Here is a 57671-nt window from a genome sequence, read left to right as displayed (position 1 = left end):
CGAGGCCGAGGCCGAAAAATGGTTCCCCGGCATCACCACCATCATCCGCCCCGGCCTGATCGTCGGCCCGGGCGACGAGACCGACCGCTTCAGCTACTGGCCGCTGCGCATCGCCCGCGGCGGCGACGTGCTCGCTCCGGGCGACGGCAGCGACCCGACCCAGATCATCGACGCCCGCGATCTGGCCGAGTGGACCATCCGCGTGGCCGAATCGCGTACGCTCGGCAAGTTCAACGCGATGGGCCCGAACTACGCGATGAGCATGGCGGCGATGCTGCACGGCATCCAGGCCGTCACCACGGCCGGTGCGCGCCTGCACTGGGTGCCGGTGGAGTTCCTGCGCGAACACGATGTCTCGCCGTGGGGCGACATGCCGGCCTGGGTGCCGGGCAGCGGCGAGACCGCCGGCTTCGCCCGCCATCGCAACGACCGTGCCATCGCCGCCGGGCTGAGCTTCCGGCCGTTGGCGACCACGGCCGCCGACACGCTCGAGTGGTTCGCCACCCTGCCGGCCGAGCGGCAGGCGCAGTTGCGCGCCGGCATCGAGCCCGAACGCGAGGCCGAGGTGCTCAAGGCCTGGCGGGCGCAGCGGCAAGGCTGACGGCCCAAGGGCCGGGGCCGGTCCATGACGGGCGCCATCGCCTCGCATCCACGCCGCTTGAATGGCGCCGATGCGAGAATCCCCCCACATCGCAAAGCCATCCGGAGAAGACCATGACCCGCACGCCGCTCGTTCTCACCCTCGCCATGGCCCTGTCGCTCACGGCCTGCGGAACGCAGGAATCCACCGCCGACGGCGCTGCCGCCACGCCCACCGCCAGCGCGGTGGACGAGTCCGCGCGGCCGGCCGCGCTCGCGGTTTCCAGCGAAATCGGCGAGCTGGAACTGACGACGGTGGTCACCGGCCTGGCCTTCCCCTGGGGGCTGGCCTTCCTGCCCGACGGCCGCATGCTGGTCACCGAGCGCATCGGCCAGCTCCGCATCGCCACCGCCGACGGCACGCTGTCGGCGCCGCTCGCCGGCGTGCCGGCGGTGGTGGCCGAGGGCCAGGGCGGCCTGCTCGACGTGGCGCTGTCGCCCGACTTCGGCAACGACGGCCTGGTTTACCTGAGCTACGCCGAACCGGGCGAAGGCGCGCTGGCCGGCACCGCCGTCGCCCGCGGCCGCCTGCAGGGCGAGGCGCTGGTCGACGTCGAGGTGATCTTCCGCCAGGAACCCAAGCTGGAAACCCGCCACCACTTCGGCTCGCGGCTGGTGTTCGACCGCGACGGCCACCTGTTCATCACCATGGGCGATCGCGGTGTCCGACCGACCGCACAGGATCCGAGCAGCCACATGGGCACCGTCGCGCGCGTGTTTCCCGACGGCCGCGTGCCCGCGGACAACCCCTTCGTCGGCCGTGACGATGCCCAGCCGCAGACCTGGTCGTACGGCCACCGCAACCAGCAGGGCGCGGCGCTCAACCCCTGGACCGGGGCGCTGTGGACGCACGAGCACGGCCCGCGCGGTGGCGATGAGATCAACATCCCGCAGCCCGGCCGCAACTATGGCTGGCCGATCGTGACCCACGGGATCAACTACGACGGCACGCCGATTCCCGAGGCGGTCGGCAGGGAGAAGGAAGGCATGGAGCCGCCGCACCACGTCTGGGAGGTGTCACCCGGCGTCAGCGGCATGGCCTTCTACGACCACGCGCGCGTGCCGGGCTGGCAGCGCAGCCTGTTCATCGGTGCCCTGGCGACCCGCGAGCTGATCCGCCTGCAACTCGACGGCGATGCGATCGTCCACGAGGAACGCCTGCTCGGCGATCTGAGGGAGCGCATCCGCGACGTGCGGGTCGGTCCGGACGGCGCTCTCTACCTGCTCACCGACCACCCCGAGGGCCGTATCCTGCGGCTGGCGCCGGCCGGCGGCTGAGCCGCGCCGGGGATCGCCGGAACGACGAAGGCCGGGCATCGCGCCCGGCCCTCGCTTCTCGCGGCCCTGATGCAGGCGCGTCAGGCCTTGTTCTTCTCGGCCAGGTCGAGGAACGGCCTCACCAGGTCCATCGGCAGCGGGAAGATCACCGTCGAATTCTTCTCGCTGGCGATCTCGGTCAGCGTCTGCAGGTAGCGCAGCTGGATGGCGCGGGAATCGGCACCCAGCAGCTTGGCCGCTTCCACCAGCATTTCCGCCGCCTGCCGCTCGCCCTCGGCATGGATGACCTTGGCGCGGCGCTGGCGCTCGGCCTCGGCCTGGCGGGCGATGGCACGCACCATGGTCTCGTTGATGTCGACATGCTTGATCTCGACGTTGGAGACCTTGATGCCCCAGGCGTCGGTCTGCGAGTCGAGGATCTGCTGGATGTCGTCGTTGAGCTTTTCACGCTCGCTGAGCATCTCGTCGAGATCGTGCTGGCCCAGTACCGAGCGCAACGTGGTCTGGGCCAGCTGGCTGGTGGCGTCGAAATAGCGTTCGACGTTGATGATCGCCTTCTGCGGGTCGATCACGCGGAAATACAGGACCGCGTTGACCTTCACCGAGACGTTGTCCTTCGAGATCAGGTCCTGTTCCGGCACGTCCATCACGATGGTGCGCAGGTCGACGCGCTCCATGGTCTGGATCACCGGGATCAGGATGATCAGGCCGGGCCCCTTGACCTTCCAGAACCGTCCGAGCTGGAACACCACGCCGCGCTCGTACTCGCGCAGCACCCGTACCGCGCTGGCGAACAGCGCCACGACGACGAGGATCAGAGGCAGGAACAGCGTGAAATCCATGGCGATTCTCCCGGTTTGAGGATCATTCGTGTCAGTCGATGGGAACCACGCGCAACGTCAGCCCGTCCACCGCGACCACACGCACCGCCTGGCCGCGACGGACCGGCTGCGCGCACTCGGCCTGCCAGTTCTCGCCGCGCACATGCACCCAGCCGCGTCCCTGGAAGTCGCGCACCACCACGGCGGTGGCGCCCAGCAGCTCGTTGGTTCCGGTGACCACCGGCCGATGGCGGGCGCGCAGCGCCAGCCACAGCACGCCGAGGAACGCCAGCCCGCTGGTCGCGCCGATGCCGAGGATCATGCGCCCGGGCACACCGAAACCTGGCACGTCCGTGTCGAACAGCATCACCGATCCGGCGACCAGCGCGATCAGGCCGCCTATGCCCAACACGCCGAAACTCGGCATGAACATCTCTGCGGTCATCAGCGCCACGCCCAGCACGATGAGCGCCACGCCGGCGTAGTTCACCGGCAGCACCTGCAGCGCGTACAGCGCCAGCAACAGGCTGATCGCGCCGATCACCCCGGGCACCAGTGCACCCGGGTTGTAGCCCTCGAAGACCAGGCCGTACAGGCCGACCAGCAGGAGCAGATAGGCCACCGAGGGCTCGGTGATCACCGACAGCAGCCGGCTGCGCCAGTCCGGCACGACAGTGGTGATGCGCGCATCGGCCGTGGCCAGTACCGTTTCGGTCTCGCCCAGCTTCACCGTCCGTCCGTCCGCCTGCCTGAGCAGGTCGTCGATGCCGGCGGCGATGATTTCGATGACGCCCTGCTCCAGCGCCTGGCTGGCCGTGAGCGTGGCCGCCTCGCGCACGGCGGCCTCGGCGAAGTCGGCATTGCGGCCACGCAGTTCGGCCAGGCTGCGGAGATAGGCGACCGCGTCATTGGTGACCTTGGCCGCCATCGCCTGGCCCGCTGCCGGCTTGCCGCTCCGGCCCCGGTCCGGCCCATCCTCCCGGTCTTCTCCGTCCTGCCGTTCCTCGGCCGGGCGGTCGCGGCCGACCGGCGGTCCGCCGCCGCCGATCGATACCGGCGTGGCCGCGCCCAGCGAGGTGGCCGGCGCCATCGCCGCCAGATGGCTGGCATAGAGGATGTAAGTGCCGGCGCTGGCCGCGCGCGCGCCTTCCGGCGCCACATACACGATCACCGGCACGGTCGAGGCGAGGATGGCGAGATTGATATCGCGCGTGGCGGCATCCAGCCCGCCGGGCGTGTCCATGCGCAGCACGACGGCGCGCGCGCCCTCCTCGCCTGCCCGGCGAATCCCGCGTTGCAGATAGTCGCTGGTGGCGGGGCCGATGCCACCCTTGACGTCGAGCAGCAGCACTTCGCCGCCGGCCGCAGGCTGCCCTGCCAGCCATGCCGGCAGCAGGGCCATCAGCAGCGCCAATGCGAACATCCGACAGGATCGTCTCATGGACACACTCTCGGTGATGCGGCGTGAACTGCGCGTGTCCTGCGAGTTAACACCCATCGTTGCAAGGCTGCAAGGAATCACCCCCTCGCCGCTGCGGAACGGGACGCTAGCGTGCCGCGACATAGCCGCCGGCGACCCCTTCCGGCGACAGTGCAAGCTGCCAAAGCTGCCCGCGCCGGCAACGGAACAGCGCCATCGCCGAGGCCAGGTAATAGCGCCACATGCGCCGGAAGCGCTCGTCGTAGCGCGGCGGCAGGCGGTCCCAGGCGGCTTCGATGTTGGCCCGCCAGGCTTGCAGGGTGCGGTCGTAGTCTGGGCCGAAGTTGTGCCAGTCCTCGATCACGAAGCGCCCTTCCACCGCACGCGCGATCTGCGCGGCCGAGGGCAGCATCGAGTTCGGGAAGATGTAGCGCGCGATCCAGGGATCGGTATGGCGGGTGGACCGCTCGGTGCCGATCGTGTGCAGCAGGAACAGCCCGTCCGGCGGCAGGCAACGACGAACCACATCGAAGTAGGTGACGTAGTTGCGCACGCCGACGTGCTCGAACATGCCGATCGAGAATGCCCGGTCGAAACGCCCGCTCACCTCGCGGTAGTCGCACAGCAGGATCTCGACCGGCAGGCCGTCGCAAAGACGGCGCGCATACTCGGCCTGTTCGCGCGAGACCGTGACGCCGACGCCGGAGACGCCGTAACGCTCGGCGGCGAACTTCAGTGCCTCGCCCCAGCCGCAACCGATGTCGAGCACGCGCATGCCGGGCTCGAGCAGCAGCTTGCGGCACACCAGGTCGAGCTTGGCCTCCTGCGCGGCATCGAGGTCGCGCGCCTGGCGCCAGTAGCCGCAGCTGTAGACCAGCCGGCGCCCCAGCATGGCCTGGTACAGCTCGTTGCCGAGATCGTAGTGGCGCCGGCCGACCTCGAAACTGCGACGACGCGACTGCAGATTGAGCAGCCGGGCCCGGATCGCGGCCCACAGGGTGGGCAGGTCGGGCGCACGCTCGTCGATGCGCGACTTGAGCAGCCGGTACAGCAGCCCGTCGAGATCGTCTGTCTCCCACCAGCCGTCCATGTAGGACTCGCCCAGGCCGAGCGACCCCTGCGCGAGCACGCGGGCGAAGAATCGCCGGTCGAGTATGCGGAAGTCCCAGGCACGCGCACCGTCCAGCCGCACGTCGGCCGGCGCGAGCAGCCCGGCCACCCGCCGCGCCAGCGGCCCGTCGAGGGTATCCCTGCCTGCATCCATCGCACGACCTCCTCCGCGTGAGCGGAACGAGCGGGTGACCCGATTATCGCCACGGCCCGACTGCCCGCCAAACCGGGCGCCCGGCGTCACCGCGGTGCACTGCACGGAGAGGGTGTCGCCCGCCCGACCGGCGGCCCCTGCCAAGGTCCTTGCCCGCCCCAGCGCAGACGCCGGGAAAAGCGTCCATAGCCAGGATCCCGCACGGCAGTCGTTGCGGCGCCCACGGCCCGGGCGCACCGGCCGGACACGGAAGCGGTTCCAGACACCGGAGCTGCGGAGGTTCAGCCGCCCTCCAGCGCCTCCCAGCGCGCATAGGCCGCATCCAGCTCGGCCTGCAAACGCGCCACCTCGGCGTTGTGCGCGGCGATGGCGGCGCCGTCACGCTGGTAGAAGGCCGGGTCGCTCATCCGCGCGGTGAGTGCGGCGAGACGGGCTTCGAGCGTTTCGATGCGTGCCGGCAACTGCTCCAGTTCGCGGGCGTCCTTGTAGCTGAGCTTGCGCTTCGCGGGTGCTGGAGCCGCGGAGGGTTCGGCCGGCTTCGCGGCGGGCTTGGGATCCGGCTTCTTCGCCTGCGCCGACGATGGCACCGGCCGCTGGCGCAGCCAGTCGCTGTAGCCGCCGACGTACTCGCCAACACGGCCGTCGCCTTCCATCACCAGCGTGCTGGTCACCACATTGTCGAGAAAATCGCGGTCGTGGCTGACCAGCAGCAGCGTGCCCGGATACTCGGCCAGCCACTCCTCCAGCAGCTCCAGTGTCTCGACGTCGAGATCGTTGGTCGGCTCGTCCATCACCAGCAGGTTCGAGGGCTGCGCGAACAGCTTGGCGAGCAGCAGGCGGTTGCGCTCGCCGCCGGACAGCCGGGTGATCGGTGCGCGGGCGCGTTCGGGGCTGAACAGGAAATCCTGCAGGTAGCCGAGCACGTGTTTGCGCTGGCCGCCCACCTCGATGAACTCGCGGCCCTCGGCGACGTTGTCCAGCGCGTTCCAGTCCTCGCGCAGCGCGGCCCGGTGCTGGTCGAAGTAGGCGATCTGCAACTGCGTGCCGTGCTTGACGCGGCCGGCCTGCGGCGCCAGCTCGCCGAGCAGCAGCTTGAGCAGGGTGGTCTTGCCCGAGCCGTTGGGACCAAGCAGACCGACGCGGTCGCCGCGCATGATCACCGTGGAAAAATCGCGCACGATCGGCTGGCCATCCCAGCCGTACGACAGGCCTTCGGCCTCGATCACCTTGCGGCCGGATGCGCCGGCCTCGGCCAGCGCCAGCTTGACGCTGCCGGCCTGTTCACGGCGCTTCGCACGCTCGGCACGCATCGCCTTGAGCCGGCGCACGCGGCCCTCGTCGCGGGTGCGGCGGGCCTTGATGCCCTGCCGTATCCACGCCTCCTCCTGCGCCAGCCGCTTGTCGAAGCGGGCGTTCTCCTGCGCCTCGGCGTTCAGGCGCTCCTCGCGGCGACGCAGGTAGTTGTCCCAGTCACCCGGCCAGCTCGTGACCCGGCCGCGGTCGATCTCGACGATGCGGGTGGCTAGCGAACGCAGGAAGCGGCGGTCGTGGGTGACGAACACCAGCGTGCCGGCAAAGCCGCGCAGGAACTCCTCCAGCCAGTCGATCGAGGCGATGTCCAGGTGGTTGGTCGGCTCGTCGAGCAGCAGCACGTCCGGCGCCGCGGCCAGCGCCTGCGCCAGCAGCACGCGGCGTTTCATGCCGCCGGAGAGCGCGGCGAAATCGGCGTCCTCGGGCAAGTCGAGCCGGGTCAGCACCTGTGCGATGCGCTGGTCGATCGACCAGCCCTGCGCATCCTCGATGCGCGCCTGCACCGCTGCCAGCGCCTTCGTGTCCACCTGCCCTGCCGGCGCGTGGCTGAGACGATGGAACTCGGCCAGGTCGGCGCCGAGCCGGCCCAGGCCGCTGGCGACCACGTCGAACACGCTGCCGCTCGCGCCCTGCGGCACCTCCTGCTGCAAGCGTGCGACGCGCACGCCGGACTGCAGGCGGATCTCGCCATCATCGGGCCGGATCTCACCCGAGAGCAGGCGCAGCAGCGTGGACTTGCCGGCGCCATTGCGCCCGATCAGGGCGATGCGCTCGCCCGGCTCGATGGCCAGCTCGACATTTTCGAGCAGCAGCGGGCCGCCGACGCCGTAGTCGACGCTGTGGAGGGTGATCAGGGGCATGCGCGTATTTTACGCAGCCCGACGGTCCGCGTGCTCCGATGGCTTCATCGGCAGCATTCCGACCCTCGTCCGCAGGAAGCAGGAACGATGGTGGCCGAAGCAGCCCCAGCAGCACTGCCAAGGGCACGGAACCAGCTTGCGTTCGAAGACCGGTCAATCGCTAAGGCCGGGAGATTTCAAGAGTCTTGGGCGCGTACGCCTTCACTTCGACGGTGAACTTGCCATCGTCCCGGAGAACAAGGCGCTGGGTAGTTTCCGTTCCGTCGGAGTAGGCTCCCATGACAGCGCCCGTACTCCAGACAGTGGTCCAGCGATTTCCGCTCACGAGCTGCATTTGGCTGTTCAGCCATTGCCGGTCTGGGCGCAGCAGCAGGTAGCTTGCGCCGGCCTGCCTGTCGTTGACGAAGGTGGTGAGCGTGAAACGCCCATTGCGAGACGTGAAGCTGTCGAAACCATGTCGATCGAGTGTTCCGAAACCGCCATCGAGTATCTCCACGGCTGCGGCCAGCGCGCTGTCGCGATCGGCGAACAGCACAACTTCGATGCTGAACGGCGGTTCGCGATCACCGAGCTGAAACAGGACCACCGGTTCCGCCTCGCCATCCTCGCCGGTCAGACATTGCGCCAGCGCACGGAAATCGACCCTTCCGACCCGGCCTTTGGCATCGGCCGCGATCAGCGGCTGCGGCTGGACCTGCGACAGATCCGGCGCACACCCCCCCGTCGGCCGATAGGGAAGCGGCCCGCCCTCGGGGCGGGCCGGGCTTCCGCTACAGCCGGCGACCATGACCAATGCGGCCGCGACCCCAACGCGCAGCGACTTCATTGGACGCTGCCGAACTGCTTGGCCAGCGTTTCAGCCACGGTCTCGAAGGCCAAGCGAAGACCATCGACCGTCATCGGACCCGCCGCCTTCATGTCATCGAAGTCGGGGTAGCGATGAGTCGGATCAGGATTGAGCACGATGCCGGCACTGTTGCCCGGAAACACGTTGTTGTAGACGACGTGATCGGAGAACAGCACCTGCTTACCGTCCTTGGTTACCAGCTGTGCGAAGACGATGGCCGTCGGACGGTATGGTGCGCCGTCGCTGGAGCCGGCAGCAGCGTAACCGACGAAGCCGAAGTTCAGGTCGAGCTGCGCATCCGCATCATCGATCGGAGTGTATGCCTTGCGCAAACCGGTTGCGGATCGCTTCGCCTTGGCCCCGTTCTCGACCACCTGCCCGGGCCACACCAGCTCGAATCCACGCCGAGCCATCGCCTCCGTGAAAGCTTGCTGGAAGACTTCGATGTGGTCGAAGTTCCGGGCAGTCACCTGTTCCCGCAACCAGTTGCGTTTGGGGACCCGGTTCGCCTCGGCGATCGCAGCACCGACCAGGCCGAAGCTGTACCCAGGGTTGTTCACGATCAGCAGGTCGATCTCCGACTCGCGCATCGGCAGAACCGCAATGCGCTTGATTTCCGGATTGGCGGCTGCATTGAATGCCCGACTTTCGGGCATGGTCACGCAGCCGGTGAGCGACGCGACAGAAACGAGCAGGAATGCCGCCAACGCGGCACGGTGCAGGATGAGTTGCATCAGTAGCCCCTGAGTGTGTTCGATGTCGCTTACACGGCCCGCCCCCGCAGGACCGCCCCCCTCAGCCTCGGCTGAACGGATGGCGGGACAATCATGCAAGAATCGCCGGGCGATGCAAGCCCATCGCAACCCGCAAGCCCCGGGACACCCAAAGGCGCTCAAGATTCCAGGGGGCCCGACGATGCCAAGATTCCGGGGTGCGCAGTCTAGGCTGAACGCCGGCCACGTGACGTGTCGATTCTGCGCGGGCAAAGCCCCTCTCCTTGTGAGGAAGGAGCGATGATTGCGATCTGCCGGTGGCGGATCGCATCGCACCGATGGCCATCGCGCCAGGCGCGGCTGGTGGTTCTTGGCACAGTGCAAGCTGTGCCTGGAACGGGATCCGGGGTGAGGGTACGGCGAAGCGACGTGCCTCGAAACGCCATCGACAAGGAGCGCCTTCCAGCCGCCGCCCGGGCACCACTCGGGCAGTTCACCGCTCTGGTTTCACCGCACCCTCACCCCTCTCCCGGCGGGAGAGGGGTTTGAACGCGGGCTACTCGACGACGACGGGAATCTTGCCGATCTTCGCCTGCCACTGACGCGGACCGGTCTGGTGGACCGATTCGCCGGTCGAGTCCACGGCGACGGTGACCGGCATGTCCTTGACCTCGAACTCGTAGATCGCCTCCATGCCCAGGTCCTCGAAGCCGACCACCTTGGCCGACTTGATCGCTTTGGAGACGAGGTAGGCCGCGCCGCCGACCGCCATCAGATAGACCGAGCGATGCCGCTTGATCGCCTCGATCGCGGCCGGGCCGCGCTCGGCCTTGCCGATCATGCCGAGCAGGCCGGTCGCGCCGAGCACCCGGTCGGTGAACTTGTCCATGCGGGTGGCGGTGGTCGGGCCGGCCGGGCCGACGACCTCGTCGCGCACCGGATCGACCGGGCCGACGTAGTAGATGAAGCGGCCGCGGAAATCGACCGGGAGCGGCTCGCCGCGGTCGAGCATGTCGACCATGCGCTTGTGGGCGGCGTCGCGGCCGGTGAGGATCCGGCCGTTGAGCAGCAGCACCTCGCCCGGCTTCCAGCTCGCCACCTCGTCGCGGGTGACGGTGGACAGATCCACGCGTCGTCCCTTGGAAGCGTCGTAGGTCAGCGTGGGCCAGTCCTCCAGCGAGGGCGGGTCGAGCTGCACCGGGCCGCTGCCGTCGAGCACGAAGTGGGCATGGCGGGTCGCGGCGCAGTTGGGGATCATCGCCACCGGCAGGTTGGCGGCGTGGGTCGGGTAATCCCTGATCTTGACGTCGAGCACGGTGGTCAGACCGCCCAGGCCCTGCGCGCCGATGCCCAGGGCATTGACCTTCTCGTACAGCTCAAGGCGCAGCTCCTCGATGCGGCTGGACGGGCCGCGCGCGATCAGCTCCTGGATGTCGATCGGCTCCATCAGCGCCTCCTTGGCCAGCAGCATGGCCTTCTCGGCGGTGCCGCCGATGCCGATGCCGAGCATGCCCGGCGGACACCAGCCGGCGCCCATGGTCGGCACGGTCTTGAGCACCCAGTCGACGATCGAGTCGGAGGGGTTGAGCATGACGAACTTGCTCTTGGCCTCGGAGCCGCCGCCCTTGGCGGCGACGATCACGTCCACCGTGTTGCCCGGCACCACCGTCATGTTGACGACGGCCGGGGTGTTGTCGCGGGTGTTCAGGCGCTTGCCGGCCGGATCCATCAGCACCGAGGCGCGCAGCTTGTTGTCGGGATGGTTGTAGGCGCGGCGCACGCCCTCGTTGACCATGTCCTCGACGCTCATCGTCGCGTCCCAGCGCACGTCCATGCCGATCTTCAGGAACACCGTCACGATGCCGGTGTCCTGGCAGATCGGGCGGTGCCCTTCGGCACACATGCGCGAGTTGATCAGGATCTGCGCCATCGCGTCGCGGGCCGCCGGGGATTCCTCGCGCTCGTAGGCGGCGGCGAGGTTCTTGATGTAGTCGACCGGGTGGTAGTAGCTGATGTACTGCAGGGCGTCGGCGACGCTCTGGATGAAATCGTCCTGTCTGATCGTGGTCACGGCGGCCGGAAGGGTGGCGGGAGGGAAAGTCCGCTATTTTAGGGCTTCCCGCCACGGCCTGCCCCTGCCCCATGGATTGGACCGTTCTGTGGTACGTGCTCGCCGCCGTGCTCATCGTGCTGGGCTTGGTCGGCACCGTGCTGCCGGCCCTGCCCGGCCTGCCGGTGATGTTCGCCGGCATGTGGGTGGCCGCCTGGGCCGGCGGCTTCGAACGCATCGGCGCCTGGACGCTGGGCCTGCTGGGCATGCTGACGCTGCTTTCGGTACTGATCGACCTGCTGGCGTCGGTACTCGGCGCGCAGCGCGTCGGCGCCAGCCGCTACGGCCTCGGCGGCGCCGCACTGGGCGCGCTGGTCGGCCTGCTGTTCGGTCTGCCCGGCCTGCTGCTCGGCCCTTTCGTCGGCGCGACGCTCGGCGAGCTGCTGCAGGTGCGCGACCTGCGGCGCGCCGGCCGCATCGGCGCGGCCACCTGGATCGGGATGGTGGTCGGCGCGGCGCTCAAGCTCGCCCTGGCCTTCATGATGCTCGGCATCTTCGTGCTGGCGCTGCTGCTGGGCCAATCGGCCTGAATCACGGCTTGCACGACGCCGGCCGGCGCGTGACAGTTGCACATGCGGAAACCCGGCCGGACGGCCGACAGGCCGCCGGTTTACCCGGATTGCGCATCACACAGGAGGAGTGATGGTGGACGAGGCACGCGAGCACGCCGACGGCCGGTTTGACGGGGAGCAAGCCCTCTCGCTGGCGATGCTGCTGGACAACCTGCCGGGAATGGCCTACCGCTGCCTGCAGGACGCGCACTGGACCATGCGCCTGGTCAGCGCGGGCGCCGTCGAGCTGACCGGCTACGCGCCGGAGGATCTGATCGACAACCGGCGCATCGCCTACGTCGACCTCATCCATCCCGACGACCGCGCGCGTGTCGACGCCATCGTGCGGCGCGCCGTCGAGGGTGGCCAGCGCTTCCAGGCCACCTACCGGCTGCGCGCGGCGGACGGCACGGAGAAATGGGTCTGGGAGCAGGGCAAGGCGGTGGGCCTGGAAGATGGCACGGCCGTCATCGAGGGCTACGTCACCGACATCACCTCCCAGCGCCGCACCGAGGAAGCCCTGCGTGCCAGCGAGTCGCGCTTGCGCATGATCCTCGCGAGCGAACCCGAATGCGTGAAGGTGGTGTCCGCCGATGGCCGCTTGCTGGAGATGAACCCCGCCGGCCTGCGCATGCTGGAAGCCGACGAAGCCTCGCAGGTGCTGGAGCGCCCGATCTCCGGCCTGCTGCACCCGGACGACCTCGACGCCTACCTGCGTCTGCACCGGGCCGTCTGCCAGGGCGGCCAGGGCGAGCTGCAGTTCCGCATCATCGGCCTGAAAGGCACGATCCGCTGGGTCGAAACCCATTCGGTGCCATTGCGCGATGCCAGTGGCGCGATCACGTCGGTGCTCAGCATCACCCGCGACATCAGCGAACGCCGTCGCAACGAGAAGCAGCGGGCGATCGAGCGGCATGTGCTCGAAATGGTGTCCGCCGGCGCCCCGCTGGCTGGCATCCTCGACACCATCGCCCGCGGCCTCGAGGAGATCATGCCCACCGCGCGCGCATCGATCCTGCTGCTGGATGCGGAAGGCAATCATCTGCGCCATGGCGCCGCGCCCAGCCTGCCCGCCGAGTACAACCGCGCCATCGACGGCGCCCCGATCGGCCCGTCGGCCGGCTCTTGCGGCACCGCCGCCTGGCGGCGCGCGCCGGTCGTGGTCGCCGATATCCTCACCGACCCGCTCTGGGCCGATTATCGGCATCTGGCCGAATCGCACGGGTTGCGTGCCTGCTGGTCGGTGCCGGTGATGGACCGGAGCGGCAATGTGCTGGCGACCGTGGCCGTCTACCACGACCACCCACGCGCCCCCGAACCGCAGGACATGGAACTGGTGTCGCAGGTGTCGCACCTGATCGGCATCGCCGTCGAGCACGACCGCAAGGAACAGGCGCTGCGGGCCAGCGAGGAGCGCTTCCGCTACGTCGCCCAGGCCACCGCCGACGCGATCTGGGACTGGGACCTGGGCACCGACACGATATGGTGGAGCAGCGGCATGCGCACGCTGTTCGGCCATGACCTGGCCACGCTGGAGCCCGACTTCACCTCATGGACCAGCCGCATCCACCCCGAGGACAAGGACGCCGCGCTCGGAAGCATCAAAGACGCCATCGCCGGCAATGCCAGGCAGTGGGAGGCGAGCTACCGCTTCCTGCGCAGCGACGGCAGCTACGCCACGGTCATCGACCGCGGCTTCGTCATCCGCGATGCGCAGGGCACGGCGATCCGCATGGTCGGCGGCATGACCGATGTCACCGAGCGCCTCGCGCTGGAGGAGCGATTGCGCCAGGCGCAGCGGATGGAGTCGGTCGGCCAGCTCACCGGCGGCGTGGCACACGACTTCAACAACCTGCTGACCGTGATCCTGGGCAATGCCGAACTGCTGAGCGACGAACTGGCGGCCGATGCGCGCCAGCGCATGCTGGCGGAGATGATCGCCAGCGCCGCGCAACGCGGCGCCGAACTCACCCAGCGCCTGCTCGCCTTCGCGCGCCGGCAGACACTGGAGCCCAGGATCACCGACATCAACCGTTTGGTGGCCGGGATGGACGGCCTGCTGCGCCGCGCGCTCGGCGAGCAGGTCGAGATCGAGGTGATCCGCGGCGCCGGCCTGTGGCCCGCGCTGGTCGATGCCGGCCAGCTCGAGAACGCGCTGCTGAACCTGTGCCTGAACGCCCGCGATGCGATGCCCCAGGGCGGGCGCCTGACCATCGAGACCGCCAACGCCCACCTCACCCACGACTATGCCTCGCAGTACCCCGAGCTGCGGCCCGGCCAGTATGTGATGCTGGCTGTCTCCGACACCGGGACGGGCATCGCCCCCGAGCATCTGCAACGGGTGTTCGAACCGTTCTTCACCACCAAGGAAAAGGGCAAGGGCACCGGCCTGGGCCTGTCGATGGTGTACGGCTTCGTCAAGCAGACCGGCGGGCATGTGAACATCTACTCCGAGCCCGGCCAGGGCACGACGGTGCGCATGTACCTGCCGCGCTCGACCGGCGCCGTCCAGACCGAGCACAGCGAACGCGTACCCCCGGATACACACAGTGGCTCGGCGACGATCCTGCTGGTCGAGGACGACGAGCTGGTCCGCCGCTACGCCCAGGACCAGTTGACCTCGCTGGGCTACGCCGTCATCGCGGCGGAAAACGGCGCGCTCGCGCTGGACATCCTGCGTGAGCGTCCGGACATCGACCTGCTGTTCACCGACGTGGTCATGCCCGGCGGCATGAGCGGACGCCAGCTCGCCGACGCGGCCCGCGAGTTGTGCCCGTCGATCAAGGTGCTCTACACCTCCGGCTACACCGAGAACGCGATCGTCCACCACGGCCGCCTCGATCCCGGCGTCGAACTGCTCGGCAAGCCCTACCGGCGCTCCGACCTGGCGCGCAAGATCCGCGAGGTGCTCGACGAAAAATGAGCAGACGTTCACAACAAGCCGATCGCGCTTGTCGTGAAGAATGCCGCGATTGAGCTACAGTCCCGAGGATGGTCCCGATGATGGTCCCGATGATGCCGGCCGCGCGCCGCCCCGGTCGGCCGGCGGCGACGGCCCGCGCCGTGGCACGCCACAGGTGAGGAATCCGCCCCATGCCGCAGCGCCGCCTGCTCGTCCTCGACGATGACCCGCTGATCGGCCGCACGATCCAGTTCATCGCGCAGGGCGTCGGACTGGCGGCACGCTACACCCACGATCCCGGCGAGTTCTTTGCCGTCCTTGCCGAATGGGAGCCGACCCACGTCGCCCTGGATCTGGTCATGCCGGGGATGGACGGCGTCGAGGTGCTGGTGCAACTGGCCCAGCGCAACTGCCGCGCCCGCATCATCATCACCAGCGGCATGGGCGGGCGGGTGCTGGATGCTGCCGGACGTTCGGGGGTCGAACATGGCCTGGACATCCTCGGCGTGTTGCCCAAGCCTTTTTCCGCCTCCATGCTGCGCGCACTGCTCGATCAGGCGCCGGGCACCGCCATGGCCGAGCTGCCCGCACTGGCCCGGGGCAACCCCATCGACGGCGCGTACTCACGCCCGACAGGCGAGATCAGCGCCGAGGCGATGTCCCGCGCACTGGAGGATCGGCAGTTCAGCGTCGTCTACCAACCGAAAGTCGTCTGCGATGGCGGCATGCTGGCGGGCTTCGAGGTGCTGGCGCGCTGGCATCACCCGACGCTGGGAGAAATTCCGCCGGACCGTTTCATTGCCGTCGCCGAACGCCACGACCTGATCGACGAACTCACCGCGCAGGTGCTCGACCAGTCCCTGCAATGGTTCGCCCGGCATGCACCGGAAAGCCGGCCGCCCGCTCTCGGCGACCCGGTCACGCTCTCCGTCAACCTCTCCGCCCGCTCGCTGCGCAGCCACCAACTGGTGGAAACACTGACCAGCCGCTGCCAGGCGCACGGCGTGGATCCCTCCCGGATCGTTCTGGAATTGACCGAAACCAGCGCGATGGAGGATCCGGTCGCCTCGCTGGACATGCTCACCCGGCTGCGAATGAAGGGCTTCAATCTCTCTCTGGACGACTTCGGCACCGGCTATTCGTCGATGCTGCAACTGGTGCGCCTGCCGTTCTCCGAGATCAAGATCGACAAGTCCTTCGTCATGGAAGCCACCCGATCAGGCGAGGCGCGCAGCGTGATCCGCTCCATCGTCGATCTCGGGCACAGTCTGGGACTGCAAGTCACCGCCGAGGGCGTGGAAACCGCCGAGACCCTGCATTACCTGCAGGACACCCGCTGCGATCTGGCCCAGGGTTTCCACATCGCCCGGCCGATGCCTGGCGAGCGTGCGTTGCTGTGGCTGCAGCGGCATACGGAAAAATTCGCCAACCCGTCCCGCGGCTGATCTCCGCCCTCCAGCGTATGCCCGCATGCGCGGGGCCGTCGACCGCCCGCATCGACCTGCGCCGGCGCCATCGCAGGGCGTGACATCCGGGGATCGGGCATGATGGCGCTCCCGCCTCCACCCCGCCCGCCATGTCCGAAGACAGCATTGCCCTCCCCGACCCGCTCGATCCCGTCGAAGCGCGCCTGCTCGGCTGCCTGATCGAGAAGGAAGCCACCACGCCCGACGCCTACCCGCTGACCGTCAACGCGACCGTGCTTGCCGCCAACCAGAAGACCAACCGCGAACCGGTGATGGCGCTGGAGCCGGGCGAGGTCGGCCATGCCTTGCGCCGGATGGAGCGCAAGGGCCTGGTGCGCGCCGTCGACGGCGGCCGTGCCACCCGTTACGAGCACTGCGCGGCACGCGCCTGGTCGCTGACCACCCGTCAGCAGGCACTGCTCGCGCTGTTGCTGCTGCGCGGCCCGCAGACCGCCGGCGAGCTGTTGCTGCGCAGCGAACGGCTGGCCAGCTTCACCGATCTGGACGAGGTTCGCCACACGCTGGATCGGCTGATGCAGCGCAGCCCCGCGCTGGTCGTCAACCTCGGCCGCGCACCGGGCCAGCGCGAAGATCGCTACATGCACCTGCTGTGCGGGCCGGTGTCGGCCGAGCTGCTCGGCCGCCGCGACGAGGAGGCCGCCGGCAGTGACGGCGCGCTGGCCGAGCGGGTGGCGATGCTGGAGACGGCACTGGAGGCGCTGCGGGCCGAGGTTGCAACACTGCGGGCGCGACTGGGCGCTGACTGAGCCGCGTCTTCGATCATGACCGTGGTCGCGCCGCTCTCGCCGGACAGCGTCGGCCGCGACACCGGAACATCGGTCAGCGCAAGCCGGCATTGATCTTCGCCAGCGCCGCCTGGCCAGGGCACAGTTCGGCTTCGCCCAGGTGGTTGAGCGGCGTGTCCACGGTCCGCAGATGGGCATGCAGGTCCTCGGCCTCCGGGTCGACATACAGCAGGCCGGTCACGACCTCGCCGCGCGCCTGGTGCTGCTGGACGTAGTTCATCGCCGCGATGCGGTCGCGCGGGTCGTAGTCGGGATCGAGCTTGCGCAAACGCAGCACGCGACCGTCGTGCTGCTCGATGTCGATGGTTTCGCCTGCACCGTACTGCACTTCGATCCGCGCCCGCGGCGGGATCAGGTCGAGCCGGTTCACCGCATCGTTGTGCTCGCGCACATAGTCGTAGCTCTTGGTGCTGCCGGGATGGTTGTTGAAGGCCACGCAGGGACTGATGACATCGAGGAAGGCCGCACCGCGATGGCCCAGCGCTGCCTTGATCAGCGGCACCAGTTGCTGCTTGTCGCCGGAAAAGCTGCGGGCGACGAAGCTGGCACCGAGCTGCAGCGCCAGACCCACCATGTCGAGCGGGCTGTCGGTGTTCTCGACGCCGCGCTTGGAGGTCGAGCCGCGGTCGGCGGTGGCCGAGAACTGGCCCTTGGTCAGGCCGTAGACGCCGTTGTTCTCGACGATGTAGACCATGTTCACGCCGCGCCGCAGGCAGTGCGCGAACTGGCCCAGGCCGATCGAGGCCGAGTCGCCGTCGCCGGACACGCCCAGATAGATCAGCTCACGGTTGGCCAGGTTGGCGCCGGTGAGCACGCTCGGCATGCGCCCGTGCACGGTGTTGAAGCCGTGCGACTGGCCCAGGAAGTAGTCCGGCGTCTTCGAGCTGCAACCGATGCCGGAGAGCTTGGCGACCCGGTGCGGGGCGATGTCCAGTTCCCAGCAGGCCTGAATGATGGCGGCCGAGATCGAGTCGTGGCCGCAACCGGCGCACAGCGTCGAGATCTTGCCCTCGTAGTCGCGCCGGGTGTAGCCGAGCGCGTTGCAGGCCAGGGTCGGGTGATGCAGCTTGGGCTTGGCGATCCAGGTCATGTCAGGCCACCTCCTGCTTGCCGGACGTCGGCTGGCGCAGCCGCACCCGCTCGCCGATGGCGCGGGCGATGAAGCGTGCGGTGATCGGCGTGCCGTCGTAATGCAGCACCGGCTGCAGCCGCGCCGGGTCGAGGCCGAACTCGTTCACCAGCAGGCTGCGCATCTGTGCGTCGCGGTTCTGCTCGACCACGAACACGACCTCGTGCGACTCGATGAACTCGCGTACCGCATCGGGGAATGGAAACGCGCGCAGGCGCAGCGCGTCGATGGCGACGCCCTCGCCGGCCAGCATCGCCAGTGCCTCGTCCATGGCCGGCGCGGTGGAGCCGAAGTAGATGGCACCGAAGCGTGTCGGCACGGTGGCGCGACGCAGCACCGGCGGCGGGACCAGAGTCTTGGCGGTTTCCCATTTCCGCAGCAGCCGCTGCATGTTGTAGACGTAGTCCGGACCGCGCTCGGAATAGCGCGCATACGCGTCCTTGGTGGTGCCGCGGGTGAAGAAGCTGCCGCGGGTGGGATGGGTGCCGGGCCAGGTGCGGTAGGGGATGCCGTCGCCATCGACATCGAGATAGCGGCCGAACTCGCAGCCGGCGTCCAGTTCCTCGGCGCCCATCACCTTGCCGCGGTCGTAGCGTCGCGCGTCATCCCAGGCGAAAGGTGCGCACAGGCGCTGGTTCATGCCGATGTCGAGGTCGGTCATGACGAACACCGGCGTCTGCAGCCGGTCGGCCAGGTCCAGCGCCGCCGCCGCATGCTCGAAGCACTCGTGCGGATCCTCCGGGAACAGCAGGACATGCCGGGTGTCGCCATGCGAGGCAAAGGCGCAGGACAGGAGGTCGGCCTGCTGGGTGCGCGTGGGCATGCCGGTGGACGGGCCGCCGCGCTGCACGTCGATGATCGTCACCGGAATCTCGGCCATGTAGGCCAGGCCGATGAACTCGGTCATCAGCGACACGCCAGGGCCGGAAGTGGCGGTGAAGGCGCGCGTGCCGTTCCAGCCGGCGCCGACCACCATGCCGATCGAGGCGATCTCGTCCTCGGCCTGGATGATGGCGTAGCGATGTTTGCCGCTGTCCGGATCGACGCGGTATTTCTGGCAGTACTTCTGGAACGCCTCGGCCAGCGACGAGGACGGGGTGATCGGATACCAGGCGCAGACCGTGGCGCCGCCATAGACACAACCGAGCGCGGCGGCGCTGTTGCCGTCGACGAAGATGCGGTCGCCGACCCGGTCGCTGCGGCGCACGCGCAAGCCGATCGGATGCGCGAGATGCTTCTCCACGTACTCGCGTCCGAGCTGCAGCGCCTTCGCATTGGCGTCGACCAGCTTTTCCTTGCCGCGGAACTGCTCGCCGAACAGCTTGCGGATCTCGTCGGGGTCGATCTCCAGCAGTACCGACAGCGCGCCGACGTACATGATGTTCTTGAACAGCTGGCGCTGACGGGCGTCGTCGTAGGTCGCGTTGCAGATCTCGGTCAGCGGCACGCCGATGGCGTGGACGTCGTCGCGGAACTTCGACGCCGGCAGCGGCTTGCTGCTGTCGTACAGCAGGTAGCCGCCCGGCTCGATTTCGGCGAGGTCGGCGTCCCAGGTCTGCGGATTCATCGCCACCATCAGATCGACGCCGCCACGCCTGCCCAGCCAGCCGGCCTCGCACACCCGCACCTCGTACCAGGTCGGAAGGCCCTGGATGTTCGACGGAAAGATGTTGCGCGGGCTGACCGGAACACCCATGCGGAGGATCGCCTTGGCGAACAGTTCGTTGGCCGAGGCCGAGCCGGAGCCGTTGACGTTGGCGAACTTCACCACGAAGTCGTTGACGGCTTGGATGCGGGTCATGGTGTCAGCCCCCAGCGCCGTCACCCCCGCGAAAGCGGGGATCCAGAGACGTCTGACGCGAGAAAAGGCACCGGACTGCCGCTTTCGCGGGAATGACGAACGCTGAATCCGACCGATCGCAGGGCCTCATGCCGCCTCCCGCTTCGCGTCGCGGCAACCGGAACCGGCATGGGTCATCTCGAGCAGGAATTTCTGCATGTCCCAGGCGCCGGTCGGGCAGCGCTCGGCGCACAGGCCGCAGTGCAGGCAAACGTCCTCGTCCTTGACCATCACCCGGCCGGTCCTGAGCTCGCCGGACACGTACAGATCCTGGGCGAGGTTGAGCGCCGGCGCGGTCAGGCGCTGACGCAGTTCATCCTCCTCGCCGTTGGCGGTGAGGGTCAGGCAGTCCATCGGGCAGATGTCGATGCAGGCATCGCACTCGATGCACTTGTCGTGCAGGAACACCGTCTGCACATCGCAGTTCAGGCAGCGCTGCGCCTCCTTCCAGGCGGTCGCCGGGTCGAAGCCCAGCTCGACCTCGACATCGATGCGGCTCAGTGTCTTCTCGGCCGGCGCCCAGGGCACCTTGTGGCGCGCATCGGGCAGGATGTCGTTGTCGTAGCTCCACTCGTGGATGCCCATCTTCTGCGACAGCAGGCGCACCTGCGGCGGCGGCCGCACCGTGATGTCCTCGCCATGGAGCATCCGGTCGATCGACACCGCCGCCTCGTGGCCGTGGGCGACCGCCCAGATGATGTTTTTCGGACCGAAGGCGGCATCGCCGCCGAAGAAGACCTGCGGCAGGCTGGATTGCAACGTGGTCTTGTCCACCACCGGCATGTCCCGTTCGTCGAAGGCGATGCCGATGTCACGCTCGATCCACGGGAAGGCGTTCTCCTGGCCGATCGCCAGCAGCACCTCGTCGCAGGCGTGGAACTCGTCGGGTTCGCCGGTCGGCACCAGCTTGCGATGCCCCTTGGCATCCTGCTCGGCGCGCACCTTCTCGAAGATCATGCCGGTCAGGCGGCCGTTGTCGTGCACGAAGGCCTTGGGCACCCGGCAGTCGAGGATCGGGATGCCCTCGTGCATCGCGTCCTCCTTCTCCCACGGGCTGGCCTTCATCTCGTCGAAGCCGGAGCGGACGATCACCTTCACCTCCTCGCCGCCGAGCCGGCGCGCCGTGCGGCAGCAGTCCATCGCGGTGTTGCCGCCGCCGAGCACGATGACGCGCTCGCCGACGCGCTGGACATGCCCGAAGTAGACCGAGGCCAGCCAGTCGATGCCGATGTGGATCTGCGCGGCGGCCTCCTGCCGGCCGGGGATGTCGAGATCGCGCCCGCGCGGGGCGCCGCAGCCGACGAAGACCGCATCGAAACCCTCGGAGAGCAGCGCCTTCATCGAGTCGATGCGGCGGCCGCCGACGAACTCGACGCCGAGGTCGAGGATGTAGCCGACCTCCTCGTCGATCACTGCCTCGGGCAGGCGGAAACGCGGCACCTGGGTGCGCATGAAGCCGCCGGCTCTGGGGTCCTGGTCGAACACCGTGACGGCGTAGCCGAGCGGGGCGAGGTCGCGGGCGACGGTGAGCGAGGCCGGGCCGGCGCCGACGCAGGCGATGCGGCGTCCGTTCTTCTTCGCCGCCGGTTTCGGCAGCCGGGCACGGATGTCGCCCTTGTAGTCGGCGGCGACGCGCTTGAGCCGGCAGATCGCCACCGGCTCGGGCTTCTCGCCGTTGTTCTGCTCGACGCGGCCGCGCCGGCAGGCCGGCTCGCAGGGGCGGTCGCAGGTGCGGCCGAGGATGCCGGGGAAGACATTGCTGTGCCAGTTGACCAGGTAGGCGTCGGCGTAGCGCCCGGCCGCGATCAGCCGGATGTATTCGGGCACCGGAGTGTGCGCCGGACACGCCCATTGGCAGTCGACCACCTTGTGGTAGTAGTCGGGCTTGCGGACATCGGTGGGTTTCACCGCAGACCTCCGCCGGCAGCGACGCGTGGCCCGCGTCGGTATCGACTATAGCCCGGCCCGGGCGGCGATGCGACGGCGCTCAGCCTGGCTGGCTGGAAGCCAGCGCGACCCAGTTCCGGCCGCTGTTCTTGGCCTCGTACATGGCCTGGTCGGCGCGCTCGATCAGCGCGGTGACGCCCTCCCCCCGATGGCGCACCGCCAGCCCCACGCTGACCGTCAACGGCGTACCCGCGGGATCGACCGGGATGCCGCGTCGCTCCAGCCGCTGCCTGATCCGCTCGGCGACCTGCAGGCCGAGGTCGACGTCGCACTCCGGCAGGACGACCAGAAACTCCTCGCCGCCGTAGCGGCCGATCACGTCGCGGCTGCGCGTTTCGGCGCGCAGGCAGTCGGCCAGCACGGTCAGCGCACGGTCGCCCTCGACGTGCCCGAAGTTGTCGTTGAGCGACTTGAAACGGTCCAGATCCAGGAACAGCAGGGTGAGCGGCTCGCCAGTGCGCTCGGCGGCGGCAATCAGCGCGTCGAGCCTGCGTTCGAGACCGCGCCGGTTGAGCAGCGAGGTGAGCGGGTCGATGTCGGCCAGCCGATGCGCCTGTTCGCGGTCGCGGCGCACGCCCAGGGTGCGCTCGGCCAGGCCGAGCGAGAGCACCAGCGCCTCGAAACTGCCGGCCGCCAGTGCCGCGCCGCTCACCCACGACCACCCGGGCAGGGCGCCAAAGAGCTGCGCGCTGTCGAGCACGGTCAGCGCGAGCAACGGCGTCCAGCCGAGCAGGAAGAAGCCCGCGTAGCGCGATCCGTGATACCAAGCCACGAGGGCACTGGCGAGAACGGCCGGGCCGGCCAGCATCAGCAGCGGATTGATCAGCGCGCGCGCCAGCGCCTGCGCCGGCTGCAGCGGCAGGAAGCCAAGCAGCACGTTCGCACCCACCGCCGCGCCGAGCAGGAGAACAAGCCGGCGCATGCGCGGGGCATGGCGATCCAGCGCGACGAAACGGTCGAGAAAGAGGATCGCGAGGATCACCGACACCGCCGTGGCCGTGCGCCCCCAGGCGCGGGGCGCCTCCGCGATCAGCGTCCACTCGAGCACGCTGAAGGCATAGCCGGTCTGGATGGCCTGGATCAACGCGTAACTGAGCACGTAGCCGGTGTGCAACAGGAAGGTGATGTCGCGCAGCCAGAACGAGAAGAACAGCGTGACCACCGCCATCGCCAGCATGACCCCGAAGCAGGCGCTGGCGAACGCCACCCAGCGGGCATCCTCACGCAGATAGGTCGCCTGATCCTGCACGGCAAAGCCGACCGCCGAGGCGATGCCGTCCAGCGGCTCCAGGCGCAGCAACAGCGCCTCCCCGGCATCCGGCGGCGCACGCACCTGAAAGGCCAGCCGGCCGTGGCCGGCCAAGGCATCGCCTTCCAGCCGCAGACTGCTCGCGCGCGCCACGCCGCCGTCGGGCGAATGGAAGACGACGCTCTCCAGACCCGGCTGGCGGACCACCACGATCAGTGTCGCCGCGGGCCATTCGCCCGCCCGCGGATACAAGGCCACCCAGGCGCCGGCCGGCCCGCGCGGAAATACCTTCAGTGCCGTCGGATCGAAGGGCTCGCCCTGGCCGCGCCAATCGCCCGGGTCGGCGGATTCGGCCGGCGCCCACAAACCGTGCAGCGGAATGTCGTGCCCGGCATGCGCGGACGCAGCGACCGACAGCCACGCCAGCAGCAGGACGACGACGCCGGCCCAAGCGCTTCCCGCTCCCCGCGACCGCCGCTGTCCCGCCACTGCCGTCGAACGCAATGCCCGCTCCCATGCGACGACCGCCACCCGGTGCCGGGCGGCGGTCCATGGGGCGAGTATGCCAGTCCCGGCCAGCCGTGCCGTGAAACGCAGGTGACGGCGGCGCTCAGCGCCACTCGGTCAGGCCTTCGCGCTCGTACAGGGTGCGGAACGAGGGGCGCGCCTTCATGCGCTCGGCCAGCGCGCGCAGATGCGGCCAGTCGGTGGCCGGCCGCGGCATGTTGCGCGACCAGCGCATCAGCATGGTGAGCAGGAAGTCGGCCGCCGAGAGGGTGTCGCCGAGCAGATACGGCCCCTGCCCGGCGAGATGGTGGTCGATGCGCGCGAAGGCCGCCTCGATGCGGCTGCGGGCGTGCTCCCTGCTCGCCTCGGCGCAGGACTCCCCGGCGACTTCGTTCGGGTGGAACCAAGCACGGAATGCCGGCAACAACCCGTTCGCGCACAGCACGATCCACTGGTAGTAGGCCGCGCGGGCCAGGCTTCCGGGCGGCGGAGCCAAGCCGGCCTCGGGATGGGCATCGGCCAGGTGCAGCACCAACGCCGCCGACTCGTACACCGGCTGGCCGTCGATCAGCAGGGTCGGCACCACGCCGTTGGGGTTGAGGGCGAGATAGTCGGGCTTGCGCTGGTCGCCGGCCTCGAGATCGAGCAGATGCAGCTCGTGCGGCTGGCCGAGTTCGATCAGCAACCAGTGGACGGCGAGGCCGGCGGTGCCGGGAGCGGTATAGAGGCTGTACATGCAGGCGCGCGATGGCCGGAGGGAGCAGCACTGTAGCGCGCGGCCGTGCCATCCGCGAAGCGATGGAGGTGAAGGCCGCCGGGACAGTCCGTTTCTGCGGACAGCCGCGGCGGCCGTCGTGCCGGCCACGCGGGGTGGTGGCGACCTCAGTGGGCGTGGCCGTGCTGCAGTTCGTCGTCGCTGGCCTCGCGCACGTCAGTGACCTCGATGGCGAAATGCAGGGTCTGACCGGCCAGCGGGTGGTTACCGTCGACCGTGACCAGGTCGCCGTCGATGGCGGCGATCACCACGCTCAACGCGCCCTGCGGCCCCTGCGCCTGGAACTGCATGCCGACCTGCAACTCATCGACGCCACGGAAGGCGGCGCGCGGCACCTGCTGGATCAGCCCCTCGTGGCGCGGGCCGTAACCCGCCTCCGGCGGCACGTCGACATTGAACTTGTCGCCAGCCTGCCTGCCTTCGAGCGCGCTCTCCAGGCCCGGCACGATCTGGCCGGCGCCGTGCAGGTAGGCCAGCGGCTCGCGGCCGCTGGAACTGTCGAGCACCTCGCCGGCGTCGTTGGTCAGGGTGTAGTGGAAGGAAGCGACACGGCGCTCGGCAATCTGCATGTGAAACCTCTGGATCCTGGGAAAAGAAAACGGCCCGGGTAGCATCCGGGCCGCTCGGGACTGCAAGCCTAGGCCACCCGGGCCGGGTGTGCAAATCGGGCCGGGCGGCCCGGGGCCGCGCCCGACCGCCTCAATCGGCCAATGCCGTGCCCTGCGAGGTCCAGATCTGCCAGCGCCCGTCGCGCTTCACGAAGGTGTCGATATAGCGAACGCGGCGATCGAACGGCCGGCCCGCCTCGTCGGTGCCCTTGACGTGGTAGACGCCGCTGGCGCGCGCGGTGTCGCCGAACACGGCCACTTCCAGCTCGCTGGTGTCGGCCTGGGTGATGCGCACCCTGCCGATTTCCGCCAGCATCTGGCGCTTGTCCTCGATCGCCCCGGTGCGGCTGCTGACACCGATGTAGTCGTCGGCGAGATTGCGCTCGAACCAGCCGCGATCGTCGGCCACGTCGGCGATGTTCCATTCCAGGTCGAGATAGCGCACCACCCCGGCGTCGTCGAGCGGCTGGCCGGCGTTGCTCACCACCTGCCAGCGTCCGCCGCGCTTCTCCAGGAAATGCACGCTGCGGAAATAGTCGTGGCGGGCGCTCGCCCCCTCGCCGTGCGTGGTGGTGACCCGGTGGGTGATGGTCGCGCTGGTCGGGGTGCAGTGGATCAGATAGAAGTCGTACTGCGGCAGCGGGCCGGGATTGCCGCGGTTGCGCTCGGCCTCGGCCAATGTCTCGGCGATCGCGGCCTGCTTGTCCTGCGCCCGCCCCGGCGTCAGGTCGCGATAGTCGTCGGCGTAGAGGCTCTGCAGGAAGGCCCGGTCGCCCCGGTGACCGGCCTCGCCCCAGTCGCGATCGAGCTTCTCCAGCTGGGCGCGGTCGGCAGGGCTGCATTCCGCGAAGGCGGCGACGGGAGCCAGCAGCCCGCACAGGGCCGCGAGAACAAGGCGTTGCATGACGAACCTCCTCCCTTCCGGGTCGGGAAATTCCCCCTGCCATCGCGCCAACGCGTCGGGCCGGGCCGATCGGCCAGACGCGCACCGTTTCGCCCGCTGGACGCCTCTGGGGGGCAGGACCGCCACGGGAACCGCCCGCATGAACGCCCGCCCCGCCTCCGTCCGCTTCCTCGACGCCGTCGCCACCGCCTTCGGGCTGGTGCTGATCTGGTTCGGGGCCATGAAATTCCTGCCCTTCGAGGCCACCGCCGTCGGGCGCTGGTTGAGCGAGCACCTGCTGTTCGGCGGCCTGCCCGCGAGCACCTTCCCGGCCCTGACCGGCGCCATCGGCGTGGTCGAGATCGCCCTGGGTCTGGGCATCCTGCCCGGTGTGGCGATCCGCCTGCGCCGTTACGCGGCCGCCGGCATCGCCGCCTTTTTCGCCGCCAGCCTGACGCTGCTGCTCACCAATCCGGTGTGGATCGACAGCATGGGCGGCTTCCCCGCCATCGGCGCCGGCCAGGGCGTGATCAAGAACCTCGCCATCGCCGCGCTGGCGCTGTGGCTGTGGGCGCGGCTGTCGATGCGCGAGTTCGAGGCGCGCCGCGCCCGCGACCTGATGCGCTGGGGCGTGGCGCTGGTGCTGCTGTGGATCGGCGGCATGAAGTTCACCCCCGTCGAAGCCGAAGCCATCCGCCCGCTGATCGAGACCAGCCCGTTCATGGCCTGGTTGTACGGCGTGTTCGACGTGCAGGGCGCCTCCAACCTGATCGGCGTGGTCGAGATCCTCACCGCGCTGTGCCTGCTCACGCTGCCGCGCGCGCCGCGGCTGGGCGCGATCGGCCTGGCGGCGAGCGCACTCACCTTCGTCGCCACGCTGAGCTTCCTGTTCACCCTGCCCGGCTGGCAGCCCGGCCATCCGCCGCCGGTCATCGGCAACACCGGCCAGTTCCTGGCCAAGGACCTGCCCCTGCTGCTGGCCTGCCTGGTGCTCTTCGTCGAGGAAGTCCGTCCCCGTCTGACGCGGAGCCGCCGCCGCTGAGGCCGCCGCTGGGCGTTCGCGCCCGCATCCGGCGGGGGTTTTCCCCCATGGCCGCCGTTACCGCTCCCGGCTCACAGTGCTGTGCATACTCCACCACGCACCCCCGGGAGGGGAGCCATGAAGAAGCCGCTGTGTCTTGCCATTTCCCTCGCCGTGCTCGCCCTCGCGGCGGACGTGCGGGCCGAAGCCATCCTCGACCCGGAGTTGCAGACCCGGCTGGGCCAGGCCGGTCCGCACCGGGTCGTCGTCACTTTCAGCGATCGCGACCAGGTCGCCCGCATCGCCGGCATCACCGACCAGTACCTGCTGCTGAGCGAGCTGCCGATGGCCGGCGCGCTGCTGACCACCGCGCAGATCCGCGAGGTCGCGCAATGGGAGGGCGTGGAGAGCATCTACCTCGACGCGCCGCTGCGCTACTTCAACCACGAAGCCGGCGAAATCACCGGCGGCCACCTCGTGCACGACACGCTCGGCCTCAAGGGCCGCGGGGTCACCGTGGCCGTGCTCGACTCGGGCATCGACGCCAATCATCCGGACCTGAGCTTCGGCAGCAAGACGATCCAGAACGTCAAGCTGATCGGCGACCTCGGCCTGGCCGGCGTCGCCGCGGCGCTGGAGAACCAGCCCAACACCGACACCTCCAGCGGCCACGGCACCCACGTGGCCGGCACCGTCGCCGGCACCGGCGCCGCCTCTGCCACCGACCACCGTCGCCCATACTACTACGACGGCATCGCTCCGGAAGCCGATCTGATCGGCCTGGGCGCCGGCGAGGCGATCAGCATCCTGTTCGCGCTGCAGGGCTTCGACTGGGTGCTGGCCAACCAGCAGCGCTACGGCATCGACATCGTCACCAACTCCTGGGGCAGCTCGAACTCGGTCTACGACCCCAACAATCCGATCAACAAGGCCAGCTACGAGGCCTACCGGCGCGGCATGGTGGTGAGCTTCGCCGCCGGCAACGACGGCCCGGCCGAGAACACGCTCAACCCGTACGCGATCGTGCCGTGGGTGATCAACGTCGGCTCCGGCACCAAGGCGCGCGACCTGTCCAGCTTCTCCAGCCGCGGCATCGCGGACGATCCCTACAAGCGCATCGACGTGATCGCGCCGGGCTCGAACATCTGCTCGACCCGCGCGGTCGGCACGCCGATCGGCGCACTCGGCCCGGTGGTCAACCTCACCTACCCGAGCTACACCCTGCATTACCACTGCATCAGCGGCACATCGATGGCGACGCCGTTCGTCGCCGGCACCGCCGCGCTGCTGCTCGAGGCCAACCCCGGGCTGTCGCCGGACCAGATCGAGCAAATCCTGGTGCAGACCGCCGACCCGATGCCCTACCCGACCCACTGGGTCGGCGGTGGGTACATCAACGTCGCCCGGGCGGTGGAAGTCGCCAGGCGCACCGTGGGCGAACGCCAGCGCTTCCTGTCCGGCGTCACCGCCTGGTCGAGCCAGGGCATCTGGAACGCGGTCGCCGACCGCGCCGCGCTGGTCGACCTGGACGGGCGCTGGAAGACCGTTGCCCACGCCGAAGCCAGCGACGGCAGCTACCAGGCCGCCGCGGTGACGAAGAAGGACACCCCCCGCGCGCGCCTGGCCTTCTCGGGCACTGCCTTCCAGCTGCTGTATCCGCGCAACAGCAAGGGCGGCGTGGCCGATGTCTACGTCGATGGCAGCCATCGCGGCCGGATCAGCTTCTACAACCCGACGCCCGATTTCGAGCGCTTCGCCATCAACGGCATGAACAAGGGCCTGCACCGCATCGAGCTGCGCGGCATCCAGGGCCAGGTGTACTTCGACGGCGTGCTCACCGATGGGCCGCTGTTCCCGAGCGACACCGTGCTCGTCGAGGAGACCCAGACCTTCGCCGGGACGATGGGCCCGTCGGTCGAGAACCTGCAGATCGACGAGTACACGATCGAAGTCGGCAGCGACACGACGACGATCCGCGCCGAGCTGCGCTGGGGCGGCGGCATCGATCTCGACCTGTACCTGCTCGACCCGGAGGGCAACCAGGTCGCCTCGGCGGCGACCCTGGCCAACCCCGAGGTGCTGGAGTTCGCGGTCAAGGTGCCGGGCACCTACACCTACCAGGTCACCGGCTACGCCACCGTGGTGGCCGACTACACGCTGACCAGCACCCAGGTCCGGGCCGTCAGCGGGCAATGAACCGGGCGGCGGCAACCGCATGGCGCGCCGCCCGCGAGCCCCCGGCAGGACGCCGGGGGCTCGTCCGTTGCGGGGGGGGCCATGGCCGTTCCCTCGCCCGGGCGATGCACACCGTCAGCGCAGTACCGCCGGCAGATCCTTCTCGATCTTCTCGGGCGTGTCGGTCGGCGCGTAGCGCTTGACCACGCGGCCGTCGCGGCCGATCAGGAACTTGGTGAAGTTCCACTTGATCGCCTCGCTGCCCAGCAGGCCGGGCTGTTCCCGCTTCAACCAGCGCCAGAGCGGGTGTGCGCCGTCGCCATTGACCTCGATCTTGGCGAACAGCGGAAAGCTCACGTCGTAGTTGAGCTGACAGAAGTTGCGAATCTCCTCCTCATCGCCCGGCTCCTGATGGCCGAACTGGTCGCAGGGAAATCCGAGCACCACCAGTCCCTGCTCGCGGTACTTGCGCCACAGCGATTCCAGCCCGGCGTACTGCGGGGTGAAGCCGCACTTGGAGGCCACATTGACGATGAGCAGGACCTTGCCCTCGAACTCCTTCAGCGAACGCTCCCGGCCGTCGATGTCGATGGCACTGAAGTCGTAGACGGTGTTCATGGCGCGCCCTCCGGATGGATGCCTGCAGCTTACCAGTCCGCCGGGCGGGTCGATGTCCTGCCTCCGCCATCCCCTGCGTTGCCCCCCATGCGGATGCCCGATGCACGGGGGGACGGATGGGCAGTTCATCAGCGCGATGGAGCGGATCGATTACACCGTGTACGTGCACCGTCCCGACCTGTCGACGCCGCGCTGAGCGCGATCCGCACCATCGCCGCGACGGGCGGCGGCACGCCTGCCGGCGGCGGCAAGACCGGCCGCCGCCGGCACGGCACGGCTCAATGCCGCGCCAGGTGCACGATGCGCGGATCGACCAGGCGCTCGAAATCGCGGTAACGCATCCGGACCAGTTCGCTGTGGGTGCCGGCGTTGAAGGCGATCTCCTCGTCCTCGGCCAGCGTGTCGGACACGAACACGTCCAGCCCGTAGAGATTGCCGAACGGCGGCATCGCGCCGAGCTCGCACTCCGGGAAGCGGTCCTTGAACTCCCATTCGCTGGCCAGCGCCACCTCCCCGGCACCGGTCGCCTCGCGCAGGCGTCCCAGATGCACGCGCTCGGAAGCGGGCACCACGACCATCGCCAGGCGGCCGTCGAGCTTGACCATCACGGTCTTGGCCATTTCCTTCCCCGGGATGTGCGCGCTGGCCGCGACCTCCTGCGCGGTGTAGGCGAGCGGATGCGCAATGGTCTGGTACTCGACCTGATTCGCGCGTAGGTACTCTTCGAGTCTCTGCAGCCACATGGCCGTAGCCTCCGGTAGGGGGAGCCGTACGCGCCGTGCGGTGGCGGTGGTGGGGCCGGGCACTCGCTGCGCGCCGGCATCCGTGTCGATGGGATATCCCGCCGCGGGCATTGCGCCCCGGCATACGGAAGTCTACTCCCGCCCCGCCGCATTGGCACCTGCCGGCGGGAACCGGATGTGAACGGGACGACGGTTCGCGCACGGCGATCCGGCGGCGCGGAACGGGCGCGGTATCATCGATCGACGCCACGGCCCACCGCGTCCGTTCAGGATCCCCAGGGCCTTTCGGCACGGGCCCGGCTTCGCCCTGTGCCCGCATCCTTCGCGATTTCCCCAGCCACCGGGAGCCCACCGATGACCAGATTGCTGTTCGCCTGTCTGTTGCTGCTTTCCAGCGCCCTCGCCACGGCGCAGGACCGGCGGCCGATCAGCCACGAAGACCTGTGGCTGATGCCGCGTGTGGCCGCCCCGGTGGTCAGTCCGGACGGCAAATGGGTCGTGTTCACCGTCACCGAGCCGGCCTACGACCCTGCCGAGCAGGTGGTCGACCTGTGGCTGGCGCCGACCGACGGCAGCACGCCGCCGCGCCGCATCACCGCCAGCAAGGCGCCCGAATCCGGCCCGGCCTGGAGTCCGGACGGCCAGCGCCTGGCCTTCTCCGCCCAGCGTGACGGCGACAGCGCGCCGCAGATCTACATCCTCGATCTCGCCCGCGGCGGCGAGGCGCTGCGCGCCACCTCGATCAGCACCGGTGCGCGCCTGCCGCAGTTCTCCCCGGACGGCCGGCGCATCCTGTTCACCAGCAACCTCTATCCGGAGGCGGCCAGCGACGCCGACAGCAAGCGCGTCGCCGAGGAGCGCAAGGCGCGCAAACACAGCGCGCGCACCTACACCGGCTTCCCCATCCGCAACTGGGACCGCTGGCTGGACGAGCGCCAGCCACGCCTGTTCGTGCAGACCATCGGCCGCGACGACGCCCGCGACCTGCTCGGCGGCACCACGCTGATCCGCTCGCCCGGCTACGCCGGCCGCATGACCAACAGCGGCGAGGAGCTCGATGCAGTGTGGGCGCCGGATGGCCGCTCGATCGTCTTCGTCGCCAGCACCAACCGCCACAACGCCGCCTTCGCCTTCACCCACACCGACCTGTGGCAGGTGCCGGTCGATGGCGGCGAGCCGCGCCGCCTGACCGGCGCAGCCGACGCCCCCGAGGCCGAAGGCCCCGGCTACACCCAGCCGCGCTTCAGTCCTGACGGCCGCACCCTGTACGCACTGCTGTCGCCGCACACCGGCAAGGTCTACAACGCCACCCGCCTGGCCGTCTTCGCCTGGCCGAGCCTGCGCGCGCAGCCGGCCATCGAGCTGCCGGAAGGCCGCTCGGTCAGCACCTACGCGATCTCGGCAGACAGCCGCAGCGTCTACATCACCGCCGAGGACGCCGGTCACGAGAAGCTCTACCGCGCGACCGCCGGTCGCGCCGGCGCCGAGCTGGCCTTCGACATGGCGCGCGGCCTGTACACCGGCATCAGCAGCTCGCAGCGCGGCGCGACCGTGCTGGTCGGCCTGTACGAGAGCGCGACCGAGCCGCCGGAAGTGGTGCGCATCGACCCCGCCCGCCGGACCCACCACCGCCTGAGCAGCTTCGGCGTCGAGCGCGCCGCCGCGCTGGACATGGCGCCGGTCGAGCACTTCTGGTTCACCGGCGAGCGCGGCGCACGCATCCACAACATGCTGGTGCGGCCGGCCGGCTTCGACCCGAACAGGCGCTACCCGCTGTTCGTGGTGATGCACGGCGGCCCGCACACCATGTGGCGCGACCAGTTCGTGCTGCGCTGGAACTACCACCTGCTGGCCGGCAGCGACTACGTGGTGCTGCTGACCAACTACACCGGCTCCACCGGCTTCGGCGAGGCTTTCGCCCAGGGTATCCAGGGCGACCCGCTCAAGGGGCCGGCCGAGGAGATCAACCAGGCCGCCGACGTCGCCATCGCGCGCTACGCCTTCATCGACGGCGACCGCCAGTGCGCCGGCGGCGCCAGCTACGGCGGCCATCTGGCCAACTGGCTGCAGGCCACCACCGACCGCTACCGCTGCCTGGTCAGCCATGCCGGCCTGGTCAACCTCAAGTCGCAATGGGGCACCAGCGACATCGCCTATTCGCGCGAAGTCGGCCAGGGCGGCCCGCACTGGGAGGACATTCCACTGTGGCAGGAGCAGAACCCGATCCGCTACGCGGCCAACTTCAGGACGCCGGTGCTGGTGACCTTCGGCGAGAACGACTTCCGCGTGCCGATCAACAACGGCCTGGAGTACTGGGTGGCGCTGCAGCGGCAACGCGTCGAGAGCCGCCTGGTGGTTTACCCGGACGAGAACCACTGGATCCTGAAGGGCGAGAACAGCCGCCACTTCTACCGCGAAGTGAGCGACTGGCTGGGCCGCTGGCTGGGCACGGCGGACGCGCCCCCCGCTTCACCGTGAAGTGCTCACGGCGAGGGCGCGCCGGCGCCCCTCGCCGCCTCTCCGCATCCATGCAGATCTGGGTCGACGCCGACGCCTGCCCGAACGCGATCAAGGACATCCTGTTCCGCGCCGCCGAGCGCGCGCGGATTCCGGTGACCCTGGTCGCCAACCGGTGGCTGCGCACCCCGCCCTCGCGCCACATCCGCGCCGTACAGGTGCCGGCCGGGCTGGACGTGGCCGACAACGAGATCGTCAAGTGCGCCGCGCCCGGCGACCTGGTGGTGACCGCCGACATCCCGTTGGCGGCTGCCGTGATCGACAAGGGCGCGCTGGCACTGAACCCGCGCGGCGAGCTCTACACCCGCGATTCGATCGCCCAACGCCTGTCGATGCGCAACTTCATGGACGAACTGCGTGGCGCCGGCATCGACACCGGCGGCCCGGCCGCCCTGCACCCGCGCGACCGGCAGGCCTTCGCCAACGCCCTCGACCGCTGGCTGGCGCAGCGCCCGCGCGGATGAGCACCATTGCGGTGCTACCCGTCCGCGCGCATCGCCGACGTGCCGTCCGGCGCCGGCAGCCGCCGCCCGACCTGCCAACAGGCCAGCCAGGCCAGGGCGACCGTCGCCACCACCACGAGTGGACCCGTCGCACTAAACAGCCGCAGCGGCCAGGCCATCGCCCACGCATGTTGAAGAAAGACTCGATACCGAACCCGGGCGGCCAACGCGGCAAGGCCTGCAACACCGGGCCGCTGCCCAGCTCGGACTCGCTCACCCCACGCAGGAACATCCGCTCTTCTGAGAGCCGGGAACCGGGCAAGCGGTTCAAGGCCGTCATTTCCAGGCAACAGCAGCAAGCGGGGATGGCAGCGCCGCGCTTTTTCCCGGCCCCGGATCTCCGGTCCCGTCCCTTCACCCCTGCCGAACGTCATGGGTGCCCCGCCGCACGGGTTCCGGTAGGCTCATGGGTTTGTTCCACAGCCCGAAGGACAGCCCCATGAAATCCCGCCTCGCCCTCGCCCTGACGACGGCGCTCGCGCTGCCACTGGCCGGCTGCGGTCCGTCCGAGCCGCCCGCCGGCGCCGACACCGCCGCCACCGCGCCGACCGAAGCCAACCCCTTCTTCGCCGCCAGCACACTGCCGCTGCAGTACCCGCCGTTCGACCGGATCCGCGACGAGCACTACGCGCCGGCCTTCGAGCGCGGCATGAGCGAGCACCGCGCCGAGATCGAGGCCATCGCCGGCAACACCGAAGCGCCGACCTTCGAGAACACCATCGTCGCGATGGAGCGCGCCGGCCAGACCCTGCGCCGTGTCTCGGCGGTGTTCTTCAACCTCGCCGGCGCGCACACCAACGAGGCCATCCAGAAGGTACAGGCCGAAATGGCGCCCAGGCTGTCCGCCCACAACGACGCCATCCTGCTCAACGGCGCACTGTACGAGCGCGTCAAGGCGCTGTACGAGCAGCGCGACCAGCTCGGCCTGGACGCCGAATCCAGACGCCTGCTGGAGCGCTACCACACCGACTTCGTCCGCGCCGGCGCCCAACTGTCCGAGGCCGACAAGGAGCAGCTCAAGGCCATCAACAGCGAGCTGGCCTCGTTGCAGACCCGCTTCGGCCAGAACGTGCTGCGCGAAGTGAACGCCTCGGCGGTGCTGTTCGACAGCCGCGAGGAGCTGGCCGGCCTCTCCGAGGCCGAGATCGCCGCCGCTTCCAAGGCCGCCGAGGAGGCCGGCCACGAGGGCAAGTTCCTGATCGCCCTGCAGAACACCACCGGCCAGCCGCCGCTGACCGACATGACCAACCGCGACGCGCGGCGGAAACTTTTCACCGCTTCGATCATGCGCGGCAGCCGCGGCGGCGAGTACGACAACCGCGAGGTCGTCGCCCGCATCGTCAAGCTGCGCGCCGAGCGCGCGCGACTGCTGGGCTACCCCAACCACGCCGCCTACGTGCTGGAAGACGCCACCGCCCAGACCACCACGGCCGTCAACGACCTGCTCGCCAAGCTGGCGCCGGCCGCGGTCGCCAACGCCCGCCGCGAGGCTGCCGACATGCAGAAGATCATCGACGCCGAGGGCGGCGGCTTCGAGCTGGCTGCCTGGGACTGGCAGCACTACGCCGAAAAGGTCCGCCAGGCCAGGTACGATTTCGACGCCAGCGCGCTGCGCCCGTACTTCGAGCTGAACAACGTGCTGGTCAACGGCGTGTTCTACGCGGCCAACCGGCTCTACGGCCTCAACTTCACCGAGCGCACCGACCTGCCGACCTACCATCCCGACGTGCGCGTATGGGAAGTCACCGATGCCGACGGCAGCCAGCTCGCCTTCTTCCTCGGCGACTTCTACGCCCGCCCGTCCAAGCGCGGCGGCGCCTGGATGAACTCCTACGTGCAGCAGAACAAGCTGTTCGGCACCAAGCCGGTGGTTGCCAACCACCAGAACATCCCCAAGCCGCCCGAGGGCGAGCCCACCCTGATGACCTTCGACGAGGTCACCACGATGTTCCACGAGTTCGGCCATGCGCTGCACGGCATGTTCTCGGACGTCACCTACCCGCGCTTCGCCGGCACCTCGGTGCCGCGCGACTTCGTCGAGTACCCCTCGCAGGTCAACGAGATGTGGGCGACCTGGCCGGAGGTCCTCGCCAACTACGCCAGGCACTACCAGACCGGCGAACCCATCCCGCAGGCCCTGGTCGACAAGGTGCTGGCGACCGAAACCTTCAACCAGGGCCACGCGACGACCGAATACCTCGCCGCCTCGCTGATCGACCAGGCCTTCCACCAGCTCGGCCCCGACCAGGTGCCCGACGACGTGATCGCCTTCGAGGCCGAGGCGCTGAAGCAGGCCGGCGTCGATTTCGCGCCGGTGCCGCCGCGCTACCGCACCACCTACTTCTCGCACGTGTTCTCCGGCGGTTACTCGGCCGGCTACTACAGCTACATCTGGAGCGAGGTGCTGGACGCCGACAGCGTCGAGTGGTTCAAGGAGAACGGCGGCCTCAAGCGCGAGAACGGCGACCACTTCCGCCGCACCCTGCTCTCGCGCGGTGGCAGTGTCGACGCCATGCAGCTGTTCCGCGACTTCCGCGGCCGCGACCCGCAGATCCGGCCGCTGCTGGTCCGCCGCGGCCTGGTCGACGATACCGCCCAGCAGCGCTAGGCCATCCCTCACTGCGAGACCCGCCGCCGCCCGGAGCGATCCGGGCGGCGGTTTCGTCTGCGGCGCCGGGCGCGGCCGGGATTTGACCGGCATCAAGGCGCGGCGGCGGCGGGCGCGCGAGAGTGGTGCGGCCGGAAACCGTCCGGACAGACCTGCGAGGCTGCACCATGCGCATCTCCGACATCTGCATCCGCGGCGTGGTCTGCATCGCGCCCGACGCCTCGATCCTGGACGCCGCCCGGGCGATGCGCGAGCACCATGTCGGCTGTCTGGTGGTGGCCGAGCGCCGCGATGGCGACGCCCGCCCGCTGGGCGTCCTGACCGACCGCGACATCGTGCTGGCCGTGGTTGCGCCGGACATCGACGTCGACGTGCTCACGGTCGGCGACGTGATGTCGCCCCAGCCGCACACCTGCCGCGAGGACGACGACCTGTTCGGCGCACTGCAGACCATGCGCCGCCACGGCGTACGCCGGCTGCCTGTCGTCGATGACGAAGGGCGGCTCGCCGGCATCGTCAGCGCCGACGACGTGATCGCCGCCTTCGGCATGGAGGTCACCGAACTGGCGCGCGCCTTCAAGTACCAGCAGGCGCGCGAGGCCGAGCAGCGGGTCTGACGGCGCCCTCGCCGCCCCTCAGCGACCGGTGCCGCCGCGCGGCGCATCCGCCCCCTCGCTCCGCCCGGGCGCGGTATCCGGGATCCTGCGGCGCCGGCTGCCGTACTCGACGCTGCGCGATTGCCGCACCGGCTGCGGATACAGCCGCATCACCCCGACCACTGGGCAGACTCGGCCTCGCCCACGGCGAGAAGTCCCTGAAGAACGTCAAGGACGCCTGGATCGCAGAGCAGAAGGTCGTGATCGACCAGGGGCGGGGCGCCAGCCATGGCATCGTGATGCGGGTCAGCTCCGTGCCGGCATGGGCACCGCCGGTGCCGGGCCGGTCAGCCAGCGCGCGAACCAGTCGACGGCCAGGCGGGCGACCTGTTCGAGCGCGCCCGGCTCCTCGAACAGATGGGTCGCTCCGGGCACGACCACCAGTTCGGCGCTGGCGGTCATCGCCGCCAGCGCCTGCCGGTTGAGCGCCAGCACCTCGCGATCGGCGCCGCCGACGATCAACAGGGTCGGGGCCTGCACGCGCGCCAGCGCGACGTCGCCGGCCAGATCCGGACGTCCACCACGCGACACTACCGCCCTGACCGCATCGCCCCGTGCCGCCGCCACCCGCAGCGCCGCGGCCGCGCCGGTGCTGCTGCCGAACAGCCCGACCGGCAATGCGGCCACGCGCGCGTCGTGCCGCGCCCAGCGCAGCGCAGCGTCGAGCCTGTGCGCGAGCAGGTCGATGTCGAAGCGCGCCGCCGGGTCGGCATCCTCGTCCGGCGTGAGCAGGTCCATCAGCAGCGTGGCGAAGCCGGCGCCCTCGAGCGTCGCCGCCACCTGCCGGTTGCGTGGGCTGTGCCGGCTGCTGCCGCTGCCGTGGGCGAACAGGATCAGGCCCCGCGCGGTATCCGGCACGACCAGGTCGCCGGTCGTCGCGACGTCCTCGCAGAGGATCGTCACCGTCTGCCTGCCCTCGCCTGCACCGGGACGACTGGCGGCCAGCAAGGCGACCACCTGCTCGTCGCTCACCTGGTCGAAGCGGTCGTAGTACTGGCCGACCGCATGGAAGTTCAACGGCGCGGCCAGACAGACCACCTCGTCGGCCAGCGGCCGGACCCGCTCCAGGCTGTCGCGCGCCGCCACCGGCACCGCGCAGACCAGGTGCGCGGCGCCGGCCGCGCGTGCCGCGCCCAGCGCGGCGATCATGGTGCTGCCGGTGGCAAGACCGTCATCGACCACGATCACGGTGCGACCGGCGGCGTCCAGCGGTGGCCGGTCGGGCGTGTAGCGGCGGCGGCGGTCGCGGATCAGCGCCAGCTGGCGCTCGGTCTCGCGGCGGATGTAGGCCGCATCGGCCCCGGTCAGCGCGGCATGGCTGGCCAGGTGCACGCGGCCATGCTCGTCGACCGCGCCGATCGCCAGCTCGGGATTGCCCGGCGCGCCGAGCTTGCGCACCAGCACCACGTCGAGATCGCCGCCGAGCGCGGTGGCCAGAACCCGCCCCATCGGCACCGCGCCGCGCGGAATCGCCAGCACCAGCGGTCGGCTTCCGTGCAGATGCGCCAAGGCCACGGCCAGCCGTCGGGCGGCATCGTCGCGGTCGGCGAAGGGCAATGCGGTCATGGCCGGACTCCCCCTGTCCACTCCGGGGCGGAGCGGTGTTCGAGCCGACCAGCCTACGCCGAATGGATGGCGCCGGCTTGACGGTCGTCAAGTCCGCCGCGAGCGCTCAGAGCCTGTGAAGAAATGCACGTCCTGTGCATTTTTTCAGTCGTGAGTCCGGTACATGCCCGGACTCACTCCCGCGGATCAAGCACTCACGTGCTCGATCCGCGACCGGCCATCCATGGCCGGGCTGAGAGCTTGAAAAATTCACAAGCGCTCACTCCCAGCGGCGCAGTACCAGCGTGGCGTTGGTGCCGCCGAAGCCGAAGCTGTTCGACAGCACGGTGCGCAGGGGCGCCGCGCGCGATTGGCGCACCAGCGGCAGCCCTTCCACCTGCGGATCGGGCGTGTCGACGTTGACCGAGCCGGCGATGAAACCGTCGCGCAACATCAGCAGGCAGTAGATCGCCTCGTGCACGCCGGCCGCACCCAAGGAGTGGCCGGACAGGGACTTGGTCGAGGAAAACGGCGGCATGTCCTCGCCGAACACCTCGCGCAGCGCACGCAGCTCGGCCACGTCGCCGACCGGCGTGGAGGTGCCGTGGGTGTTGATGTAGTCGATCGGGCCCTCGACACCCTGCAGCGCCATGCGCATGCAGGCCGCCGCGCCGTCGCCGGAGGGGGCCACCATGTCGACACCGTCGGACGTGGCACCGAAACCGACGATCTCGGCGAGGATCCTCGCGCCACGCGCCTGCGCGTGCTCCAGGCTCTCCAGCACCAGCGCGCCGCCGCCACCGGCGATGACGAAGCCGTCGCGGTCGGCGTCATAGGCGCGCGATGCGCGTTCGGGCGTATCGTTGTAGCGGGTCGAGAGCGCGCCCATGCCGTCGAACAGCATGGTCATGCCCCAGTGCAGCTCCTCGCCGCCGCCGGCGAACATCACGTCCTGCAGGCCGAAGGCGATCTGCTGCGCGGCCACGCCGATGCAGTGTGCCGAGGTCGAGCAGGCCGAGGAGATGGTGTAGTTGAGCCCGCGCACGCCGAAGGCGGTGGCCAGGCAGGCCGACACCGTCGAACTCATGCAGCGGGTCACCATGTACGGACCGACGCGGCGGATGCCGCGCTCGCGCAGCGTGTCGGCGGCTTCGATCTGGTTGGCCGGCGAACCGCCGCCCGAGCCCATGATCAGGCCGGTACGCGGATGCGACACCTGCTCCGGCGCCAGACCCGACTGGGCAATGGCGTCGGCCAGCGACACGTAGGCATAGGCCGCCGCGTCGCCCATGAAACGGCGCTGCTTGCGGTCGATGCGGGCGTCGAGATCGATGTCCACCGCGCCGCCGACATGGCTGCGCAAGCCGCGTTCGGCGAATTCCGGGATGGCGCGGATGCCGGAGCGGCCCTCGCGCAGCGAGGCGGCGACGGTATCGGCATCGTTGCCGAGGCACGAGGCGATGCCCATGCCGGTAATGACGACGCGACGCATGCGATCAGAAACCTTCGGTGGAGGTGAACAGGCCGACGCGCAGGTCCCTGGCCGTGTAGATCTCGCGGCCGTCCACGCGCATCGATGCATCGGCGATCGCCATCACCAGCGTGCGGTTGACCACGCGCTTGAGGTCGATGACGTACTCGACCTTCTTCGCGGTCGGCAACACCTGCCCGGTGAACTTCACCTCGCCCACGCCGAGCGCGCGGCCACGGCCCTTGAAGCCCTTCCAGGTCAGGAAGAAACCCACCAGCTGCCACATCGCATCCAGCCCCAGGCAGCCCGGCATCACCGGATCGCCGCGAAAGTGGCAGTCGAAGAACCACAGGTCCGGGGAGATGTCGAGTTCGGCCAGCACCTGGCCCTTGCCGTGGGCGCCGCCCTCGTCGTCGATGCGGGTGATGCGGTCGAACATCAGCATCGGCGGCAGCGGCAGGCGGCCGCTGTCCGGGCCGAACAGCGTGCCTTCGCCGCTGGCGAGCAGCTGCTCGCGCGAGAACGAATCGAACATGGAAACTCTCTCTTGAACTGACAGGCGTGGCTGCCCGGGGAAGCGGCCGATTATCGCGGGCGGTACACGGCCGCGCCACTGCAATAGGCTGATATTGAGTGCAATTGATGACCTGCGTCAGATGTCGCGATGGATACGCCTGCGCACGGTCGCGATGCCATACGCAGGCGCATCCATGCGGTCTTTCAGTCGAGCGCGGGCCAGCCGGAGGCGTCGAGCGTTTCCCGACACGCATGCCAAGCCGCGTAGGCCAGCCACGGCATCGTCAGCGCCAGGCCGAGGAAAGCGGTCGCGAAGCCAAGCGCGGTGAGCAGGACGATCCACGCCGCCCACTGGATCATCACGCCCTTGTTGCGCATCACCGCGTTCACGCTGGACAGGCAGGCGGTGACCATGTCGACGTCGCGCGCCGCGATCAGCGGCAGCGAGAACGCCGCGCTGGCGAACACCAGCGCGGCGAACAGCGAGCCCACCGCCGAACCGATGGCCAGGAATTCCAGCAGCGAGCGCAGGTCACCCTCGCCGGCCGGAAAGAACACGTGGATCATCAATCCAGCGCGCGACCAGACCAGCAACACCACCAGCAGGATCAGCGCATACACCAGCGCCTGTCCGATCACCCGCCGCATCAGTCGCAGCGAGCGCGCCAGCGTCGGGCGCACGCCGTCGGCGAGGTCGCGGCTGACCGAGTACAGGCCCACCGCGAGCAGGGGCGCGATGAAGACGAAGCCGGACAGCAGCGCGGCCAGCAGCGCGAACCGCCCCAGCCACCACGCCAGCGCCGACACGGCAAGACTGACCAGCACGATGGCGGCGCCGTACAGCAACGAGATTCCCGGTGCGCGCCGCAGGTCGCGCCAGCCCAGGCGCAGCCAGCGCAGCGGCGCCGAAGCGGCCAGTATGCGGCACGGCACGACCAGGTCGCGGCCGGCGTCGTCGGGCGGTGGCGCAGACGGGTGCGGGATCTGGTTCACGGCAACGGCTCCGGCGGAGGCTGCCGTCGAGCATAGCCGGGAACGACAAAAGGGGCGCAGCGCGCCCCTTCCGTCATGGGTGGCCGATTGCCGGCCTTGCAGTATCAGGGCAGTATCAGGCCGTCATCAGCCGCTTCTTGCGGCTCTTCAGTTGGCCGTGCAGGTCGCCGGCCTTGCCTTCGTACTGCATCGCCAGCACCCGGATCAGGAAGCTGTTGCCGCGGTCGAACCGCACCGCATGCACCTGCTCCAGCAGGCAGCTTTCGGCCTGCTCGAGCTGCGAGACGAACTCCAGATCGACCTTGCCCAGCTCCTTGCCGGCGGCGCGATAGCTGTTGCGGATCTCGTCCAGCCACTCCATCGTGCTGCGCCTGCCGGCGCGCCTGGGCACCTCGCTCTCCAGTTCGTGGACCAGCACCGCTTTCGCCTGCGCCATCTGCCGGAACAGTTTCACCAGCTCCTTGTCCTGCACCTTCTGCGCGGCGGCCTCGTAGAAGCCCACGCCTTCACGGGTGGCCTCGATCAGGTCGGGGAGGATCTTCGTCGTTTCGCTCATGGGCGCTCCTGTGCGGTGCGCGACGACCGCCCGGGGACCGGGCGGCAGCGATACCTGCCTGATCGGCGAGCGGATCGTCGCTGGGGAACCTGACGGCGTTGGCCGGCGCACGGGCGCGGGACTGGATTGTCAGGACTTGCGTGAGCTTAACGAACAGCGCATCAAGAAAACGTTATCCGGCCGGAAAGCCCTGTCATGCAAGGCGCTCCAGCGGACCGGGACATGCGCAGGCGCGCGGAGCGGCCCTGCCGCGGACCGCCCGGGGCCGTTCAGAAATCGCTGCGATGGGGCAGCAGGCCGCGCAACTCGGCGTCGGTGAGGTTGCGCCACTGCCCGGGCTTGAGATGACCGAGCATGATATTGACGATGCGCACGCGCACCAGCCGCTTTACCCGGTAGCCGAAGTGCGCCGCCATCAGGCGGATCTGCCGGTTCAGTCCCTGGGTGAGCACGATGCGGAAGCCGAACTTGCCCAGCCTGGACGTGCGGCACGGCAGGGTGAGCTGGCCGTGCATCGGGATGCCGCCGCGCGCCATGCCACGCAGGAACGCATCGGTGACCGGATGGTTGACCGCCACCAGGTACTCTTTCTCCTTGGCGCTCTCGGCACGCAGGATCTCGTTGACGATATCGCCGTTGCTGGTCAGCAGGATCAGCCCTTCGGAGTCCTTGTCCAGCCGGCCGATCGGGAAGATCCGCCGCTCGTGGCCGACGAAATCGACGATGTTTCCCTTGACGCTGGCTTCTGTGGTGCAGGTGACGCCGACCGGCTTGTTGAGCGCGATGTAGACGTGCCGCCGTGTGCCGCCGGCCGGTCGCCGAACCAGCGGCTGGCCATCGACGCGGACCTGGTCGCCCTCGCCCACCTGCGTGCCGATGCCGGCCGGCTGGCCGTTGACGGTGACCCGGCGCTCGGCGATCAGCCGGTCGGCCTCGCGGCGCGAGCAGAAGCCGGACTCGGCAATGTGCTTGTTCAGTCTCATGGAAAGCGCGGACAGCGGGCGTGGCGGGAGTATGATCGGGGGCGCATGCTGTCACAGCGGCCGCCGCGAAGCCATCGGCTCGCCCGCCGCCGCCGAATCGCCCCGCCCACTGCCGGAGACATCGCGCCATGCTGCAACAGGAACGTCGCAACCCCGACCGCCGGCCGCCGACGCTCGCCCACCCCGCACTCAGCGAAGCGCAGCGGCTCGCCCTGCGCGACCTCCAGGTCGCCGGCTGGGACCTGATGTTCATCCGCAACCAGACGCCGCCTCCGCCGCCGCAGGTGATCGTCTATCACCGGCGCAGCAAGAGCTTCGCCGTGATCGAGCACGACGGCAATCTCCGCGAGCGTCCCGATCTGCGTCTGCGCGCCTGAGCGCCTGAGCGCCCGAACGGACCGGGGCCTCAGGGCTTCGGTCGCTCCCCGAGCAGGCGCGCGGGCAGAAACAGGATCGCCCTGACCAGCGCGATCAGGGCCTCCATCAGCGCGCCGAAGATCCGGAAAGGGATCGAAAGCAGCCACAGCAGCGGCCATAGCACGAGCACCAGCAACGCCAACGGCCACGCCACAACCAGCACCAGCGCCCACAGCAGCAACACCAGCAGTACGTTCATCCGCGGTCTTCCGGACGGGGGCGTCGATCATACGGCGGACGGCGGAACGGCGGGCGAGAGCCGGCATCAGGCTTCGGCGCCGACACGGCCGGCCTCGTCGCTGCGGCGCGCCCGGCGCAGCGCGTACAGCGCCATGTCGGCGCGCCGGACCAGCTCCTGCGGCGTATCGACCTGGTCGTCGAAACTGCTGACGCCGATGCTGGCGCTGATGTAGAGCTCCTCGCCGTCGAAAGGTACCGGCGTGGACTCCAGCGCCTCGCGCATGCGCGCGGCCAGCGCCTCGGCATCGGCGGCGAACAGGCCCGGCAGCAACAGCACGAACTCGTCGCCGCCCCAGCGCACCACCTCGGCGCGCGGCGGCATCAGCGCCTGCACCCGCCCCACCAGCACGCGCAGACACAGGTCCCCGGCGTCGTGGCTGAAGTTGTCGTTGATGCGCTTGAGCCGGTCCATGTCGAGGAACATCAGCGCAAACGGCACGCCGCGTGCCTTCGCGGCTTCGAACATTTCCCGCAGCCGCGCCTCGCCGGCACGGCGATTGAGCGCGCCGGTCAGCGGATCGATCTGCGCCAGCCGCAGCGCGCGGTCGCGCTGCAGGCGCAGCTCGAGCGCATGACCGGCAAGGCCGAGCGCCAGCACCACCGACTCGAATGCCACCGCGCCCAGCGGCCCGAACAGGTTCAATGGCGTCGGCGGCAACACGCCCAGGCCGACCAGCGTGCGCATGCCGCTCAGCACCCCCAGCGGCAGCCAGGCGACCAGGAACAACCAGGCCGCCCGCGAGCCGCGCCAGCCGCTGCGCAGCAGCACGCCCAACAGCAACGGGGGCAGCAGCGCGAACAGCAGGCTGGAGGCGCCGGCCAGCGGCGGCCACTCGCCGGAACCCGGCAGCAGGTAGGCCCCGGCCAGGGCGGCGAACGCCAGCGCCAGAACGCGCAGGACGCGATCGGCCGGCGCATCGATGCGCGCCAGCTCGACGAACTGACGGACGAAATGCAGCATCAGCGTCATCGACAGCGCAACCAGGAAACCTGACGGCGAGCCAGGCACCGGCCAGCGCGCGAGCGCCGGCCACCACTGCTGGGCCAGCCCGGTCGCGAAGACGGTCCAGCCCATCAGACCGGCGATGAAGGCGACGTAGGTCAGGTACATCGACTCCCGCAGCCTGAGCCAGAACATCAGGTTCATCAGCAGCATCACCGCCAGCGCCGTGAATCCGGCGGTGATCGCCACCACGAACTGGCGTTCCGTGCGGCGGAACTCGTCCTCGCTCTGGACCGCCAGGTTCAGGTAGAGACGTCCGCCGTGAACGATGCGGATGTACACCGGCATGTCGGCCGCGGCCGCGTCGAGCGGAAACGCGTAGGCGTGCGGGGCGCAATCCGGCCCGCCAGGACGGAAGAAACTCGCCGTTCGCTCGCGCCAGCCGCCGTTGCCGTCGGGCAGATACACACTGAGCTCGCGCAGCGGCACGCGGATGATCGACAACACCCAGCGCCCCTCGCGCAACGCCTGGTCGGGGTCGAGCCGAAGCCAGCGTGGCTGGGCACTGTGCGGCATCAACATCCGGGGACTCGCGGACGCATGGAAGTGCGCGTCCACCTCGCCCGCGAGCACCTGCTCCACGTCGACATCAGCCAGGGCCGGATCGAGCACGCGCAAGCCGGCCGCGTCGGCCGAAGCCGTCGCAACGGCGACCATGGCGGCAATGGCGACCCAGCAAGCGACAGCCTGCGTCCTGCGCATCGGACCCCCCCCTGTAGCGGCGCCTGGGCGCCGCCGAGCCGGCCATACCGCGCCGACCCCAACATCCCTGTTGAAAAACGCACATCCTGTGCGCTTTTCAAGTCGCGAGTCCGGCACGTGTCCGGACTCGCTCCCGACGGATCAATCGCTCACTGCGATTGATCCGCGATGCGAGCCATCCTTGGCTCACCCGGCAGGCCGTTTTTCAACAGCCTGCCAACCGGCGGAGCTTACCCTACTCCGGGGTATCGATGCTCACACCGCCTCGATCAGCGCGACCATCCGCCGCCGGGTGGCCGCATCGGGCAGCTGGCCGCGGGCGGCGGCGAGGTTGTCCTCGAGATAGCGCAGCGTCGCGGTGCCCGGAATGGCGCAGGTCACGGCCGGGTGCGAGACCACGTACTTGAGGACGAACTGCGCCCAGCTGGCGATGCCCAGCTCGGTCGCCCAGTCCGGAATGCGGTGGCCGCGGAAGGCCTCGAACACCCGTCCCCGGCCGAACGGCAGATTCACCAGCACCGCCATCCCGCGCTCGGCGGCCAGCGGCAGGATGCGTTCCTCGGCCTCGCGGTTGTCGATCGCGTAGTCGATCTGGACGAAGTCCAGCGCCTCGCTGCGCATCAGCCGTTCCAGCTCTTCGTACTGCGGCTTGAAGCTGGTGCTGACGCCGAGGTAGCGGATCCGTCCCTCCTGCTTCCATTCGCGCAGTACCGGCAGCATGTGCTCGACGCCGGCCAGGTTGTGGATCTGCAGCAGGTCGATGCGCGCAGTGCGCAGCCGCTCGAACGAGCGCGCCATCTCCGCCAGGCCCGCTTCCCGCCCGTCGCGTCCGGCGCCGACCTTGGTGGCGAGGAACAGCCGGTCGCGGTTGCCCAGGCTGGCGACCAGGTCGCCGACCACCGCCTCGGCACGGCCATAGGACGGCGCCGTGTCGACCAGTCGGCCGCCCATGCGGGCGAAGGCGTCGAGCACCTCGCGCAGCGGCGCACGCTCGTAATCGGTTTCACCGACGTCGTAGCGGCGCGCGGTGCCGATCCCGATCACCGGCAGCAACTCGCCCGTCGACGGAATCGCCTTCTGGATCAACCCGCTGCCGGACGCGGCTTCGGCCAGGGACTCGGCGATCGCGAGTGGCGAGCGCGCCAGGGCCAGACCTGCACCGAGGCCAAGGCCAAACTGGATGGCACGCCGACGCGCCAGTGAGGAGGGCTGCTGCATGTGGAACCTCCGGAGGATCATCAGTCACTCGATGCCGCTCAAGCTTAGCGCCGCCAGGCGCCAGGATCACCATGCCATTGGTTCACTCAGTCCCGGCTGCGTCGATGCATTCACGTCCCGCGGCGAGATGGCCTGCCCGAACCGCCGGCGTCGATGCATCGGCTATCCTCGCGCGATGCCGATCGCCGACCGTATTCGCTGGGCTGGGCTCGCCGCCGGCCCCCTCGCCGCCGCACTGCTGTACCTGCTGCTGCCCGTTGCCGATGCCGGCGGGCTGAGCGACGCCGGCCGCGCCACCGCCGCCATCGGCGTGTGGATGGCGCTGTGGTGGATGACCGAGGCGATCCCGCTGGCGGCCACCGCGCTGCTGCCGGTGGTGCTGTTCCCGCTCACCGGAGCGTTGCCGGCCGCACAGGCGCTGCGGCCGTACGCCTCCGACATCGTGTTCCTGTTCATGGGCGGCTTCATGATCGGCCTGGCGATGCAGCGCTGGGGCCTGCACACCCGCATCGCGCTGGGCATCGTGCGCCTGGTCGGCACCGCGCCGATGCGGCTGGTGGCCGGCTTCATGCTCGCCACCGCCAGCCTGAGCCTGTGGATCTCCAATACCGCCGCCACGGTGATGCTGTTGCCTGTCGGCATCAGCTGCATCGAGCTGCTGCGCCGCCACCTCGACGAGAGCGACCCCGCCACCGCCGCCGCACTGCGCAACCTCGGCACCTGCCTGATGCTGGGCATCGCCTACGGCGCCTCGATCGGCGGCCTGGGCACCCTGATCGGTTCGCCGCCGAATCTCGTCCTCGCCAACTACGCCCGCGCCGAGCTGGGCCAGGAGATCACCATGCTGGCGTGGATGAAGATCGGCCTGCCGCTGGTGGCGCTGATGCTGCCGCTGTGCTGGCTGTACCTCACCCGCCTCGTTTTCCCGGTGCGCCTGCGGGTACCGGATGCGGCGCGCACCGAGATCCACGACGAACTCGGCCGGATCGGCCCGATGAACCGCGGCGAGCGCATCGTGCTGGTGGTGTTCGTCGGCACCGCACTGGGCTGGATCTTCCGCCCGCAGCTGGTCGCGCTGACCGGGCTGGAAGCGCTGACCGACACCACCGTCGCCATGTGCGGCGCGCTGGCCCTGTTCCTGCTCCCGGTCGATTGGCGCCGCCGGGAATTCGCGCTCGACTGGGAGACGGCGCAGAAGCTGCCGTGGGGCGTGCTGCTGCTGTTCGGCGGCGGCCTGAGCCTGGCCGCCGCCATCGGCACCAACGGCGTCGATGCCTGGCTGGCATCGGGTTTCGCCGGGCTTGCCGGCGTCAAACCGCTCTGGGTGCTGCTCGCCGCGACCACGCTGATCGTCTTTCTCACCGAACTGTCGAGCAACACCGCGACCGCCAACACCTTCATCCCGATCCTCGCCGCCGCCGCGATCGGGCTGGGCATCGAGCCGATGCCGGTGCTGTTCGCCGCCGCGCTGGCCGCCACCTGCGCTTTCATGCTGCCAGTGGCCACGCCGCCCAACGCCATCGTGTTCGCTTCGGGCCTGGTCGGCATCGGCCAGATGATGCGCGCCGGCCTCGGCCTCAACCTGATGGCGATCGTGCTGATCGCGCTGGCGATCCGCCTGTTCGGCGACTGGCTGCTGCCAGCCTGGTGAGGCTGGGCTATGCTCGACCACGGGCCCGCCGGAGCCACGCCGATGTCGGTGCGTACGACGCTGTGCCTGCTGCTGTGCCTTGCCACCGTGGCGCTGCTCGCCGGCTGCGCCGCCACCGTCGTCGCACCGGGCGCGCCCGTCCAGCCGCGCCCGGTGTATCTGCTCGACCACGGCCGCCACACCAGCCTGGTCCTGGTCGATGCCAGTGGACGGCCGGTGCGCATCGCCTACGGGGAATGGCGCTGGTACGTCGAGGGCGAGACTGGCGCCGTGCGTGCCTTCGGCGCCTTGTTCCGCCCCACTCCGGCAGCGCTCGGGCGCCACATGCTGCGCCGCCATGACACCGCGCGCTTCCAGGACGAGGTCGGCTCGCGCATCCGCGTCATCGTGCCGCTGCAGGCCGAGGCCGCAGCCGTGGACCGGCTGCTGCAGGACATCGACCGTCTGTTCGAGGCCCGTGCCGACACGCGCCGCTACAGTGCCGCGCTCGAGCTCGAATTCGTCGTCCACCCCGAGCCTTATACGCTCGGCAACAATTCCAACCACAAAGTCGCCGAGTGGCTCCGCGAGCTGGGCTTCGAAGTGCGCGGCAGCCCGATGCTGGGACGCTGGCGCGTGCGGGAGCCGCAGGCGCACTCCGACCGGACAGGCAGCGAAATCCGGTTGCCCCCGTCGGCGCCGCACGGCATGCGCCATGCAAACCGGACCGAAGCGCCGGCCCGTCCGCCGGCAGGCATGCCACTGCCCCACCGCACACCGCAAAGCTCCGCTCGGCCAGGCTCGACGGCGGCGGCACGCTGGCCGATCATGCGCACCGGCATCGTCGCCACAGGCCGCCCATGCGCCGGATTCCCGCTGTCCTCATCCTGACCGCCACCCTGCTGCTCGCCGCCTGCGGCGGCCCCGACCTGCCGCCGCCGAACGGCCGCGTCGCCGAACTCACCCTGATCGACGAAACCGTAGGCGACGGCGAGGAAGCGAAGTCCGGCATGGAAGTGACCGTGCACTACACCGGCTGGATCTTCGATCAGGACGCCCCGCGGCAGCGCGGTGCTAAATTCGACAGTTCGCGTGACCGCGGCCAGCCCTTCACCTTCCCGCTCGACCGCGGCCGGGTGATCCGCGGCTGGGACGAGGGCGTGCAGGGCATGCGCGTGGGCGGTCGGCGCGTACTGCTGATTCCACCCGAATACGGCTACGGCAGCCGCGGCGCGGGCGGCGTGATCCCACCCAACGCATCGCTGGTGTTCGAAGTCGAACTGGTCGCGATCACCGGGCGCTGACGCCGCGTCAGCCGCGCAGCAGCAGGTAAGGCACGGCCGTGGTCAGGGCGATGATCGCGGCGATGCCGAGCAGCGTGGCGAGCACCCGCAGCGGCTCTTCGCGCAGCACGGTCCACAGCGTCGGCGCGCGGCCCTCGCGGCGGGCGGCCGCGACTTCGGCGCGCACGCGCTCGCGACGCTGCGCCTGGTAGGCATCCATGAGCCGCCGGGCCTCCGGGTAGTCTGCCGCCTCGCTGATCCAGATGCCGCCGGCCGAGAAGCCCCAATTGCCCGGCCGCGTCTCATAGAACGCGATGGCGTGCTCCCTGAGCAGCTCGCGCACCTCGTCGGCCTCGTCCTCGGGCACGTGACGCAGATTCAGCAACAGCTTCGACATGCGCCGATCATAACCGCCAAGGCGTGCGCGAGGCCCATGCCCCCCCGTTTTCAGCCAGCGGGCGCTGGCGTCCTGGTGTTTCCGGGAGGCGCTGTAATTCCCGGGATCGTGAAAGAACGTCCGTGCCGATGATGCGTGGAACTCAGGGATCAGGCGTGCTTCATTGCTGGACCTGACCCCGTACGTGACCCCGTACGCTGTTGTGGCGTGTTTGCCCCGAACGCCAGCCTGCGCGCACAGCTCATGCCATCGGGGCGCGGCAGGCGGCCTGCGACTGATGCAGCGCCGCTTGACAGCGCGAACGATGAGCCGCGCAGCCCCGAGGAGAAGCGCCGTTCGATGAGTTGGGCGCAACGCCTCAAGCGCGTGTTTGGCATCGACGTGAACGTGTGCGTCCACTGCGGCGGCAGCGTGCGGATCGTCGCCAGCATCGAGGAACCCAGCGCCATTCGGGCCATCCTCGCCCACTTCGAGAAGCATGGCGCGCTGGAGGAAGCGCACTACCGGCCAGCAGCACGCGCACGGCCAGTGCAAGCCGCGTGACGATCTGCCAGCAGCGCAGCCGACGGCGAAACCGGAATCCGAGCCGAAGCGGCCACGATCCGCCGGGCGGCGCTCGGTCCGCGGTCGGGAATCAGCGAAGAATGGCTGATGACAACGCCGCTGCCTGGCCCCGCGATGCCGAAATCCGACGCGCGGCCGTGTGATCGGTGCCCAAGCCGGCTCTTGCAGGGCCGCCGCCTACCCGACAGACTGTCGGAAAAAGGGCGCTTGAACTTCCTATGCGCGGTGCGGCCGCAAGATGGCGGAACGAATGACAAAAGAAAGCGAGATCGAGCAGGATCTGATTTCCAAGCTGGCAAGCTTGAACTACTTGCGTCGTGACGACATCAGGGATCGCGCCGCGCTGGAACGAAATTTCCGCCAGAAATTCGAATCGCTTAACCGTGTAAGACTGACAGACAGCGAGTTCGAGCGGCTACTCGGCGAGATCGTGACCCCGGATGTATTCGCCAATGCGGAGCGGCTGCGGAACTGGAATACTTTTGAACGAGAAGACGGGACGCCGCTTCACTATCAGCTCGTGAATCTTAAGGACTGGTGCCGGAACACCTTCGAGGTGGCCAGCCAGTTGCGCATGAACACGCACAGCAGCCATCACCGGTATGATGTGCTTATTTTGCTCAACGGCCTGCCGGTGGCGCAGGTAGAGCTCAAATCGCTCCGGGTTTCGCCCCGGAAGGCAATGCAGCAGATCGTCGAATACAAGAACGATCCGGGGAACGGCTATGGCAATAGCCTTCTGTGTTTCTTGCAGCTGTTCATCGTCAGCAATCGAAGCCAGACTTGGTATTTCGCCAACAACAACAACGAGCATTTCCTGTTCAATGTCGAAGAGCGCTTCCTGCCGGTCTATCGTTGGGCAGCGCGCGACAACCGGAAGGTCGAGCACCTGGCGGACTTCGCCGAGCAGTTCCTTGCCAAATGCACGCTCGCCGAGATGATCAGCCGCTACATGGTGCTGATCCAGAACGAGCGAAAGCTCGTCATGATGCGCCCGTATCAGGTCTATGCCGTCAAGGCGATCGTCGATTGCATCCACGAAAATCGTGGAAACGGCTACATCTGGCACACCACCGGATCGGGCAAGACCTTGACGTCGTTCAAGGCATCCACCCTGTTGAAGGACAACCCCGACATCGAGAAGTGCCTCTTCGTCGTCGACCGCAAGGATCTCGACAAGCAGACGCGCGAGGAGTTCAACCGCTTCCAGCCGGGTTGCGTCGAGGAGAACACGAATACCGAAACCCTGGTTCAGCGGCTCTTGTCTGACGACTACCGCAACAAGGTGATCGTCACCACCATCCAGAAGCTCGGCCTTGCGCTCGACGGCACCAACAGGAAGCAATACCGCGAGCGCCTGGAACCGCTGCGGGACAAGCGTGTGGTCTTCATCTTCGACGAATGCCACCGCTCGCAATTCGGCGAGAACCACAAGGCCATCAAGGCGTTCTTCCCCAATGCCCAGCTTTTCGGCTTCACCGGCACGCCGATATTCGAAAAGAACGCCAGCGCGGTTCGGGTCGAGGGCGAGGAAGCGCGTCTGATGACGACGCAGGAGGTCTTTCAACAGGAGCTCCACGCCTACACGATCACCCACGCCATCGATGACGGGAACGTGCTGCGCTTCCATGTCGATTACTTCCGGCCCGACGGCGCCGCCGCAAAGCTCGGCGAAACCCCGGCCAAGCGCGCGGTAATCGAGGCGATCCTCGAAAAGCACGACGCGGCGACCAACCAGCGCAAGTTCAACGCGCTCTTCGCGACCGCCTCGATCGACGAGGCCATCGAATACTACCGCCTGTTCAGGGAAATTCAGGCCGCCCGCGCGGCGCAGGATCCGGAGTTCATGCCGCTCAACATCGCCTGCGTCTTCTCGCCCCCGGCCGAGGGCAACCGCGATGTCGCCCAGCTTCAGGAAGACCTGCCGCAGGAGCTCGAGGACAACCGCAAGGATCCCGGCCGCAAGAAGGCCGCGCTGGCCGAAATCATCGCCGACTACAACGCGCGCTACGGCACCAATCACGATCTGGCGAATTTCGACAGCTACTATCAGGACATCCAGAGCCGCATCAAGGATCAGAAATACCCCAATGCCGACCTGCCGCGTGGGCGCAAGATCGACATCATCATTGTGGTGGACATGCTGCTGACCGGCTTCGATTCGGCCTATCTGAACACGCTCTATGTCGACAAGAACCTGAAATACCACAGCCTGATCCAGGCATTTTCGCGCACCAACCGGGTGCTGAACGACGCCAAGCCCTACGGCAACATCCTCGACTTCCGCGCCCAGCGCGCGGCGGTGGACGAGGCCATCGCGCTGTTTTCCGGCGAGGCGCCCGAACGCGCCAAGGAGGTCTGGCTGGTCGATCCCGCGCCCAAGGTCATCGAACGGCTGGCCGAGGCCACGCGGAGCCTGACCGAATTCATGGCCGGCCACGGCCTGCCCGCCCGCCCCGAGGAGGTGAGCAACCTCAAGGGCGATGCCGCGCGCGCAGGCTTCATCGAACGCTTCAAGGAGGTCCGGCGGCTGGCCACCCAGCTCGAGCAATACACCGACCTTGCGCCCGAGCAGAAGGACCAGATCCAGGCGCTGATCCCCCGCGACGACCTGCGCGCCTTTTCCGCCCGCTATCTGGAGCTGGCTAAACAGCTTCAGGACAAGGCCCGCAAGTCCGACGACCCCACCGCGCCCGGCGCCCAGCTCGATTTCGAGTTCGTGCTCTTCGACAGCGCGCTCATCGATTACGACTATATCATGGGCCTGATCGCCCGCTTCAGCCAGGCCGAACCGAAGCGGCAGAAGATGACGCGGGCGGAACTCATGCGCCTGCTCGCCTCTTCCGCCCGGCTGATGGAGGAACGCGAGGATCTCGAGGCCTATGTCGCCACCCTCGCCGAGGGCGAGGGGCTGAGCGAGGCCGAGATCCGCAAGGGTTACGAGCGGTTCAAGGCCCAGCGCCAGGCCGAGGAACTGGCCCGCATCGCCGAACGCCACGGGCTGGACGTTAAGGCGCTGCAGGGCTTCGTCGATCTGATCCTCGGCCGGATGATCTTCGACCCCGACGCGCTGACCGAGCTTTTCCGCCAGCGTGGCCTGGGCTGGAAGGCGCGGGCGCAGGCGGAACTGGCCCTGATGGAGGATCTGATCCCCTGGCTGAACCGCAAGGCCGAGGGGCGCGAGATTTCGGGGCTCGAGGTCTATGATGCCCACTGACGGCCCTGTTCCGAACCTGCGCTTCCCCGAATTCCGCGACGCCGGGCCATGGGAGGTGAAGCGGCTGGGGGAGTTGGTAACGACCATCGCGCCGCCGAAAAAGCTTCAGACGACGGAGTATCAACCGAGTGGTCAATTCCCGATCATCGACCAGTCGCCGAACGACATTTGCGGATGGACCGACGACGAAGCCGCACTTGTCGAGGTCGATTTTCCGGTTGTGGTCTTCGGGGATCACTCCTGCGTCGTGAAACTGGTGGAGTCCCCGTTTGCGCAAGGCGCGGACGGCATCAAGATCCTTGCACCGGCCGATGACATCGACGGTCGGTTCCTTTTTCTGTCTCTTGAGGCAAATCCTGTCGAGCAAAAGGGTTACAATCGCCATTTTTCCGATCTCAAAGAAAAGCTCATTCCGTTTCCGCTCAAGGCTTCAGGCGAACAACAGAAAATCGCCGATTGCCTGTCGTCGCTGGACGATCTGATCCGGGCCGAGGGGGCGCGGCTGGGGGCGCTGAAGGACCACAAGCGCGCCCTGATGCAGCGCCTCTTCCCCCGCCCCGGCGAGACCACCCCCCGCCTGCGCTTCCCCGCCTTCCGCGACGCCGGGCCATGGGAGGTGAAGCGGCTGGGGGAGGTTCTGACCGAGCACGGACTGAAGAGTTCGGGGCGTGAAGAGGTTTTCTCGGTCTCCGTTCACAAGGGGCTGGTTAATCAGCGCGAGCATCTCGGACGGAGCTTCGCAGCCGAGAATACGGGCCATTACAATCTTGTTCGGCCGGGAGATGTTATCTACACCAAGAGCCCGACCGGTGAGTTCCCGCTCGGAATTGTCAAGCAAAGCAAGATAGACACGAACGTTATCGTCTCGCCTCTATACGGGGTCTTTGCGCCAAGGAACATTGCCATTGGCGCTTTGTTGGACGCTTTCTTTGAGTCGCCGAGCAGAGCCAGGATCTTTCTCGATCCACTCGCTCAAAAGGGGGCAAAAAATACGATCAACATATCCAATGAAGCTTTTCTTTCTGGTCAGATTACACTGCCTCCCGTTGAAAACGAACAACAGAAAATCGCCGATTGCCTGTCGTCGCTGGACAATCTGATCCGGGCCGAGGGTGCGCGGCTGGGGGCGTTGCGGTCCCACAAGCGCGGCCTCATGCAGCAGCTTTTCCCGCTGGACTTCGGCTAGACCATGCCCGACGCCGGACCCTTCGCCACGCTCGAGGAACTCGCCGCCCATCTGCGCCAGCAGATCGCGGCGCAGAACAAGAAATGCACCCTGATCTTCGCCCATAACGGCACCGGCAAGACGCGCCTGTCGATGGCCTTCAAGGAGCAGGGCAAGACCCGCGACGCCGATGGCACCGTCACGACCCGCGACACGCTCTATTTCAACGCCTACACCGAAGACCTGTTCAGCTGGGACAACGACCTGGCCCACGACCGCGACCGCGTGTTGCGCATGAACACGGCATCGGCCTTCTTCGACGGTCTGGCGGAACTGGAGATGGAAAACCGCATCCGCCCGCTCTTGCGGCGCCATGCCGACTTCGACTTCCAGATCGACTATGGCCAGGGCACGATCCTGTTCTGGCGAGAGACGGTGAAGGACGCCTCAGACGAGGACGTCCCCGTGCCCATCAAGATCTCGCGCGGCGAGGAGAACATCTTCATCTGGTGCTTCTTCCTGGCCGTGGCCCAGCTCGCCATCGACGGGCAGGAGGCCTATGCCTGGGTGCGATACCTCTACATCGACGATCCCATCTCGTCGCTCGACGAGAACAACGCCATCGCCGTGGCCGCACATCTGGCGCGGATGCTGAAGGGGCAGGATCGGCTGAAGGCCGTCATCTCCTCGCACCACACGCTGTTCTTCAATGTGCTGTGCAACGAAGTCAAAAACGCGTGGCGTTTCTACATGCGCAACATTGGAGAGAATTGGGCACTAAACGACACCGCCGATACCCCAAGATTCTACCACGTTGCCATGCTGAAAGAGCTTTGGGAGGTATCCCGCTCGGGAACCCTTTACCCCTACCACTTCACGATTTTGCGCAGCGTCATGGAAAAGGCCGCGACATTCCACGGGTATGACGGTTTGAAAAAATTCGTCGCGGAAATCTCGGATCAAGATGATGACGAGGAACTTCAGTTGCGCCACGTTCAGCTTCTAAGTCACGGTAGTTACTCACTTTTCGAGCCGAGGGAAATGGTTGATGACAACAAAGAGATTTTTCGGAAGTTACTCAGAAACTTCATGAACAAATACCGCTTCAACCCCGAGCTGTTCCCCGCGGCTGAGGCAGAGGAGACCGCCGCATGACCGAACAAGAGCAGACCAAGCTGGGAAAGATCCTCTGGGCCATCGCCGACGAGCTGCGCGGGGCGATGAACGCGGACGACTTCCGCGACTACATGCTGTCGTTCCTGTTCCTGCGCTATCTGTCCTCGAACTACGAAGACGCCGCCCGGGCCGAACTCGGTGCCGACTGGCCCGAACTTGCCCCGGGCGACCGGCGGTCGCCCCTGGCCGTCTGGTATGCGTCGAACCCCGAGGATGCGCCGGAGTTCGAGACGGTCATGCGCCGCAAGGTGCATTACGTCGTCAAGCCCGAATTCCTCTGGACCTCCATCGCCGAGATGGCCCGGACGCAGAGCGATGCGCTGCTGCGCACCCTGCAGGCGGGTTTCCGCTTCATCGAGACCGAGTCCTTCTCGTCGAACTTCCAGGGCCTCTTCTCCGAGATCAACCTCGACTCCGACAAACTCGGCAAGACCTACGCGCAGCGCAATGCGCGGCTGTGCACGATCATCCAGAAGATCGCCGAGGGGCTCGCGGAATTCCCCAGCGACCGCGACCTTCTGGGCGATGCCTACGAATACCTGATCGGCCAGTTCGCCGCCGGGTCGGGCAAGAAGGCCGGCGAGTTCTACACCCCGCAGCCGATTTCCACCATCCTGTCGCGCATCGTGACGCTCGATGCCCAGGACCCGGCGCTCGGCCCGCGGGCGAAGCTGAACCGCGTCTACGACTTTGCCTGCGGCTCGGGCTCGCTTCTGCTGAACGTGCGCAGGCACATCGGCAAGCACGGGATCGGCAAGATCTACGGGCAGGAAAAGAACATCACCACCTACAACCTCGCCCGCATGAACATGCTGCTGCACGGCGTGCGGGATACCGAGTTCGATATCCACCACGGCGACAGCCTGGAAAACGACTGGGACATCCTGCGCGAGCCGAACCCGGCGAAGAAGGTCGAGTTCGATGCGGTCATCGCCAATCCGCCCTTCAGCTACCGCTGGAGCCCGACCGAAGCGATGGAGAAGGACTTCCGCTTCAGGGATTACGGCCTTGCACCCAAGTCGGCGGCCGATTTCGCCTTCCTGCTGCACGGGTTCCACTTCCTCGCCAAGGACGGCACCATGGCGATCATCCTGCCGCACGGTGTGCTGTTCCGGGGCGGGGCGGAGAAGAGGATCCGCACCAAGCTGCTGAAGGACGGCAATATCGACACCGTGATCGGCCTGCCCGCGAAACTGTTCTACTCGACCGGCATTCCTGTCTGCATCCTGGTGCTCAAGAAGTGCAAGCGCACCGATGACGTGCTGTTCATCAACGCGGCCGAGCATTATCAGCCGGGGAAGCGCCAGAACACGCTCCTGCCCGAGCATATCGACAAGATCGTCGATACCTACAGCCAGCGCAGGGAAGAAGATCGCTATTCGCGGGTCGTGAGCCTCGAGGAGATTGAGAGGGAGCACGACTTCAATCTGAACATTTCCCGATACGTCAGCACGGCCGAAGCCGAGCCGGAACTCGATCTCGGGCTGGTGCATCGCCGGCTGGCCGACCTGCAGGATCAGGCTCAGTCTGCGGCGAGACGGCACAACAGCTTCCTTGAGGAGCTTGGCCTGCCGCCCCTGCCTCTCGGGGCGACAGCGCGATCTGAATGATCGCGTTCTACTCTATGCGAGGCATGCCTGTCCCGGAGGTGGCCGCGCCACGTCTCCGGGGCAGGTGCAGAGGGTGCAAGTGCGGCGAGTGGCGAAGGTTCGACCCGGGTCGCATCACTGACTTAGTCGGCCCTGCAAAATGCACGAACTCCGCAGCGGGCTTGGCTTGGCCCCCCTTGGACGACTGCGCGAATCCCCGGAAAATCACACCGTCGTTG

The 57671-nt window shown here is 68.5% G+C and carries 46 protein-coding genes and 1 pseudogene (1 of these 47 running past the window's edge); 21 read left to right on the top strand and 26 right to left on the bottom strand.

Features of this window, described 5'->3' with window-relative positions:
- Positions 1 to 601: the 3' portion of a Rossmann-fold NAD(P)-binding domain-containing protein gene (locus tag HNQ58_RS09620; protein WP_183948705.1), read on the top strand. Its footprint begins 551 nt before the window's first position; only the last 601 of its 1152 coding nucleotides appear in the window; its start codon lies off the left edge, out of view; the stop codon is at positions 599 to 601.
- A 113-nt stretch (positions 602 to 714) separates the two neighbouring features.
- Positions 715 to 1917 (top strand): PQQ-dependent sugar dehydrogenase, encoded by a 1203-nt coding sequence (locus HNQ58_RS09615; RefSeq protein WP_221301244.1) that lies wholly within the window; start codon positions 715 to 717, stop codon positions 1915 to 1917.
- Between the two features lie 80 nt (positions 1918 to 1997).
- Here the strand turns inward: HNQ58_RS09615 and HNQ58_RS09610 are convergent, their stop codons facing one another.
- The 7 genes from HNQ58_RS09610 to HNQ58_RS09580 form a co-directional block, all read right to left on the bottom strand.
- Positions 1998 to 2759 carry a slipin family protein gene (locus tag HNQ58_RS09610; protein ID WP_183948704.1) on the bottom strand — a complete coding sequence of 254 codons (762 nt, stop codon included), beginning with the start codon at positions 2757 to 2759 and terminating at the stop codon, positions 1998 to 2000.
- 31 nt (positions 2760 to 2790) lie between these two features.
- Positions 2791 to 4179 carry an NfeD family protein gene (locus tag HNQ58_RS09605; RefSeq protein WP_183948703.1) on the bottom strand — a complete coding sequence of 463 codons (1389 nt, stop codon included), beginning with the start codon at positions 4177 to 4179 and terminating at the stop codon, positions 2791 to 2793.
- 106 nt (positions 4180 to 4285) lie between these two features.
- Positions 4286 to 5422 (bottom strand): cyclopropane fatty acyl phospholipid synthase, encoded by a 1137-nt coding sequence (gene cfa, locus HNQ58_RS09600; RefSeq protein WP_183948702.1) that lies wholly within the window; start codon positions 5420 to 5422, stop codon positions 4286 to 4288.
- A 281-nt stretch (positions 5423 to 5703) separates the two neighbouring features.
- Positions 5704 to 7593, bottom strand: coding sequence for an ATP-binding cassette domain-containing protein (locus tag HNQ58_RS09595; RefSeq protein WP_183948701.1), 1890 nt, complete (start codon positions 7591 to 7593; stop codon positions 5704 to 5706).
- A gap of 160 nt (positions 7594 to 7753) precedes the next feature.
- A complete protein-coding gene (locus tag HNQ58_RS09590) occupies positions 7754 to 8419 on the bottom strand; it encodes a hypothetical protein (RefSeq protein ID WP_183948700.1) in 666 nt (221 codons plus the stop codon).
- The gene (locus tag HNQ58_RS09585; RefSeq protein WP_183948699.1) at positions 8416 to 9174 is read right to left on the bottom strand and encodes a hypothetical protein; all 759 of its coding nucleotides are present in this window, start codon (positions 9172 to 9174) and stop codon (positions 8416 to 8418) included. The genes HNQ58_RS09590 and HNQ58_RS09585 overlap by 4 nt, the downstream gene beginning before the upstream one ends.
- 535 nt (positions 9175 to 9709) lie before the next feature.
- On the bottom strand, positions 9710 to 11224 hold the full coding sequence (locus HNQ58_RS09580) for a FumA C-terminus/TtdB family hydratase beta subunit (protein ID WP_183948698.1): 1515 nt from the start codon (positions 11222 to 11224) through the stop codon (positions 9710 to 9712).
- 71 nt (positions 11225 to 11295) lie between these two features.
- Here HNQ58_RS09580 and HNQ58_RS09575 point away from each other — a divergent pair, with 71 nt between their 5' ends.
- From HNQ58_RS09575 to HNQ58_RS09560, 4 genes are all read left to right on the top strand, one after another.
- A complete protein-coding gene (locus tag HNQ58_RS09575) occupies positions 11296 to 11793 on the top strand; it encodes a DUF456 domain-containing protein (protein ID WP_183948697.1) in 498 nt (165 codons plus the stop codon).
- 112 nt (positions 11794 to 11905) lie between these two features.
- Complete coding sequence (locus tag HNQ58_RS09570; RefSeq protein WP_183948696.1) at positions 11906 to 14737, top strand: PAS domain-containing protein; 2832 nt, start codon at positions 11906 to 11908, stop codon at positions 14735 to 14737.
- A gap of 170 nt (positions 14738 to 14907) precedes the next feature.
- Positions 14908 to 16161, top strand: coding sequence for an EAL domain-containing response regulator (locus tag HNQ58_RS09565; protein ID WP_183948695.1), 1254 nt, complete (start codon positions 14908 to 14910; stop codon positions 16159 to 16161).
- A 131-nt stretch (positions 16162 to 16292) separates the two neighbouring features.
- Entirely contained in the window at positions 16293 to 16949 is a 657-nt protein-coding gene (locus HNQ58_RS09560; protein ID WP_183948694.1) for a YceH family protein, read from the top strand.
- 73 nt (positions 16950 to 17022) lie between these two features.
- On the opposite strand, the gene HNQ58_RS09555 is transcribed toward HNQ58_RS09560, so the two are convergent.
- From HNQ58_RS09555 to HNQ58_RS09525, 7 genes are all read right to left on the bottom strand, one after another.
- Positions 17023 to 18078, bottom strand: a complete 1056-nt coding sequence (locus HNQ58_RS09555) for a 2-oxoacid:ferredoxin oxidoreductase subunit beta (protein ID WP_183948693.1) — start codon at positions 18076 to 18078, stop codon at positions 17023 to 17025.
- A gap of 1 nt (position 18079) precedes the next feature.
- Positions 18080 to 19918, bottom strand: a complete 1839-nt coding sequence (locus HNQ58_RS09550; RefSeq protein WP_183948692.1) for a 2-oxoacid:acceptor oxidoreductase subunit alpha — start codon at positions 19916 to 19918, stop codon at positions 18080 to 18082.
- Between the two features lie 126 nt (positions 19919 to 20044).
- On the bottom strand, positions 20045 to 21865 hold the full coding sequence (locus tag HNQ58_RS13625) for an FAD-dependent oxidoreductase (protein WP_183948691.1): 1821 nt from the start codon (positions 21863 to 21865) through the stop codon (positions 20045 to 20047).
- Positions 21866 to 21944: 79 nt separating this feature from the next.
- The gene (locus HNQ58_RS09540; protein ID WP_183948690.1) at positions 21945 to 23657 is read right to left on the bottom strand and encodes a sensor domain-containing diguanylate cyclase; all 1713 of its coding nucleotides are present in this window, start codon (positions 23655 to 23657) and stop codon (positions 21945 to 21947) included.
- 106 nt (positions 23658 to 23763) lie between these two features.
- The gene (locus HNQ58_RS09535) at positions 23764 to 24396 is read right to left on the bottom strand and encodes a glutathione S-transferase family protein (RefSeq protein WP_183948689.1); all 633 of its coding nucleotides are present in this window, start codon (positions 24394 to 24396) and stop codon (positions 23764 to 23766) included.
- Positions 24397 to 24542: 146 nt separating this feature from the next.
- Entirely contained in the window at positions 24543 to 25004 is a 462-nt protein-coding gene (locus tag HNQ58_RS09530) for an FKBP-type peptidyl-prolyl cis-trans isomerase (protein WP_183948688.1), read from the bottom strand.
- A gap of 130 nt (positions 25005 to 25134) precedes the next feature.
- Entirely contained in the window at positions 25135 to 25947 is an 813-nt protein-coding gene (locus HNQ58_RS09525) for a nuclear transport factor 2 family protein (protein WP_183948687.1), read from the bottom strand.
- 139 nt (positions 25948 to 26086) lie between these two features.
- Between HNQ58_RS09525 and HNQ58_RS09520 the strand changes: the two genes are divergently transcribed.
- A complete protein-coding gene (locus HNQ58_RS09520) occupies positions 26087 to 26968 on the top strand; it encodes a DUF417 family protein (RefSeq protein ID WP_183948686.1) in 882 nt (293 codons plus the stop codon).
- Positions 26969 to 27085: 117 nt separating this feature from the next.
- A complete protein-coding gene (locus HNQ58_RS09515) occupies positions 27086 to 29143 on the top strand; it encodes a S8 family serine peptidase (RefSeq protein WP_183948685.1) in 2058 nt (685 codons plus the stop codon).
- Between the two features lie 114 nt (positions 29144 to 29257).
- On the opposite strand, the gene HNQ58_RS09510 is transcribed toward HNQ58_RS09515, so the two are convergent.
- Together HNQ58_RS09510 and HNQ58_RS09505 are read right to left on the bottom strand one after the other, a co-directional pair.
- On the bottom strand, positions 29258 to 29740 hold the full coding sequence (locus tag HNQ58_RS09510; RefSeq protein WP_183948684.1) for a glutathione peroxidase: 483 nt from the start codon (positions 29738 to 29740) through the stop codon (positions 29258 to 29260).
- A gap of 278 nt (positions 29741 to 30018) precedes the next feature.
- Positions 30019 to 30483, bottom strand: a complete 465-nt coding sequence (locus HNQ58_RS09505; RefSeq protein WP_183948683.1) for an aminoacyl-tRNA deacylase — start codon at positions 30481 to 30483, stop codon at positions 30019 to 30021.
- Between the two features lie 354 nt (positions 30484 to 30837).
- Here HNQ58_RS09505 and HNQ58_RS09500 point away from each other — a divergent pair, with 354 nt between their 5' ends.
- From HNQ58_RS09500 to HNQ58_RS09485, 4 genes are all read left to right on the top strand, one after another.
- The gene (locus HNQ58_RS09500) at positions 30838 to 32961 is read left to right on the top strand and encodes a S9 family peptidase (protein WP_183948682.1); all 2124 of its coding nucleotides are present in this window, start codon (positions 30838 to 30840) and stop codon (positions 32959 to 32961) included.
- Positions 32962 to 33011: 50 nt separating this feature from the next.
- Positions 33012 to 33464, top strand: coding sequence for a YaiI/YqxD family protein (locus HNQ58_RS09495; protein ID WP_183948681.1), 453 nt, complete (start codon positions 33012 to 33014; stop codon positions 33462 to 33464).
- Positions 33465 to 33942: 478 nt separating this feature from the next.
- Positions 33943 to 36111 carry a M3 family metallopeptidase gene (locus HNQ58_RS09490; RefSeq protein ID WP_183948680.1) on the top strand — a complete coding sequence of 723 codons (2169 nt, stop codon included), beginning with the start codon at positions 33943 to 33945 and terminating at the stop codon, positions 36109 to 36111.
- Between the two features lie 167 nt (positions 36112 to 36278).
- On the top strand, positions 36279 to 36728 hold the full coding sequence (locus HNQ58_RS09485; protein WP_183948679.1) for a CBS domain-containing protein: 450 nt from the start codon (positions 36279 to 36281) through the stop codon (positions 36726 to 36728).
- Between the two features lie 285 nt (positions 36729 to 37013).
- On the opposite strand, the gene HNQ58_RS09480 is transcribed toward HNQ58_RS09485, so the two are convergent.
- The 6 genes from HNQ58_RS09480 to HNQ58_RS09455 form a co-directional block, all read right to left on the bottom strand.
- Positions 37014 to 38333, bottom strand: coding sequence for a phosphoribosyltransferase family protein (locus tag HNQ58_RS09480; RefSeq protein ID WP_183948678.1), 1320 nt, complete (start codon positions 38331 to 38333; stop codon positions 37014 to 37016).
- 259 nt (positions 38334 to 38592) lie between these two features.
- Entirely contained in the window at positions 38593 to 39804 is a 1212-nt protein-coding gene (gene fabB, locus HNQ58_RS09475) for a beta-ketoacyl-ACP synthase I (protein ID WP_183948677.1), read from the bottom strand.
- Between the two features lie 4 nt (positions 39805 to 39808).
- The gene (fabA, locus tag HNQ58_RS09470; protein WP_183948676.1) at positions 39809 to 40318 is read right to left on the bottom strand and encodes a 3-hydroxyacyl-[acyl-carrier-protein] dehydratase FabA; all 510 of its coding nucleotides are present in this window, start codon (positions 40316 to 40318) and stop codon (positions 39809 to 39811) included.
- Positions 40319 to 40503: 185 nt separating this feature from the next.
- Positions 40504 to 41292, bottom strand: coding sequence for a DUF2189 domain-containing protein (locus HNQ58_RS09465; protein WP_183948675.1), 789 nt, complete (start codon positions 41290 to 41292; stop codon positions 40504 to 40506).
- A gap of 115 nt (positions 41293 to 41407) precedes the next feature.
- On the bottom strand, positions 41408 to 41848 hold the full coding sequence (locus tag HNQ58_RS09460; protein WP_183948674.1) for a DUF2383 domain-containing protein: 441 nt from the start codon (positions 41846 to 41848) through the stop codon (positions 41408 to 41410).
- Between the two features lie 269 nt (positions 41849 to 42117).
- Entirely contained in the window at positions 42118 to 42831 is a 714-nt protein-coding gene (locus tag HNQ58_RS09455; protein WP_183948673.1) for a pseudouridine synthase, read from the bottom strand.
- A gap of 128 nt (positions 42832 to 42959) precedes the next feature.
- On the opposite strand from HNQ58_RS09455, the gene HNQ58_RS09450 reads away from it, so the two are divergent.
- Positions 42960 to 43208: a hypothetical protein gene (locus HNQ58_RS09450; protein WP_183948672.1), complete on the top strand. Its 249-nt coding sequence runs from the start codon at positions 42960 to 42962 to the stop codon at positions 43206 to 43208.
- Between the two features lie 29 nt (positions 43209 to 43237).
- Here the strand turns inward: HNQ58_RS09450 and HNQ58_RS09445 are convergent, their stop codons facing one another.
- From HNQ58_RS09445 to HNQ58_RS09435, 3 genes are all read right to left on the bottom strand, one after another.
- Complete coding sequence (locus tag HNQ58_RS09445; RefSeq protein ID WP_183948671.1) at positions 43238 to 43447, bottom strand: hypothetical protein; 210 nt, start codon at positions 43445 to 43447, stop codon at positions 43238 to 43240.
- A 66-nt stretch (positions 43448 to 43513) separates the two neighbouring features.
- On the bottom strand, positions 43514 to 45148 hold the full coding sequence (locus HNQ58_RS09440; RefSeq protein ID WP_183948670.1) for a sensor domain-containing diguanylate cyclase: 1635 nt from the start codon (positions 45146 to 45148) through the stop codon (positions 43514 to 43516).
- 300 nt (positions 45149 to 45448) lie between these two features.
- Entirely contained in the window at positions 45449 to 46411 is a 963-nt protein-coding gene (locus HNQ58_RS09435) for an aldo/keto reductase (protein WP_183948669.1), read from the bottom strand.
- A gap of 175 nt (positions 46412 to 46586) precedes the next feature.
- On the opposite strand from HNQ58_RS09435, the gene HNQ58_RS09430 reads away from it, so the two are divergent.
- The 3 genes from HNQ58_RS09430 to HNQ58_RS09420 are packed head-to-tail and all read left to right on the top strand — an operon-like array spanning position 46587 to position 49345.
- Positions 46587 to 48062, top strand: a complete 1476-nt coding sequence (locus HNQ58_RS09430; RefSeq protein WP_183948668.1) for an SLC13 family permease — start codon at positions 46587 to 46589, stop codon at positions 48060 to 48062.
- 42 nt (positions 48063 to 48104) lie between these two features.
- Positions 48105 to 48932: a hypothetical protein gene (locus HNQ58_RS09425; protein WP_183948667.1), complete on the top strand. Its 828-nt coding sequence runs from the start codon at positions 48105 to 48107 to the stop codon at positions 48930 to 48932.
- Positions 48911 to 49345, top strand: a complete 435-nt coding sequence (locus HNQ58_RS09420; RefSeq protein ID WP_425504169.1) for an FKBP-type peptidyl-prolyl cis-trans isomerase — start codon at positions 48911 to 48913, stop codon at positions 49343 to 49345. Before HNQ58_RS09425 ends, HNQ58_RS09420 begins: the two co-directional genes overlap by 22 nt.
- A gap of 7 nt (positions 49346 to 49352) precedes the next feature.
- On the opposite strand, the gene HNQ58_RS09415 is transcribed toward HNQ58_RS09420, so the two are convergent.
- Positions 49353 to 49721 carry a DUF6164 family protein gene (locus tag HNQ58_RS09415; RefSeq protein ID WP_183948665.1) on the bottom strand — a complete coding sequence of 123 codons (369 nt, stop codon included), beginning with the start codon at positions 49719 to 49721 and terminating at the stop codon, positions 49353 to 49355.
- 195 nt (positions 49722 to 49916) lie between these two features.
- Between HNQ58_RS09415 and HNQ58_RS09410 the strand changes: the two are divergent.
- The 5 genes and pseudogenes from HNQ58_RS09410 to HNQ58_RS09390 all read left to right on the top strand — a co-directional run.
- Positions 49917 to 50264, top strand: a pseudogene (locus tag HNQ58_RS09410) (IS91 family transposase); the annotation flags it as partial.
- A gap of 259 nt (positions 50265 to 50523) precedes the next feature.
- Entirely contained in the window at positions 50524 to 53502 is a 2979-nt protein-coding gene (locus tag HNQ58_RS09405) for a type I restriction endonuclease subunit R (RefSeq protein WP_343057266.1), read from the top strand.
- Positions 53492 to 54688, top strand: a complete 1197-nt coding sequence (locus HNQ58_RS09400; RefSeq protein WP_183948663.1) for a restriction endonuclease subunit S — start codon at positions 53492 to 53494, stop codon at positions 54686 to 54688. Before HNQ58_RS09405 ends, HNQ58_RS09400 begins: the two co-directional genes overlap by 11 nt.
- Positions 54689 to 54691: 3 nt before the next feature.
- Positions 54692 to 55822 (top strand): ATP-binding protein, encoded by a 1131-nt coding sequence (locus HNQ58_RS09395; RefSeq protein ID WP_183948662.1) that lies wholly within the window; start codon positions 54692 to 54694, stop codon positions 55820 to 55822.
- Positions 55819 to 57453, top strand: coding sequence for a type I restriction-modification system subunit M (locus tag HNQ58_RS09390; RefSeq protein WP_183948661.1), 1635 nt, complete (start codon positions 55819 to 55821; stop codon positions 57451 to 57453). Before HNQ58_RS09395 ends, HNQ58_RS09390 begins: the two co-directional genes overlap by 4 nt.
- Positions 57454 to 57671 lie beyond the last annotated feature (218 nt).

The organism is Rehaibacterium terrae, assembly GCF_014202935.1.
GTDB classification, from domain to species: domain Bacteria; phylum Pseudomonadota; class Gammaproteobacteria; order Xanthomonadales; family Xanthomonadaceae; genus Rehaibacterium; species Rehaibacterium terrae.
The sequence above is the reverse complement of the archived record's forward strand: the minus strand, read 5'-3'. Positions and strand labels throughout refer to the sequence as shown.

Coding starts and splice junctions, on each gene's coding strand:
- HNQ58_RS09550 (WP_183948692.1), bottom strand. CDS start 19,918: ATGACCCGCATCCAAGCCGTCAACGACTTCGTGGTGAAGTTCGCCAAC.
- HNQ58_RS09480 (WP_183948678.1), bottom strand. CDS start 38,333: ATGACCGCATTGCCCTTCGCCGACCGCGACGATGCCGCCCGACGGCTG.
- HNQ58_RS09520 (WP_183948686.1), top strand. CDS start 26,087: ATGAACGCCCGCCCCGCCTCCGTCCGCTTCCTCGACGCCGTCGCCACC.
- HNQ58_RS09530 (WP_183948688.1), bottom strand. CDS start 25,004: ATGCAGATTGCCGAGCGCCGTGTCGCTTCCTTCCACTACACCCTGACC.
- HNQ58_RS09405 (WP_343057266.1), top strand. CDS start 50,524: ATGGCGGAACGAATGACAAAAGAAAGCGAGATCGAGCAGGATCTGATT.
- HNQ58_RS09510 (WP_183948684.1), bottom strand. CDS start 29,740: ATGAACACCGTCTACGACTTCAGTGCCATCGACATCGACGGCCGGGAG.
- HNQ58_RS09430 (WP_183948668.1), top strand. CDS start 46,587: ATGCCGATCGCCGACCGTATTCGCTGGGCTGGGCTCGCCGCCGGCCCC.
- HNQ58_RS09400 (WP_183948663.1), top strand. CDS start 53,492: ATGCCCACTGACGGCCCTGTTCCGAACCTGCGCTTCCCCGAATTCCGC.
- HNQ58_RS09555 (WP_183948693.1), bottom strand. CDS start 18,078: ATGACCTGGATCGCCAAGCCCAAGCTGCATCACCCGACCCTGGCCTGC.
- HNQ58_RS09445 (WP_183948671.1), bottom strand. CDS start 43,447: ATGAACGTACTGCTGGTGTTGCTGCTGTGGGCGCTGGTGCTGGTTGTG.
- HNQ58_RS09560 (WP_183948694.1), top strand. CDS start 16,293: ATGTCCGAAGACAGCATTGCCCTCCCCGACCCGCTCGATCCCGTCGAA.
- HNQ58_RS09610 (WP_183948704.1), bottom strand. CDS start 2,759: ATGGATTTCACGCTGTTCCTGCCTCTGATCCTCGTCGTCGTGGCGCTG.
- HNQ58_RS09525 (WP_183948687.1), bottom strand. CDS start 25,947: ATGCAACGCCTTGTTCTCGCGGCCCTGTGCGGGCTGCTGGCTCCCGTC.
- HNQ58_RS09440 (WP_183948670.1), bottom strand. CDS start 45,148: ATGGTCGCCGTTGCGACGGCTTCGGCCGACGCGGCCGGCTTGCGCGTG.
- HNQ58_RS09455 (WP_183948673.1), bottom strand. CDS start 42,831: ATGAGACTGAACAAGCACATTGCCGAGTCCGGCTTCTGCTCGCGCCGC.
- HNQ58_RS09390 (WP_183948661.1), top strand. CDS start 55,819: ATGACCGAACAAGAGCAGACCAAGCTGGGAAAGATCCTCTGGGCCATC.
- HNQ58_RS09585 (WP_183948699.1), bottom strand. CDS start 9,174: ATGCAACTCATCCTGCACCGTGCCGCGTTGGCGGCATTCCTGCTCGTT.
- HNQ58_RS09505 (WP_183948683.1), bottom strand. CDS start 30,483: ATGTGGCTGCAGAGACTCGAAGAGTACCTACGCGCGAATCAGGTCGAG.
- HNQ58_RS09565 (WP_183948695.1), top strand. CDS start 14,908: ATGCCGCAGCGCCGCCTGCTCGTCCTCGACGATGACCCGCTGATCGGC.
- HNQ58_RS09570 (WP_183948696.1), top strand. CDS start 11,906: ATGGTGGACGAGGCACGCGAGCACGCCGACGGCCGGTTTGACGGGGAG.
- HNQ58_RS09395 (WP_183948662.1), top strand. CDS start 54,692: ATGCCCGACGCCGGACCCTTCGCCACGCTCGAGGAACTCGCCGCCCAT.
- HNQ58_RS09595 (WP_183948701.1), bottom strand. CDS start 7,593: ATGCCCCTGATCACCCTCCACAGCGTCGACTACGGCGTCGGCGGCCCG.
- HNQ58_RS09535 (WP_183948689.1), bottom strand. CDS start 24,396: ATGTACAGCCTCTATACCGCTCCCGGCACCGCCGGCCTCGCCGTCCAC.
- HNQ58_RS09485 (WP_183948679.1), top strand. CDS start 36,279: ATGCGCATCTCCGACATCTGCATCCGCGGCGTGGTCTGCATCGCGCCC.
- fabB (WP_183948677.1), bottom strand. CDS start 39,804: ATGCGTCGCGTCGTCATTACCGGCATGGGCATCGCCTCGTGCCTCGGC.
- HNQ58_RS09500 (WP_183948682.1), top strand. CDS start 30,838: ATGACCAGATTGCTGTTCGCCTGTCTGTTGCTGCTTTCCAGCGCCCTC.
- fabA (WP_183948676.1), bottom strand. CDS start 40,318: ATGTTCGATTCGTTCTCGCGCGAGCAGCTGCTCGCCAGCGGCGAAGGC.
- HNQ58_RS09495 (WP_183948681.1), top strand. CDS start 33,012: ATGCAGATCTGGGTCGACGCCGACGCCTGCCCGAACGCGATCAAGGAC.
- HNQ58_RS09605 (WP_183948703.1), bottom strand. CDS start 4,179: ATGAGACGATCCTGTCGGATGTTCGCATTGGCGCTGCTGATGGCCCTG.
- HNQ58_RS09415 (WP_183948665.1), bottom strand. CDS start 49,721: ATGTCGAAGCTGTTGCTGAATCTGCGTCACGTGCCCGAGGACGAGGCC.
- cfa (WP_183948702.1), bottom strand. CDS start 5,422: ATGGATGCAGGCAGGGATACCCTCGACGGGCCGCTGGCGCGGCGGGTG.
- HNQ58_RS09615 (WP_221301244.1), top strand. CDS start 715: ATGACCCGCACGCCGCTCGTTCTCACCCTCGCCATGGCCCTGTCGCTC.
- HNQ58_RS09575 (WP_183948697.1), top strand. CDS start 11,296: ATGGATTGGACCGTTCTGTGGTACGTGCTCGCCGCCGTGCTCATCGTG.
- HNQ58_RS09460 (WP_183948674.1), bottom strand. CDS start 41,848: ATGAGCGAAACGACGAAGATCCTCCCCGACCTGATCGAGGCCACCCGT.
- HNQ58_RS09590 (WP_183948700.1), bottom strand. CDS start 8,419: ATGAAGTCGCTGCGCGTTGGGGTCGCGGCCGCATTGGTCATGGTCGCC.
- HNQ58_RS09490 (WP_183948680.1), top strand. CDS start 33,943: ATGAAATCCCGCCTCGCCCTCGCCCTGACGACGGCGCTCGCGCTGCCA.
- HNQ58_RS09515 (WP_183948685.1), top strand. CDS start 27,086: ATGAAGAAGCCGCTGTGTCTTGCCATTTCCCTCGCCGTGCTCGCCCTC.
- HNQ58_RS09435 (WP_183948669.1), bottom strand. CDS start 46,411: ATGCAGCAGCCCTCCTCACTGGCGCGTCGGCGTGCCATCCAGTTTGGC.
- HNQ58_RS09450 (WP_183948672.1), top strand. CDS start 42,960: ATGCTGCAACAGGAACGTCGCAACCCCGACCGCCGGCCGCCGACGCTC.
- HNQ58_RS09425 (WP_183948667.1), top strand. CDS start 48,105: ATGTCGGTGCGTACGACGCTGTGCCTGCTGCTGTGCCTTGCCACCGTG.